This is a genomic window from Sphingomonas sp. 179-A 2A2 NHS (assembly GCF_045371305.1).
Taxonomy (GTDB): Bacteria; Pseudomonadota; Alphaproteobacteria; order Sphingomonadales; family Sphingomonadaceae; genus Sphingomonas.
Genome location: NZ_JBIQDE010000004.1, coordinates 440,997 through 494,280 on the forward strand (window position 1 = coordinate 440,997; position 53,284 = coordinate 494,280).

Below are 53,284 nucleotides of genomic sequence, written 5' to 3' on the forward strand. Positions count from 1 at the left end.
AGGCCAAGGCGCGCCTCGAGCGCCGCGACCCGACGGGCACAGGTCGTCTGGCTGACGCGTAACGTGCGCGCGGCAGCCAGCGTACTGCCGGTCTGCGCCACGGCCAGGAAGTGCCGGAGGTCGTCCCAATCTTCCATTCGTTCTGCATTATCGCAGAACGGCCTGCCAGGAACAGTGTTCGTTGCCGCCGAAACGCGTCGTTATATTGGGGTCATGGGCAGCTGCTAGCTGTTCTTCCGACCAGACGGAGTGTCCGACATGAAGATCCTGCTTCCGCTCGCGGCGATTGCCGCGGGGTATCTCGCTGCGCCTTCTGCTTACGCTCAATCGGCTGATGCCGCGCCGGTCCAAAAAGTGGTTTCCACAGCGGATCTGGCGCTTAGCACGCAGGACGGCCTGGCGCGGCTCGACCGGCGGCTTCACCGCGCCGCCAGGGAAGTGTGCGCAGCGCCGATGCCGTACGAACCCCATCAGCGTCGCCTGATCCGGGACTGCGTCGTCGAAACGGTGGCCGCCGCCGCAACGCAGCGCACCGCCCTGCTTGCGGATTCGCAGTCCGCGTCCGGCATCCTGCTCAGCGCGCGCTGAACGCGCCTGCGCCGTCGCGGCTCAATCGATCCGCTTCAGCCCGGCCGCGGCGGCGCGCGCATTCTCCACATAATGCGCCGCTGACACCTTCAGCCCGGCGATCGCGCGTTCGTCCAGCTCCCGCACCGCGCGCGCCGGGCTGCCGACGATCAGGCTGCCGGCGGGAAAGGTCTTCCCCTCGGTGACCAGCGCGTTGGCGCCGACGATGCAATCGTCCGGGATCACCGCATTGTTCAGTACGGTCGCGCCCATGCCGATCAACACTCGGTTGCCGATGGTGCAGCCGTGCAGGATGGCGTGATGGCCGATCGTGCAATCCTCGCCCACCGAAAGCGGTGATCCGGGGTCCGAGTGAAGCATCGCGCCTTCCTGCACGTTGCTGCGCTCGCCGATCGGGATCGTCGTGTTGTCGCCGCGGATCACCGCCCCGAACCAGACGCTCGTATCCTCCGCCAGCCGCACGTCGCCTACGATGTCGGCGCTCGGCGCCACCCAGGCGCTCTCGTGGCAGGTCGGGCGCTGCCCGCGGAACTCGTATAGCGGCATTCTTCTCTCCCTATTGCTCCGGTCGACCGCGCCGGCTGTACCATCGTCGGACAGCCGCTGGCACAAAGCCACTGGGCGAATTGGTAAACAAATCGTTAACGCGGTCACCATGAACCGAACGCTCGTGACCACGAACGAAGCCGCCCGTCATCCCCTGCGTCGCTCCCTGCCGCCGCCCGCGCCCGCAAAGCGCCAGGCGCGCGAGGACGACCAGGACCTTAAGCTCTTCGTCCTCAGCTTCACCGCCTTTTTCGTCTGCTTCTACACGCTCATCATGTGACCGGGGCCATGTAAGCCCCGCTCAATCGCACGCGCGGTGAAGCCGCTGTGCGATCCACGCCGAGACGAGGCACATGCCCGCGACCACCAGCAGTAGCTGGGTCGGGGTCGCGCCAAGCGCGGTGATCGCCGCAACCGAAACCGACCCGATCGTCATCGCGCCGGCGTTCACCACATTGTTCGCCGCCACCGTGCGCGCCGTCTGGTCCTTGGTCACCGTGGTGGTCAGGAACGCGTACAGCGGCACCACGAACATCCCGCCGAAGATCGCCACGAACAGCAGCGCCAGGAGCACCAGCGGCGCGCCGGGATGCGTGACAAAGGCCGGGATGTCGTACAGCGTCCCCGCTGGCGCCGCCTCCCAGCCGGTCACGACGAACCAGAAGCCGACCACCGCCACGCCCATCGCGATCACCGAGGCGGGCGAATAGCGCGCCGAGATATGCCCGCGCAGCATCAGGTTGATGACAACCGATCCGATCGCGACGCCGATCGAGAAGATGCCCAGCACCAGGCTCGCGACGCTCGCATCGGCGGTCAGCACATTCTTAACCAGCGGCGGGAAGATCACCACCAGCACCGATCCGATCGTCCAGAAGAAGCTGATCGCGCAGATCGCCAGGAACAGCCGCGGGATATGCATGGTCGCGCTGATCAGCTTCCACGAGGCGCGGAAGGGGTTGAGGTCAAGCTTCAGCGGCGGCCCGAGCGGCGGGGCCGGAGGCACCATCCGCGCCGTGATGTAGCCGAGCACCGCGACGGTGAAGAGCACGCCGGTGACGAGCGGGATCGAGTGATAGATGAACCCCGCCATGATCGTGCCGAGCAGGATCGACAGATAGGTGCCGGCTTCCACCAGGCCGGTGCCGCCAAGCACGTCCTCCTCTTCCAGATGCTGCGGCAGGATGGCGTATTTGATCGGGCCGAAGAAGGTGGAGTGGATACCAAGGCCGACGACCGCGCCCAGCATCATGACGACAGGCAGCGTCACTTGTCCCGCTCGGGCGAGCAGCAGCCCGCCGCAGCCAAGCGCCATGATCGCGAACTCCGCGATCTTCACGATGCGGATGATCTTGGCCTTGTCGTTCGAATCCGCCAGCTGCCCGGCAAGTGCCGACAGCAAAAAGAACGGCAGGATGAACAGCGCCGCGGCCAGCGCATTGAAGAAGCTTTCCTGCTGCGGGTCCGCGAAGATCTCATAGGTCGCGAACAGCACCATGGCCGTCTTGAACAGATTGTCGTTGAATGCGCCGAGGAACTGGGTGGTAAAAAGCGGCAGGAAACGCCGTCGCTTCAGAAGCCCGAGGGCGTTGATCATAACGGAAAATCGCCCGACAGTGGCAGAGTTGCGGCGCACATAGCTTGTGCCCGTATGCGATGCCAACCCCGCGGGCATCGCGCCGCCGGGGTTGCGCGCGCCGCCCGGCGGGCTAAGTCATCTGTCGTGCTGACCCTTCCGAACCTGCTGTCGCTGTCCCGGATCGTCGCGGTCCCGGCGCTGGTCGCCTTCCTGTGGTGGCCGCGGTGGGAATTCGGCTTCGGCATTGCGTTCGCGCTCTACTGCCTGATGGGCATCACTGATTATTTCGACGGCTATCTCGCCCGCGCGCAGGGCACGGTGTCCAAGCTCGGGGTGTTCCTCGATCCCATCGCGGACAAGATCATGGTCGCCGCGGTGATCCTGATGCTGGTCGGAACGCGGCACGACGATATCGCCGTCATCAACGGCGTTCACATCATCGCCGCGCTCATCATCCTGCTGCGCGAGATCGCCGTCTCGGGCCTGCGCGAATTCCTTGCCGGGCTGCAGGTGTCGCTTCCCGTCTCGCGCCTCGCCAAGTGGAAGACGACGCTTCAGCTCGTCGCGTTCGGCGCGCTGATCCTCGCCGGCGCCTTGCCCGCGGTCGAGTGGATCCGCGTCGTCGGCCTCGCCTGCCTGTGGGGGGCGGCCGGGCTCACCGTCATCACTGGCTGGGATTATCTGCGCGTCGGCCTGAAGCACATGGATTGACCATGCGGCTGGTCTATTTCGCCTGGGTCCGCGAACGGGTCGGTACCGCGGAGGAGGAGGTTTCGCCGCCTGACGGCGTCACCACCGTCGCTGATCTGGTCGATTGGCTCGCCGGCCGAAGCAGTGGCCATGCCGAGGCGTTCGCCGATCCTGCCCGCCTGCGTGCCGCAATCGACCAGTCCTTCGTCCCGCTCGACACGCCGATTGCCGGCGCACGCGAGATCGCGATCTTCCCGCCGGTGACGGGCGGATGATCCGCGTCCTCGTCTCGTCCGATCCGATTGACGTCGCGGCGGAGATGGTGTCGGCGGAGCAGGGCGGGGCAGTCGCCACGTTCACCGGCCTGGTCCGCGCCGACGATGGCGTCAGCGAGCTTCATCTCGAACATTATCCCGGCGCCACCGAGGCTGCGCTCGGAAAGCTGGCGGAGGAGGCGATCGCGCGCTGGTCGCTTCATGCCGCAACGATTGTCCACCGGGTCGGACCGATGCAGCCGGGCGAACGCATCGTGTTCGTCGCTGCCTGCGCCGATCACCGCGGCGCCGCGCTAGACGCTTGCGCGTATCTCATCGACCGACTGAAGACCGACGCGCCGTTCTGGAAGCGGGAAACGGTAGGGAGCGAGCGCCGCTGGGTCGAGCCACGGGCCACCGACGATGCGGCCGCCAGCCGCTGGGATCAGAAAGCCTAGCGCTGCTGCTCACCGATCGGCGGGCATTCAGCCCAGCCGCGGCACCAGCAATCCGTTCACCACATGGATCACGCCGTTGACCTGCTGGACATCGGGCGTCTCGACATAGCTCTTGTTGCCGTTGACGTCGGTCAGCGCGACGGCGTCCCCGTCACGCGCGGCCAGCAGAGGTTCGCCATCCAGCGTCGTCAGCTGCGTCCGTCCGCCACCCGCATCGATCCGCGCGCGCAGGTCGGCGAGCGTGACCGCGCCGGGCACGACGTGATAGTTCAGCACCTTTGCCAGGGCCGCACGATTGGCCGGCGCCAGCAGCTGGTCGACCGCTCCGGGCGCCAGTCGGCCGAACGCTGCGTCGGACGGCGCGAACACCGTGATCGGCCCCGCCGACGACAGCGCAGCACGGCCGCCCCCTGCATTCAGGGCGCGCGCCAGCTGGCGAAGATTGGGTGCCGCCGCGCAATTATCCGCGATCGTGCGCGTGCCCATCATCTTCGCGCCGCCGACGTAGGGGTTGGTCGCGGTCGCTGCCGCGGCCATCATCGCGGAAAGGCCGGTTGCGGCACTGCGCGGCGGAGGAGTGCCGATGCTCCGCGGTTGCGGCGCGGTGGCGGCCTTTGGCACGTTCGGGGTGCTGCATGCCGCCAGCACCATGGCTGGCCCCATCAGCAGGAGCAGTCTTGCGGTCATCAACATGCTCCTCCGCAACCAAGCTACTCAGGACAGGACGAACGACAAAGCCGTTCGGTTGCAACCGTTTGTCCCGCGGAGCTGCCGCGCTGCCGGAAGCGCTGTCCTACATCTGCCACGGCTGGCACAATCGCGCCATGGCCTTCCCTGAACCTCCTTGCCGGCACCACCTCGGGGGCTGGGCCAGCGCCTCGGCCTCCTCAACAATCACAGGGCGCAAAAAAAGCGCCAGCGCCTCAACTTCCTCAACATTCGCCGGTCGCCAAAAACGCGCCAGAGCCTCAACTTCCTCAACATTCGCGCTGCATGTGGGCGCTTCCACGCGCCGGTCCCTGCCGCTACCGCAATGCGCATGATCGACGATCCTCTCGGGCCTCTCGACCCTGAATTCGCTGCCGCTTTCACGCGCGACCTGAACCGCCCGCCGTGTCAGCTCTACCTGATCTCGCCGCTCGACGTCTCGGGCACGTTCCCCGATCGACTGGCGCGCGCGCTCGACGCCGGCCCGGTCGCCGCTTTCCAGTTCCGGGTGAAGGACGTGAACCAGCATGAGGCGGCCGCGCTTGCGGAGCCGCTGCAGCGCATCTGCGCGGACCGGGAGGTGGCGTTCATCGTCAACGACAGCATCTCGCTGGCCAAGCGGCTCGGCGCCGATGGCGTGCATCTCGGCCAGGAGGATGGCGATCCGCGCGAGGCGCGTGCCGTGCTCGGTCCGGAGGTGCAGATCGGTGTCACCTGTCACGACAGCCGGCACCTCGCGATGGAGGCGGGGGAGGCGGGCGCCGATTATGTCGCCTTCGGCAGCTTCTATCCGACCACCACGAAGGAGGTGAAGCATCACCCCGAACCAGTGATCCTTTCCTGGTGGTCCACCGTGTTCGAGCTGCCTTGCGTTGCCATCGGCGGGATCACGCCGGCGAACGCGCCCCCGTTGGTCGCCGCTGGCGCGGATTTCCTCGCCGTCAGCCATGCCGTGTGGGGCGGCGATGAAGCAGCAGCCGTCCGCGCCTTCCAGGAGGTCCTTCGCTGAAGATCCCTCGATACGCTGTGGAAACAACCGGCCGATCAAGCCGTTGTCTGGCGCAGCGTATCAGTGAGGGTCAACGATGAAGCCAATTGCCGCCGCCGCCATCCTCTCCCTCGGTCTCGCCGGTGCCGCGGCCGGGGTCAGTGCCCAGCAGGCCCGGCCAGCGGCGGCAGCAACGGCAACCAAGCCGCCCCTCGATCGCTCGACGCTTCATGTTCAGGTGATCCTCGACAAGCTCGGGTTCGGCCCCGGCGTGCTCGACGGCCGGGGCGGCATCTCGCTGGTCAACGCGCTGAAGGGCTTCCAGCAGTCCCGCGGTCTGCCGATCACCGGCAAGGCCGATGCGGCGACGCTCCGGGCGCTCTATCCGTACCGTGCTGCCCGTCCGACGGTGACGATGACGCTCGACCAGCGCGTCCTCCAGGGCCCATTCCTCCAGTCGATCCCCAAGGACTACGCCGATCAGGCGAAGCTCGATGGAATGGCCTACACCAGCCCGATGGAGAAGCTGGCCGAGATGTTCCACACCACGCCGGCCGTCATCCAGGAGCTGAACCCGGCCGGTATCCGTCTCGCGCCCGGGCAGAAGATCGTGCTCCCGAATGCGCTGCCCACCTCGCGCGACTATCCGTCCGATGCGACGCCCACATGGCGCCAGACGCTGGCTCAGCTCAACGTGGATGCAGGCGTGCCGCAGGCCGCGAAGATCGTCGTCGACAAGTCGGACAAGGTGCTGCGCGTCTATAACGATGGCGGCCAGCTTATCGGCCAGTACAGCGCCACGATCGGGTCCGCCAGCGATCCGCTGCCGCTCGGCAACTGGAAGGTGCTCCACGTCTCTCCCAATCCCGATTGGAAGATGAACCCCAAGATCCTGAAGAAGGTCAGTAACGACAAGAAGCCGCAGATCATCCCGCCCGGCCCGAACAATCCGGTCGGTGTAGTCTGGATCGATCTCAGCCGGGAGCATTACGGGATCCACGGCACGCCGGATCCGGAGAAGATCGGCCGCACCGAAAGCAATGGCTGCGTGCGCCTCACCAACTGGGATGCCGCGCGAGTCGCGCTGATGGTGAAGTCCGGCACGCCGGTGATCTTCCAGGCGTGAGATGACGAGGCTCGGCGGATCGATCCTCGCGCTTATCGTCCTGGCGGCGATCGCCTTCGCCTCGATGCTGTCGTTCGGTCCGTCACGCCCTCGCGCCGTCGGCCCAGTGACCGAACCGGTGATCGAGCCGCCGGCAACGACCGGCGCTCTGGCGATCCCGGTCGCTGGCGTCTCTGCCGATCAACTGAGCGACACTTGGGGAGACAGCCGCGCAGGCGGTAGCCGGGCGCACGAGGCGATCGACATCATGTCCCCGGGCGGCACGCCCGTCCGCGCCGCGGCGGCCGGTCAGGTGGAGAAGCTGTTCCAAAGTGACGCCGGCGGCACGACGCTCTACGTCCGCTCCCCCGACCGTCGCTGGAGCTATTATTATGCGCACCTCGCCGGCTACGCGCCCGGGATGCATGAAGGGCTGATCGTTAGGCCAGGCACGCTGCTGGGCTTTGTCGGTGACACCGGCAACGCAGGCGCGGGCAACACGCACCTTCACTTCGGGGTCAGCCGCATGGCGCCTGGCGATCAGTGGCACGAAGGTCAGCCGGTGAACCCTTACCCACTGCTTGCCGGGAAGGGCCATGATCGTTAGACGCGCCCAACGCTCTTTCCAGCAGGTACAAATATGAAGATCAGCGGCGTGGACATCCGTCCCGGCAACATCATCGAATATGAAGGTGGTATCTGGCGTGCGGTGAAGATCCAGCACACCCAGCCCGGCAAGGGCGGCGCCTATATGCAGGTCGAACTCAAGAACCTGCGCGATGGTCGCAAGAACAATGTCCGCTTCCGCTCGGCCGAGACGGTGGAGCGCGTCCGCCTCGACACCAAGGACTTCCAGTTCCTGTTCGCCGAAGGCGAGAACCTCGTGTTCATGGACAAGGAAACCTACGATCAGGTTACGCTGCCGCGCGATCTTCTGGGCGATGCCGCCGCGTTCCTGCAGGATGGGATGGACGTCGTCATGGAGCTCTATGACGAGGAAGCGATCAGCGTTCAGCTGCCCGATACGATCGAGGCGACGATCGTTGAGGCCGATGCCGTGGTGAAGGGGCAGACCGCCTCGTCCAGCTATAAGCCCGCGATCCTCGACAATGGCGTGCGCGTCATGGTGCCGCCGCACATCGGCAGCGGAACCCGCATCGTTGTCGACGTTTACGAACAGACGTACGTCCGCCGCGCGGACTAAGCTCGTTCCTCCTGCTGGAGGGGCAGGGGAGGGCCAGTGCTCCGGCGGGTGCCCGATCCAGGCGAACCGTTTCGTCGCCCTTCCACCCAACCCCTTTGGCGATCCGAAGGGGATAAGGTTTCAAGAAAATGCCAGCCCATTCCGGCCTCTTCACCGTCATCGAGCGCGCCGCCCGCAAGGCAGCGCCGCGCCTGCGTCGCGACTTCAACGAGGTCCAGCACCTCCAGGTCAGCCGCAAGGGGCCGGCCGATTTCGTGTCGATGGCCGATCGCCGCGCCGAACAGACGCTCTACGAGGAACTGTCCAAGGCACGACCGGACTGGGGCTTCATCATGGAGGAGCGCGGCGAGGTTGCCGGCGATCCGTCCAAGCCGCGCTTCATCATCGATCCGCTCGATGGCACGTCGAACTTCCTCCACGGCATCCCGCACTTCGCGATGTCGATCGCCGTCGAGGAGCCGATGCCCAGCGGCAAGCGCGAGATCACGACCGCGCTGATCTATCAGCCGCTCACCGACGAAAGCTTCTGGGCCGAAAAGGGCCGCGGCGCGTGGCTGCAGGACCAGCGTTTGCGCGTGTCCTCGCGCCGTGAGCTGACCGAGTCGCTGATCGCCACCGGCATTCCCTTCATGGGGCACGGCGACTTCGCCCAATGGACCCGCATCTTCGGCTCGATCGCGCCGCAGGTTGCCGGTATCCGGCGCCTCGGCTCAGCCGCACTTGATCTTGCTTGGGTCGCAGCTGGCCGGTTCGACGGTTACTGGGAATCGGATCTAAAGATCTGGGATGTCGCTGCCGGCATGCTGCTGGTGAAGGAAGCGGGCGGTTTCGTCACCGATTTCCGCGGCGGTGACCGTGCGCTCGAGCGCAACGAGTTCCTCGCCGCAAATGACGGGCTTCATTCCAAGCTGCACAAGCTGCTGGCCGGCGCGCTGCGCTGAGGCGCAGCGCCACGCGTTCAGAACGTGTAGACGAGCGAGGCGCGGCTGGTGGTGTCAGTCGACACCCGGCCAAGCGGCGGCATGCTTTCATATTGCACGGTATAGCTCACCCGTGCCGACAGCGGCCCGATCAGCCGTGCCGCCAGCGCAGTCGAACTGCTGACGGTGGAATTATACCGCTGCAGATAGGCAGACGCATCCTGCGTGAACGTCAGCCCAGGCGACAGTTTCAGGTCGAGGTCGAGGTTGCCACGCGCCGCGAGGCTGCTTTCGACAGTGTCGTCAGTGAATTCCGTATGCCGGAAGGCCGGCCCAAGCTCCAAATTCAGCGACACCGCTGATGTCTTGATGGGGCTGTATCCGGCACCCGCCGACGCCGAATAGCGCTGGTTGTAGCCCAGGAAGCGATCGCTCTCGAACTGCGCCGCGCCGTAGACGTAACGACGCGCATCGATCTTCCAGTTGGGCTCGTAAGCGAAGAGATACTGCTCGCGCGTCGTGACGCCAAGGCTGCGCTGATAGTCGCCCTGCGCGCGCAGCTTGTGGCGCCAGTCCAGCCCTTCACGCGTCAGATCGAGGATGCCGATCACCCCGGCCGTTTCGGAATTGCCGGTGTTGATGAAGCCGCCCACCTCCGCACGCCCGCTCCACAGATCGAAAAGCCCGGCCCGCTGGATCCGCGTCTGCCGCTCACGCGCGCGGGCGCTGCGCCAGTCGTTCGCGATGCGAAGCACGGCATCGCCGCTCGCCGGGTCAGCAGTGCGCGCGTATTTGACGATCGTTGTCACCTCGCCTTCGTTGCCGGACGCGATCGCCGCTTCCAGCATGGCGCGGATCGGGGCGGGGATGTCCGCAGGCTCGGCAGGGGCTACCATCGCCTCTTCTGCCGGCACGAAAGGAGCAAGAAAGAGCAAAGCCAGTGGCACGTCTGTCAGTTATGTAATCCGGCCGCGCCGATGAAGCACATGGGGGCGGGGCGTGGCTCAGCCAAGATGAGCCGAAAATGCGGCGAGGACCTCGCGATAGAGAGCGCGCTTGAACGGCACGATCAACGCTGGAAGATCCTTGGGATCGGCCCAGCGCCACGCACGAAATTCGGGATGCGCGGTCGCGATGCGGATATCGCCATCGGTGCCCGTGAAGCGAAACAGGAACCAGCGCTGGATCTGGCCACGATATCGCCCCTTCCACACCTTGCCGATCAGTTCGGGCGGCAGATCGTAGCGGAATTGTCCAGGCGCCTCGGCGATCAGTTCGACGTCGTCGGGCGTAATTCCGGTCTCTTCGCCCAGTTCACGAATGGCAGTAGTCAGCGGCTCTTCGCCGGGGTCGATCCCGCCCTGTGGCATCTGCCAGGCCTCAAGCGTCGTATCGAGCCGCTGCCCGACGAACACCTGACCGGTTCGATTGAGCAGCATCACGCCAACGCACGGGCGATAGGGCAGGTCGGCAGGATCGGTCATCTCAGCATCCCTCGGTGGGCCGGTGATGGGCCAGCACTTCATAGGCCATCACTGCGGTTGCGACGGCAGCGTTAAGGCTGTCCGCCTTGCCCAGCATCGGCATCTTCACCAGCAGGTCGCAGGCATCCTCCAGCTCCCGCGGCAGGCCCTGTGCCTCGTTGCCGGTGAGGAGGAAGGTCGGCGCGACATAGGGCGCACTGCGGTAATGATTGTCGGTGCGAAGGCTCAGGCCGACAAGCTGGCCGGGCCCGCCCCGCAGCCACGGCAGAAACATGTCCCACGTCGTGCGCACCAGCGGCACGGTGAACAGCGCGCCCATGCTCGCGCGGACGGCCTCGGTGGAGAAAGGGTCGACGCTGTCGCCGATCAGGATGAGGCCGCCTGCACCCACTGCGTCGCCGGTTCTCAGGATCGTGCCGAGGTTACCCGGATCGCGCAGCCGTTCCGCCACCAGCCAGATCGGGCTCGTCGAGCGGTCCAGCGCCTCCAGCGATGTGTCGAACGTCTCGAACGCACCGACCACCGCTTGCGGATTGTCCTTGCCGGACAGTTTGGAGAGGATCGCCTCGCTGGTCTCGATAGCCTCCCCGCCACGCGCTTCTACGGCCTCGATCAGCGCCTGCACCAGGGGATGACGCGCGCTTGCTGCCGCGAAGAACAGAAACTGCGGCACGCGACCGGTTTCGCGCGCTTCCGTCAGGATACGCAGCCCCTCCGCGAGAAACAGGCCTTCTTCACGGCGGTGTCGCTTGTCTCGCAGCGCTTGGACGCGCTTCACGAGCGGATTGGAAAAGGCGGTAATCGTACGGGGCATGGGCCCTCAATCTTCGCCGAACTTGGCCTCGACGAGCTCGCACATCGTCGCCACCACCGCGTCAGCACCGTCACCCTGCGCACTGATGGTGATCGTGTCACCCTTCGCGGCGCCGAGCATCATCAGCCCCATGATCGACGTGCCCGTAACCGCGGATCCGCCTTTGGACACCTGCACCGGGATCGGCTGCTGGGTGGCCAGAGTCACGAACTTGGCGCTGGCACGCGCATGAAGACCGCGCCTATTCGCGATCAGCACCTCGCGCGATACCGTCACGCAGCAGCCTCGCCCACGCCAAGCACCTCGGATGCGACGGAAATATATTTCCGCCCTGCCTCGCGCGCGGCAGCAACGGCGGCAGCGACGCCCAGCTTGCGGCGTGCGGACTCTAGCCGGATGAGCATCGGCAGGTTGATACCAGCGATCACCTCCACCCGCCCGCGCTCCATCAGCGAGATGGCGAGGTTCGATGGCGTGCCCCCGAACAGATCGGTCAGCACGATCACGCCGCGGCCGGCATCCACCTCGGCGATCGCCGCGCGAATGTCGGCGCGGCGCGCCTCCATGTCGTCGTCCGGCCCGATCGCGACCGTGCGCACCTGCTGCTGCGGGCCAACGACATGCTCCATCGCGGTCACGAATTCGTCGGCCAAACGGCCATGCGTCACGAGCACCAGCCCGATCATTTGCGTCGTCAATTCACTCATTGCCCGTCAGGCCGTCCCTCGAGCGCATCGTGCGGCACTGCCGCGAGATCACGATGTACGACGGTGGGCGAAAATCCCGCCGCGCGCAACCGTGCCGCGACCCGTTCGGCAACATGCACTGACCGATGTCTCCCGCCGGTACAGCCGAAAGCGATGTTTATATATGATTTTCCTTCCGCCCGATACCGGGGCAGGACGGACAGCAGCAGGTCCTCAATCTTGCCGATCACCTCCTCGTAAGCAGGGTCATCCGCCACGTAGGCCGCAACGTCATCGTCGAGACCGGTGCCTGGCCGAAGCTCTGGGTCCCAATGCGGATTGCGCAGGAATCGCATATCGAAGACGAGATCGGCGTCAGGCGGCAGCCCGCGCGCGAAACCGAACGAGCAGACGGAGATCGTCGGTTCCCCAACGCCCGGGCGTGCGTAATCGGCGCGGATCCGCTGTGCGAGCTCCGAAGCGTTGTAGCGGCTGGTATCGATCAAGCGTGGGGCCCAGCGGCGCAGTGGTTCGAGGAGCACACGTTCCTGCTCGATCCCTTCCCGCGCCGGTCGGTCCAGCGCGAGGGGGTGGCGCCGCCGAGTCTCGTCATAGCGACGTGCCAACTCGTCAGGCGCGCAATCGAGGAACAGCGCGCTGATCTCCTGCTTTCCCGCGGCACGGACACGCTCGACCTGCTCGATGATCGCACTTGGCACGAAATCGCGCGTCGTTGCGCCACTGCCGATTGCAAGTGGCCGGACTGGCCCCTCGCGGGGCACTGGTTCGGCACGCAGCAAGCGATCGAGCAAAGACAAGGGGAGATTGTCGACCACCTCCCAGCCGAGGTCCTCCAGCGTCTTCAACACCGTGGATTTGCCTGCACCAGAAAGGCCGGTGACAAGGAGGATATCCGGAAGCCGATTCATGGCAAAGCGTACCTAAGCGCTAATTCGACGAGCAGCGGCGCGGAAGCAGGACGTGGGTTGAGCGCAACCCGGCGAATGGCGATACCTGCGATGGTCATGGTGGATGGCTCCGGCATCCGCGGCACGTCTGTGCCAAGGTCCACGGTGAGCGCCACCGGCACATCATCAACATGGCGCGTCTCGACAATGCCCAGCCCGCGCACTTCGATCCGTCCGGCGATGGTTGCCGGCGCCGAGGCCACCAATGTGTCACCGTCTCGAGACAGATTGGTATAATCATCCGCCACCAGCGTCGCGCCGCGATCGATCAGGCGCAACGCGAGGTCGGACTTGCCTGCACCCGAAGGCCCAACGATCATCACCGCGCGGCCCTCGATCGCCACGGTCGAGGCATGAATCGTCTCGCGCCCATCCAACGCCTCAACTCCGGCCTTACTTAACCTCGATCGCTGAGCGGCAATCGTACCACGAAGCGGGCACCACTCAGCCGATCCTCGCGCGACTCGACGTCGATCGTGCCCTGATGCCCTTCGACGATCGTCCGCGCAATCGCCAGCCCCAGTCCGGAATGCTGGCCGAACCGCTCGTCCGTCGGGCGGATCGAGTGAAAGCGCCGGAACACCGCCTCGCGTGCCTCGGGCGGCACGCCCGGGCCTTCATCCTCGAAGCGAAGCTCAAGCATGCTGCCGCGCCGGATCGCCGCCACCGAAATCAGGCCGCCGTCGGGAGAGAAGGAGATGGCGTTATCGAGCAGATTCTCGAACACCCGCTCCAGCCGCGCTCCTTCCCCCGGCACGATCATGGGAAGCTGCTCGTCGCGATCGAAGCGGAGCCGCACGCCGCGTTCCACACCGCGCTCCTCGCGCTGGCGAAGCAGGCCTTCCAGCATCTGGCCTATATCCACCGGCTCGAACTTCGCGCGGCTCAGTTGCGCGTCGAGCCGGGAGGCTTCCGAGATGTCGCTGATCAAGCGATCGAGCCGGACAACGTCGTCCCGCACGATGGCGAGTAGCCGATCCTGCAAGACCGGATCGCTTACACTGCCGAGCCCGTCCACCGCGGAGCGGAGCGAGGCGAGGGGGTTTTTCAACTCGTGAGTCACATCTGCGGCAAAGGCTTCGGTCGCATCGATCCGCGCCCGCAGCGCCAGGCTCATGTCTGACAGTGCCCGGGCTAGCATCCCGATCTCGTCGCCTCGCTCAGGAAGGCGCGGCACCACCACCTCGCGCGCCCGACCCAGCCGAACGCGAACCGCCGCGCGGGCGAGGCGTCGCAGCGGCCGTACGATGGTGCGCGCCAGGAACAACGACAGGAGGACTGATACGACTGCAACGACCAGTAGGACCACGCTCAGCCGAAACCGCTCGACGCGCACCGTCTGTGTAATGTCCCGCGCGTTCACGGTCGTCAGCACGACCGGCCCGAACCGCTCCAGCGGTGCAGCAGCGGTGATCACTGGGGTGCGATCCGGCGCCCGCCAGATCGTACTCGACGTGCCGCCGGCGCGCACTTCGTTGATGTCGGGCCAGATCAACCCGTTGCGTCGCTCGCGGTACAGCGGGGGGCGTGCAGCGCCGACGACCGTGTCTATCACCGCATCTAGGAACCGTGCCGCTTTCTGGTCCAGCCCGTCCTTGTCCGGATCGCGCAGCACGAAGTTGCGCTCACCCAGCGCTCTGCTGTCGCTGATCAGTCCGCCGTTCGGGTCATAGAGCCTCACGCGGGTCCCGCTGTCGCGGGCCATCCGGAGGATCAGCGCGTCGCGCGCGTCTGGGGGAACGGCTTGCAGTGCTTCCGCGATCAGCCGCGCCTCGCGCATCGCCTGAGCGGCGCGATTGTCCAGGATGCGGGTCCGGTACGAATCAAGATAGAAAAAGCCACCGGCCAGCAGCAGTAATGCAAAGATGTTGACCGCAAGGATGCGCCGGGTGAGTGAGACCCGGCCCGACCAGCGAAGCGTGAGGTCGGAGCCCTCACTCCTCGGAGAAGCGATATCCGGCGCCATACAGGGTTTCGATTGAGTCGAACTCCGGATCGACCTCCCGGAACTTGCGCCTCACCCGCTTGATGTGGGAGTCGATCGTTCGATCATCGACATAGATGTCGTCCTGGTAGGCGGCGTCCATCAACTGGTTTCGCGTCTTCACGATGCCTGGGCGCTGCGCCAGAGTCTCCAGGATCAGGAATTCCGTCACCGTCAGCGTGACGGCCGCGCCCTTCCACGTCACGCGGTGACGGGCCGGGTCCATGGTCAGCCGACCACGCTCGAGCGGCGGATTGGCTTCTGACTGTCCCGGGTCAGCGGCATGATTCAGCTCCGTGCGCCGCAGGATCGCCCGTATCCGCGCAATCAGCAGCCGCTGGCTGAATGGCTTGGCGATATAATCGTCCGCCCCCATCGCCAGGCCCAGCGCTTCGTCCAGTTCATCATCCTTGCTGGTCAGGAAGATTACGGGGATTCGGCTGCGCTCCCGCAGCCGGCGCAGCAGTTCCAGCCCGTCCATTCGCGGCATCTTGATGTCGAATATCGCCAGATCGGGCGGGTTTTCGGTCAGCGCCTTCAGGGCCGTCTCGCCATCCGAATAGACGCGTGTCAGAAACCCTTCGGCCTGCAGCGCGATGGACACGGAGGTCAGGATGTTGCGGTCGTCGTCGACGAGCGCGATCGTTGCCGTCATGGGGCGAGGGTAGTCGAAAGCCGGGACGCGCTCAATGCCGTGGTTGTTTGACGAGGTGGCACCCCGCCGATATGCGATCCGTCAAGTCGCATTCGTGCGAGAGTAGAGAACCACAAAAGTTAGGGGAAAATAAGTGAGCGATCGAATTCCCGACGCAGGCCTCGAGACGCAGGGGATCGAGACCCGCGCGACGCTCCACTGGAATCTCGTCACCGCGCGCCTGGTTGAGGCGGCCGTGGCGCGAGGCGAGGGGAAGCTGTCGGCGGACGGTCCGCTGGTCGTGGAAACCGGCCCGCACACCGGTCGCTCCGCGCAGGACAAGTTCATCGTGAAGGATGCCGAGACGGAAAACACCGTCTGGTGGGGCAAGTCGAACAAGGCAATGGAGCCGGCGCATTTCGCCGCGCTGAAGGAAGATTTCCTCACCTGCTTGCGTGAGAAGGAAGATCTGTTCGTCCAGGATCTGTTCGGCGGCTCGCAGCCCGGCCACCGCGTCCGCGTCCGGGTGATCAACGAGCTCGCGTGGCACAATCTCTTCATCCGCACGATGCTGGTTCGCCCGGAAGAGAGCGAGCTCAAGAATTTCGTCGCTGACTACACGATCATCGATCTGCCGAGCTTCCGTGCCGATCCGGCGCGCCACGGCTGCCGCAGCGAGACGGTGATCGCGGTCAACTTCACCGAGAAGCTGATCCTGATCGGGGGCACGAAGTACGCGGGCGAGATGAAGAAGTCGGTCTTCGGCCTCCTCAACTATCTCCTCCCGCCGACCGGCGTGATGCCGATGCACTGCTCGGCCAACATGGGCGCGGACGGCTCCACCGCCGTGTTCTTCGGCCTGTCGGGCACTGGCAAGACCACGCTGTCGGCCGACGCCAGCCGCACCCTCATCGGTGACGACGAGCACGGCTGGTCCGACACGGCAGTCTTCAACTTCGAAGGCGGCTGCTACGCCAAGATGATCCGTCTCTCGCCCGATGCCGAGCCAGAGATTTTCGCGACCACCAAGCGCTTCGGCACGGTGCTGGAGAACGTGGTCATGGACCAGGTGACCCGCACGCTCGACCTCGATGACGCGAGCCTCGCGGAGAACAGCCGCGGTGCCTATCCGATCGACTTCATCCCGAATTCGTCGAAGGAGAATATGGGCGGCGTCCCGAAGAATATCATCTTCCTCACCGCCGATGCTTATGGCGTCCTGCCGCCGATCGCCAAGCTGACTCCTGACCAGGCGATGTACCACTTCCTGTCCGGCTATACGGCGCGCGTTGCCGGCACCGAGATTGGCGTGACGGAGCCGGACGCGACCTTCTCCACCTGCTTCGGCGCGCCTTTCATGCCGCGCCACCCGTCGGTCTACGGCAATCTCCTCAAGGAGCGGATCGCCAAGGGTGGCGTCGATTGCTGGCTGGTCAACACCGGCTGGACGGGCGGCAAGTACGGCGTCGGCCATCGCATGCCGATCAAGGCCACGCGTGGGCTGCTTAACGCGGCGCTCGATGGCAGCCTCAACGACGTCGAGTTCCGCACGGATCCGAACTTCGGCTTCCGCGTGCCCGTCTCGGTGCCGGGCGTCGATGCATCGATCCTCGATCCACGCGAAACCTGGGCCGACAAGGCAGCCTATGACGCGACGGCCGCGAAGCTCGTCGACCTGTTCAACGACAATTTCGCGCAGTTCGCCGATCACGTCGACCAGGGCGTGCGCGACTCGGCACCCAAGGTGGCGCAGCCTGCCTGATCCGGTGGCCGGCGCGCGGAACCAGCGCGCCGGCTCCCGTCTTTGAGCGCTCATGAACTTTGACTGGAGCGAGGTGAGCCGCTGGGAAGTGCCGGCGGCGATTACGAACCTGGCAATCGTCGCAGCGGCCATCATGGTCGCGCTCCTGTTCCACGCGGTCATGCATGCGATCGCGACACGTATTGCCGTGCGTACGCCCGACTCGATGGACGATGCCGCTCTGGCTTTGTCGCGGCGTCCGCTGCGCTGGATCGCGGTCGCCATCGCACTGGCGGCCACACGACGTTTTCTGGAGCTTCCCAAGTGGGGCAACGAGCTGTGGCAACTCGCCGCCGGCCTGATCGTGCCCGGACTGATCGGCTGGCTGCTGATCACCATCGTCCGTGTGTATGTTCGGGCGGTCGAGATTCACTACGACATCTCAGTTGCGGATAATCTGCGTGCCCGTCGGCGCCGGACCCGGGCCGCGATCCTGGGGCGGATCGTAGTTATCGGTATCGGCGTGCTGACGATCGCGCTGATGCTGCTCTCCATTCCCAGCATTCGCAGCATCGGCATCACGCTGATGGCGTCGGCCGGCCTTGCGGGTCTCGCGGTCGGTGCGGCCGCACAGCCAGCGCTCAAGAACCTCATCGCAGGCGTGCAGCTTGCGTTCACCGAGCCAGTGCGGATCGACGACGTGCTGATCATCGAAGGCGAGTGGGGTCGGGTGGAGGAGATCCGCCTCACCTATGTTGTCGTCGCTCTGTGGGATGAGCGGCGGCTGATCGTTCCCGTCTCACGGTTCCTCGAGATGCCGTTTCAGAACTGGACGCGAAACACCAGTCAGTTGCTTGGCAGTGCCTTCTTCTGGCTGGATCCCACCACTGACGTCGCTCGTCTGCGGGCGAAATACGAAGAGGTCGTACGTGCCAGCCCACATTGGGATGGTCGCGGCTTCGCGCTTCAGGTCACGGATACGAAGCCGGATGCAATCGAGGTTCGCGTCCTCGCCACCGCCAAGGACGCGCCCACCGCGTTCGACCTTCGCTGCGACATGCGCGAAAAGATGCTTGCCTTCATCCGCGACGAGATGCCGGAGGCTTTGCCGCGCCGCCGTATCATCGCTGAGGACGCAACCACGAGGAGTGAACCGGCTGAAGCCGCGGAACTGTAAGGCTACGCCCGGCCCCGCTACAGCGGCTCCACCGACACAATCCCGCCAGTTACCTTCGCCACCCGCATTCGCGCTCCGGCTTCCGCATCCGGTCCGGACGCCGGCCACTCGCTATCGCCCACGCGCACCCTGCCGGAGCCGGCCACGATCGGAACCGAGACGGTGACGATCTCGCCGGCCATCCGGGCCGCGCGGTCGTTCAGTAGCGGGTCGCTCGTCTCCACCGGATAATCCACATACCAGCGCCGCCCGATCAGCACTGTCACCACGCTCCAGACGGCGAAGGCGCCAAGTTGGGCGACCAGCGGGAGGTCGGCCAGCGCCAACAGCGCGACACCGACCACTGCCGCGGCGATGGCGAGGAAGATCAGGAACACACCCGGCACCAGCAATTCCGCGATGCCTAGGACCACGGCAACTCCCAGCCAGAGCAGCGGCGTCATTGCGGCCTCGGCTCCCGCACGCGCGGAACCTGCGGCGTCGCGCCAGCCGCACTTGCCCCTGTCGCAGCATCGCCAAGCGCGCTTTTCGCCAGTTCACCGATGCCGCCTAGCGTACCGATCAATTGGGTTGCCTCGACCGGGAACAGGATGGTCTTGGAATTGGGGCTGGTCGCGAACTTGCCCACCGCTTCGACGTATTTCTGCGCGATGAAATAGTTGAGGCTCTGCGTGCCGCCGGCCTGGATCGCATCGGACACCACCTGTGTCGCCTTCGCCTCCGCTTCTGCCCCGCGCTCGCGCGCCTCGGCGTCACGGAAGGCCGACTCGCGCCGCCCCTCGGCCTCCAGGATCCGCGCCTGCTTCTGGCCCTCGGCGCGCAGGATCTCGGACGCCCGCATGCCTTCCGCTTCAAGGATGTTCGCTCGCTTCTCACGTTCCGCCTTCATCTGACGCCCCATCGCATTGACGATGTCGGCCGGCGGGCGGATGTCCTTGATCTCGACGCGGGTGATTTTCACCCCCCACGGGGTCGTGGCGTGATCGACGACGCTCAGCAGCCGCGCATTGATCTCGTCCCGCTTCGACAGTGTTTCATCGAGATCCATCGATCCCATGACCGTGCGCAGGTTCGTCGTCGTCAACTGAAGCAGCGCGACGTGCATGTCGGATACTTCATACGCCGCTTTCGCCGCGTCGAGCACCTGGAAGAACACCACCCCGTCGGTGGAGATCATCGCATTGTCCTTGGTGATGATCTCCTGACCGGGGATGTCGATCACCTGCTCCATCATGTTTACCCGTCGGCCGACGCGGTAGAAGAAGGCAGGATAGAAGTTGAAACCGGGCGACGCCGTGGTCGTGTAGCGGCCGAAATGCTCGACGGTATATTGGTAGCCCTGGCGCACGATCTTGATGCTCGCCATCAGATAGAAAAGCACCAGGGCCAGGATTAGCGTGGCGGCGGTCAGCGCCATGGAAGAAGTCCTCTCCGGATGTGATGGCTCTCTGCGTATGCGGAAGCGTAGCAGGCAGGAGCAGGGGGGCCTAGCGGATTGCCGTCGCTGCGGTTACATGGCGCGCCACTTCCTGCGCGACACGGACACGGCACCTCATGGATATTCGCCTCGGCCTCACCTTCGACGACGTTCTGCTCGTCCCCGCCGCTTCCGAGGTGCTGCCAAGTGGCGCCGACACGCGGACGCGGGTGACCCGCGATATCGCGCTCAACATCCCGATCCTGTCCTCGGCCATGGATACCGTCACGGAAGCCGACATGGCGATCGTCATGGCGCAGCTGGGTGGCATGGGCGTGCTTCACCGCAATCTTACGGTCGACGAGCAGGTCGCCGCGGTGCGGCAGGTGAAGCGGTTCGAGAGCGGTATGGTCGTCAATCCGATCACCATCACGCCGCACTCCACGCTGGCGGAGGCGCAGGCGCTGATGGCGCAGCATCGGATCAGCGGCATTCCGGTGGTGGAGACGAACGGGAAGCTCGTCGGCATCCTCACCAACCGCGACGTGCGCTTCGCCGAAAACCCGCGGCAGCCCGTCGCCGAGCTGATGACTCGCGACAATCTCGCTACGGTCCGCATCGGCGTTGGCCAGGAAGAGGCGCGCCGCCTCCTTCACCAGCGCCGGATCGAGAAGCTGATTGTCGTTGATGACGAGTATCGCTGTGTCGGCCTCATCACGGTCAAGGACATCGAGAAGGCCGTCACCTATCCCGACGCGACCAAGGATGCCGCCGGCCGCCTGCGCGTCGCGGCCGCCACCACTGTGGGTGACAAGGGGTTTGAGCGGACCGAGGCGTTGGTTGACGCGGAATGTGACATCGTTGTGATCGATACCGCTCATGGCCATAACCGCGACGTGGCCCGCGCCGTCGAGCGTGTGAAGAAGCTGTCGAATTCGGTGCAGGTCATCGCCGGCAATGTGGCGACCGGAGCGGCCACCCGCGCGCTGATCGATGCCGGCGCCGATGGCATCAAGGTTGGCATCGGGCCGGGCTCGATCTGCACCACGCGTGTTGTCGCGGGTGTCGGCGTCCCGCAGCTCACCGCCGTCATGGACTGCGCCGAAGCCGCGCGCGAAAGCGGCGTACCCGTGATTGCTGACGGCGGCCTTCGCACTTCCGGCGATCTCGCGAAGGCGCTCGCCGCTGGCGCGGCCACCTGCATGGTGGGGTCGCTCCTGGCGGGTACGGAAGAAGCGCCGGGCGAAACCTTCCTGTATCAGGGCCGCGCCTATAAGTCTTACCGTGGGATGGGCAGTGTCGGCGCGATGGGCCGCGGCTCGGCCGATCGCTACTTCCAGGGTGATATCAAGGATCAGCTGAAGCTGGTGCCGGAAGGTATCGAGGGCCAGGTGCCGTACAAGGGCCCGGCGCGCGAGGTGATCCACCAGCTCGTCGGCGGCATCAAGGCCGCGATGGGCTACACCGGCTCGGCAACCATCGGGGATCTCCAGGAACGCGCCGATTTCGTCCGCATCACCGGCGCGGGCCTCAAGGAGAGCCACGTCCATGACGTGACGATCACGCGTGAGGCACCGAACTATCCGACGCGCTGACGGTCGATGACCCCGGCCGCACGGACCGAGGCGGCCATTGAGCTGCTGGACGCGATCATCGACTCTGCCCGCCAGGGCGGCGCCGCTGCGGACACGCTGATCACGCGCTATTTCTCCACCCGCCGCTACGCCGGGTCGAAGGATCGCCGCGCCGTTCGCGAACTCGTCTACGCCGCGATCCGCGCCTGCGGGGAGGTGCCACCCAGCGGTCGCGCGGGCGTGCTGCTGCTCGCCTCGCGCGATCCCGAGCTGGCCAGAACCTTCGACGGCTCCGCCCACGGCCCGGCGCCGATCCGCCCCGACGAAGCCCCAGCATCCGCCGGCATCGTCCCGGGCTGGCTCGCCGAGCGGCTGAAGGCCTCCGGTGTGCCAGAGGGCGAGTGGCCGGAGCTGGTCGACCGCGCCCCGCTGGACATTCGCGTCCGGCGAGACGTGGGTCCGACATTGATCGCGTCATCCATCCCCGGTGCCGTAGCAATCGATGGGTTGGGACACGCATTGCGCTTGCCCGCCGGCACTGATGTCACCGCCCTCGCTGGTCAGGTGGAGGTGCAGGACGCCGGCAGCCAGGCAGTCTCGCTTGCTGCCCAAGCTTCGCCGGGAATGACGGTGATCGATCTGTGCGCGGGAGCGGGCGGCAAGACGCTCGCGCTCGGCGATCAGATGGCGGGGCAGGGGCGGATAATTGCCTGTGACATCGATCGCGCGCGCCTGTCGCGACTTGCGCCGCGGGCGGAGCGTGCAGGCCTTACGATCGTGGAGACGAGGCTGCTTGATCCCGGCAAGGAAGCCGCTGCTCTGTCCGATCTCGCGGCCGCAGCCGACCTGGTGTTCGTCGACGCGCCCTGCTCCGGCACCGGCACCTGGCGGCGAAATCCCGAAGCGCGCTGGCGCCTCACTGCGGCGCGGCTTGCCCGCTATGCCGCGATGCAGGCGCAGGTTCTCGATGTCGCAGCGCCGCTCGTTCGGTCTGGCGGCGCATTGGTCTACGTCGTCTGCTCGCTGCTTGACGATGAAGGCGCCGCGCAGATCGACGCTTTCCTGTCCCGTCACGCAGGCTGGCGCGCTGAGCCGGTGCAACTCCCCTTCGGTCGCTCCCGCGGCCATGGCCTTCGGCTCACCCCGGAACATGATGGAACCGATGGTTTTTTCGTCGCGCGCCTTCTGGCCCCATGCTAATCGGACAGGGTCGTGCCGAACCTGGAGCCCTTGATGCGCTATACCTCCGTCGCCGTGGCCGCCGCTCTCACGATGGTCTCGATCTCGACCTCGCTGCACGGTCAGCGCCCGGACGACCAGATCGACGCAAAGTCGCTGGCGCTGCTGCAACAGGGCAAGGCCGCCAAGGCATCCGGCGATCTCGACGGCGCGACTGACCTTCTCGAAACGGCGGTTGCGGTCGATCCGCGCAATCGCCAGGCGTTCATCGTCCTCGCCGAAGTGGCAGAAGCCCGCGGCCTGCCGGGCAAGGCGATCCGGCTCTATCGCGAGGCTCTGGTGCTCGAGCCAAACGACATCAATGCGCTGAAGGGGCAGGGCGAGGCGCTCGTCGCCAAGGGCGCCGTCACGCGGGCGAAGGAGAACCTCGCCCGCGTCAAGGCGCTGTGCAAGACGGCGTGCCCGCAGGCGAATGAGCTTGCTGCCGTCATCGCCAAAGGCCCGCCGGTCACGACGGCGCAAGTCGTCCCGGCAAAGCCGACGACCGCGAAGGAGTAACCGCTCGGGCCCGGCTCAGGCGCTGAGGCGCCGGGCCAGCGCCACGAACTCGGGGACGCTCACCGTCTCCGCCCGCCGGGTCGGATCGATCCCTTCCGCTTCCAGCGCGTCGAGCGCACCGGGAACGCTGCGCAGGCTCTGGCGCAGCATCTTGCGCCGCTGGCCGAACGCCGCCGCGGTCAGGGCCTCCAGCTTGCCAAGCTTCACGCCTTCGGGCTGCGCGGTCGGTACGATGTGAACGACGGCGGACATTACCTTGGGCGGCGGCGTAAAGGCGGATCGATGCACCGGCATGGCGATCCGCGCGGTGCTGCGCCATTGCGACAGAACGGCCAGCCGGCCATAGGCGTCGCTTCCTGGCGCAGCCACGATCCGCTCGGCGACCTCGCGCTGGAACATCAGCGTCAGTGATTGCCACCACGGCAGCCAGGACGCCGACAGCCAACCGACCAGCAGCGCCGTGCCGATATTGTATGGCAGGTTCGCCGCAATGTGCGGCTTGCCGTCGAACAACGTCCGCGGGTCGATCGTCAGCGCATCGCCCTCGATCACCTTGAGCTGCCCGGGAAAGGCCTCGCCCAGTTCTTCGAGAGCCGGGATGCAACGCCGATCCCGCTCGATCGCCGTCACCCGCGCGCCCGCGCCTAGCAAAGCTCGCGTCAGGCCCCCGGGGCCGGGGCCGATTTCCAGCACTTCGGCGTCCGTCAGATCCCCTGGTATCCGGGCGATCCGCGCCAGCAATTGAGCGTCGAACAGGAAGTTCTGGCCAAGCGCCTTGGAAGCGCTCAATCCATGCCGCGCGATCACCTCGCGCAGCGGCGGAAGCTCGGTCACGATATGGCGCAGGCCGCGCGCTGCGACGCCGCTTCCCCGGCCATTCGTATTGCTGCTATCATCGCGCCCGGCTCCGCCCGGTTCTCGCCGGCGAGGTTGAACGCCGTGCCATGATCCGGCGAAGTACGCACGATCGGCAGGCCCAGCGTGATGTTCACGCCTTCGTCAAAGTGAAGCGTCTTCAGCGGCACCAGCGCCTGATCGTGATAGCAGCACATGACTGCATCGTAGTTCGCGCGCGCCCGCGCGTGGAACAGGGTGTCGGCCGCGAACGGCCCGACCGCATCGATCCCTTCTTCACGCAATTGCGCGATCGCCGGCTCGATTATCTCGATCTCCTCGCGCCCGATCGCTCCTGATTCGCCCGCGTGGGGGTTGAAGCCAGCAAAGGCGAGCCGCGGCTTTGTGATGCCGAAGTTGCGTTTCAGCCCGCGCGCCGTCACCTGTGCCTTGGCAACGATCAGCTCAATCGACAGCAGCGAGGATACCTGGGCTAGCGGAACGTGCGTCGTCATCGGAACAACGCGCAGCGTCGGCCCTGCCAGCATCATCACCGCGTTCTCTGGCGCCACGCCGCAGCGCTCCGCGACGAATTCGGTCTGTCCCGGATGGGTGAAACCGATCTCGTACAATTGCGCCTTGGATACCGGCCCCGTCACCAGCGCGCGTGCCGCGCCTGATCGCGCCAAGCCCGCCGCCAATTCCAGCGACTGGAGGGCACAGCGCGCACCCTCGACATCGGGATAGCCAGGCGTAATCTCGCCCGCATCCTCGACAGTCAGCACCGGCAAGGCATCGCGAAAGGCGTTCGAAGCTGAGTCCAGATCGTCGATCTTCGCGATCGGCCCGTTCCACACGCGCTCGATCGCCCGCGCATCACCCACGGCGAAGAAGGCCGGCAGTTCTGCCGCGTCACGCGCGGCCCAAGCCTTTGCGATGATCTCCGGGCCGATCCCCGCGGGATCGCCGATCGAGACGGCCAAAGGTGCAGTCACAATGATCTCAGCGATACTCCACCACGGCGTCACGCCGCAAATCACGCAACGCCTGCTGCGCGCGCAGGTTCACCCGCTGCTGCTCCAGCTGGTTCTGGATTTGCTCCGCGCCCGGCAGCTGCCCACCGCTCACATCGTCGCGCCCACACAGCACCAGCGTCCGCACGCCCTCGCTCGGGTTACCGAACGGCGGGGTGGCCTGGCCAACCTGCAACTGGAGCATGATCTCCTGCAACGGGGCGGGCAGGTCACGCACGCGGATCGCGTCGTTCTGCACCACCTCGGCATTGATGTTCGCCGCTACCTTTTCCACCGTCCCGCAGCCCTGCAGCGTCGAGACCGTCTTGGCGAAATCGGCGGTACGCTTCGATGCCTGGGCCTGGGTGGTGCCCGGCGGAAACTTGATCGTCATCTGCTTCAGGCTGAGCTTCGCATCACGCGCGTTCGCCATCAGCACCTGCCGTTTGTCGACGAGATACAGGATCGAGAAACCGCCCGGCACCTGGATCGGGCCGATCACCTGCCCGACCTGCATCTGCGCCGCTGCCGTTGCCAGCTCCGGCGGCAGCTGCGCCGCGCGCACCCAGCCGAGGTCGCCGTTCACGCCGCGCGTCGACGCTTCGGAGAAGTTGCGCGCGAAATAGCCGAACGGCGCCTGGCCCTTCTGAATCTCGCCGATCAGCTGGCGCGCATTGGCGTAGACCTGCTCGGTCTGGTCCGGCGTCGCCGACAGGTAGATTTCGTTGAGGTGGAACTCCTCCGTCCCCTTGGCCGCCTCCAGACGATCCAGGATCGCCTTCACCTCTTCCTCGCCGACGTTGACGAACGGCTCGACGCGACGGCGCAGATAGCGTTGCCAGGCGAGCTCCGCCTCGATCTGCCGCAGAATGGACCGTTCGGAGGAGCCTTCGGAAATCAGGAACTTGCGAAACTCGTCGGGTGTGCGACCGAAATTCTTCGCGATCCGCTCGAAGCTCTGCGACAGCTCCTGCGGGCTGATCGTAACATCCGCCGTCTTCGCCTGCTGGATCTGCAGCACCTCGTCGATCAACTGGCGCAGCACCTGCAGCTTCAGGCGATCGGCTTCCTCGTCGGTCAGCTTGGCGTTGTTGGCGGCCTTGATCAGGCCCACGCGCTGGTCGACATCGGTGCCCGTGATGACATTGTCGTTGACGATCGCGGTCGCCTTGCGGACGTTCGGATCGACTTTCCCGAAGATCTGCAGGTTCTGCGGGATGTTGAGCCCCGTATTGTCCGGCAGCGACTGATCCTGTTCCACCTGCTGGCCAAATGCTGCCCCGGCAGCCGCCAGCGCCAACGTGATCCCCGCGAGGCGGCCGAACCGCGCCGCCTTCTTGCCCATCGTCGTCACTTGATAAGGAACCCTATATTGCGCGCCGTTTCGCTACCGCGGCACTGCCCGAATTCAGCTGAACGACGGCTTAGCGGCCGAGGTTCTTGAACGCCAGCGTCAACAGGAAGCTGTTGCCCCGGCGCGCATCGCCCGTCGTGCGATAGTCACGCCGCCATGTCACGCCGAGCGTCAGGCAGTCGTCCTCATATTGGACGCCCAGTCGATGCCGGATCGGATCGAAGCCGTCGGACAGCGAGAACACGTCATCGCTGCGGTCCGTCAGGTCGACCAGCGCCGAACCGAAGGCGGACCAGAAGCGGGCAAACTGCACGCGCCCGGCAACCCGGATTTCCTCGCGGTCCTGAAGGTCCTCCAGTTCCGCGATATCGCGATCGAGGCGCAGATAGCCGATCAGCGCATAGGTGCTGGTGGAGCCGACCGTCGCGTCGATCTCGTTGCGCCGAACGGACAAGCCGCTCTTGTCGAGACGATAGCGGTGGGTGAAGGACACCAGATCGCGGAAGCGGATAGTGGTCCGCCCCACGATGTCCGAGAAGCGATCGCTCAGCCCCGTGCCGGGCGGAAGGATCGTCGGCCGGTCATCCAGGCGATAGCTCTGCCCCACGACTGCGTCGGCGCTGAAGCCCGGCAGGTCGACCCGCCACTCAAGGCCATAAGTGGCGCGGGTCGAGTCTTCCCAACGGTCGTAGCCCGGGAAGCGGTTCAGCGCGAACAGGTTGGATTCCTCAAGATCGATGGCGCGCGAATCTTCATTCGGCACTTCCAGATTCTTGATCTTGGGGGACGCGACGATCTGCAGGCGAGGCGTCAGCTGCTGCGTGCCTTTGCCGAACGCCCCGATCAGCGGCCACCGCACGTCCACCGCTAGCGCCCCGACGGCCCGACCCTGGAAGCCCTCGATGCCGCGATAGGCGGCGATGTCGCTCAGCTGCGCGTGATCGGTGTGATACGCGTCTGCGCGGCCATAAGCGGTGAAGGTGATCTCCTGGCCCCAATTGGTCAGGCGACGCAGGTCCCACCGAACGCCCGCGAACGCCCGCTGCGTGTCCTGGCCGGCCTTCCGCCCCAGCGCCAGCGTGTTGAGCTGCAGCTGCACGGTGCCGCCCAGCACGTCTTCCCTGAACCGGTGGCGGTAATCGATTTCGGGAAGCGCCACCGGCTGCAGGCCTTGGCGCTCGCCGACGCGAAGCGTCTGCACGGCCCAGCCCGCCAGCGAGAAATAGCTGTTCTGATCGACCCGCTCGAGCGCGAAGGTCGTCCGCAGGCGGTCACCACCCCAGATATCGTAGCGACGCAGGAAGGTGCGGTCCGTCACCAGCCGCATCGATCCTGACAGGCTCCAGTTCGGATCCAGCTGGAAACGCCCGACGCCGTTCAGATAGCCACGGAATGCCCGTTCGGTGGACGAGGTGAAGCCGCTTGCCAGATCGTCGCTTCGCCGGCTGACGGTGCCATAGCCCGTGATACTGAACGCCCCGATCTCGTTCAGTTGCTGGTAGTTCGCCTCGATCATCGGCAGCACGTTCGTGTAGAAGTGCGGCGTGATGGTCGCGCTGCGGTTCGGCGCCAGGCGGAAGAAATAGGGCGTCGCCAGCTCCACGCCGTTCACGCGGTCATAGCTGATGATCGGGGCGAGCAGGCCGCTGGCATTCGCCTCGCCCACCGGATGCGAGAATTTCGGCAACGGGATGGAGGGCAGGCCGAACAGGTGGATCTGCGCGCCCGTGTAGTAAACGCGCTCGCGATCCGGGCGATACATCACGCGCACCGCCGTCACTTTCCAGGTCGGCTCCTTCGGGCAGCCTTCGGAATCGATCACTGAGCAGCCGGTATAGGCAGCGCGATCGAGCGATATGGTGCCGTCTTCCTGTCGAGTTCCTTTTTCTGCCGCCAGCCGGCCGCCACGCTGCAGCACCACCAGCATGTTGGCGACCATGCCGTCCTTCAGCGAATCGGTCAGCTCGATCGAATCGCCATAGGCTGTGTCGCCCTGGGGATTGGTGACCGCGATATTGCCGGTCGCGAGCACCTGGCCGGTCTTGCGGTTCCACACCACGCGATCGGCGCGCAATCGCTCGCCCGCGCGCAGCATCCTGACGTCGTTGGTGGCCGTGACGATGTCGGCCTCGTAGTCATATTCCAGCGTTCCCGCGCTGAAATTGACCTGCTCATCGTTGGCAGGCGCCGCTTCCGCTTCGAACGGCGGCGGATCGACGGGGCGGTTCTGCAGATCCTGCGCGCTCGCCGTTCCCGCGATCGCAAGCGCGGCGCACAGGGCCAGCGGTCGCGAGCAACTGGCCAGAAGGTCGAGACGCGTCACCCACTTACCCGCAAAACTGAAGCCCCCGTTCCGCTGCCGGAATGGCGCGGCGGTGTTGGCCCTATCGCATCGCAGGCGAGCGGCTGCAACGCTTTGCCACCGGCGATGCGAATCCCTAGATGCACTTCGATACAAAAGGATCTGTCATGAACGTTACCTTCGCCGCCTCGCGATCCGAGGCTTCATCGATCATCGCCTATCCCGTAACGAAAGACGGCGCCGAGAAGATCGCCGTCCCTGGCCTCGACGATGCTGCGCTAGCGCTGGTCGTCGCGGCGGCCTCCGGGCAGCGGTTCAAGGGCGAGGCGGGCAGCGTGGCCGAGGCTTACGTGCCGTCTGGTCGGGTGCTCCTGCTGGGCGTCGGCAGCGGTGACGATGCCGGTTACGAGCGGGCGGGCGGCGCACTCACCGCGCGGCTGCTCACCTCCGGCGTCACGGCCGTCACCGTTGATCTCTCCGGCACCCGCGCCACTGCCGAGGCGGCGGCGCGTCTCGCCGCGGGGGCGGCGCAGCGCGCATGGCGCTACGACGTGTACCGCACGAAGCTCCCCGCCGATGCGAAGCCGACGCTGACCGACATCACCATCGTCGGCGCGCCTGAGGGCATCGATGCCGCGTGGACGGCCCGAGACGCGGTGACCAAGGGGCTGGAACTCACCAAGACGCTTGTGACGCTGCCGGCCAACATCCTCTACCCGGACAGCTTCGTCGAACGGGTGACGAAGGACGTCGAAGGTCTGGGCCTCGAGATCACCGTCGTCGATGAAGCGGCGATGCAGGAACTTGGCATGGGTGCACTGCTTGGCGTTTCGCAGGGCTCGCGGCGTGAAGCGCGCATCCTCGCGCTGCGCTGGAACGGGGCAGGCGAGGGTGATCCTGCCGTGGCGCTCGTCGGCAAGGGGGTGACGTTCGACACCGGCGGCATCTCGATCAAGCCCGCCGGCGGCATGGAAGACATGAAGTGGGACATGGGCGGCGCTGGCGCCGTTGCCGGCACGATGAAGGCGCTCGCGCTGCGCAAGGCAAAAGCGAACGTCATCGGCGTCATGGGCCTCGTCGAGAATATGCCCGATGGCAATGCCCAGCGCCCGGGTGACGTCGTCACCTCCATGTCCGGCCAGACGATCGAGGTCATCAACACCGACGCCGAGGGTCGGCTTGTCTTGTGTGATTGCGTCACCTGGGTGCAGCGGACGCACAAAGTGAAGACGATCGTCGATCTCGCGACGCTCACCGGCGCGATGATCGTCAGCCTCGGCAACGAGATGGGCGGTCTCTTCGCCAATGACGATGCGCTTGCCGATCAGTTGCTCGCTGCAAGCGAGACGAGCGGCGACCTGCTGTGGCGCTTCCCGCTCTCCAGCGGCTACGACAAGCTGATCGACAGCCCGATCGCGGATATGAAGAACGTCGGCCCGCGCGGCGGCGGCTCGATCACCGCGGCACAGTTCATCCAGCGCTTCGTCGAGGACGGCGTGAAGTGGGCGCACCTCGACATCGCCGGCATGGTCTGGTCGGACAAGGACGGCCCGACCTGGGGCAAGGGCGCGACCGGCTACGGCGTGCGCATCCTCGACACCTTCATCGCCAGCAATTTCGAGGGCTGATGCAGGTCGACTTCTACCACCTGACCAGCATGCCGCTCGAGCGGGCGCTCCCGCGCATCGCCGAGCGCGTGCTGGCGGGTGGCGACCGGCTGGTGATCGTTTCATCAGACGAAAGCCAGCAGTCCTCGCTCGATCGGCTGCTCTGGGAATATACGCCGGAAAGCTTCCTGCCGCATGCGCGGGCAGGCACCGGCGACGACGCCGCGCAGCCGATCCTGATCGCGCCGGCGGTGACCGTCGCCAACGGCGCGAAGCACATCGCGCTGGTGGACGGCACCTGGCGCGACGACGCGCTAAGCTTCACCCGCGTCTTCCACTTCTTCGACGAGGACCGGATCGATGCCGCGCGCGCCGCGTGGAAGAGCCTCGCCGCCCATGCGGAGGTTGAGCGCCGCTACTGGAAACAGATCGAGGCGGGGAAGTGGGAACAGGCGGCCTGACGCTCCGCCGCGCAATGGTTGCGCTCGGGCCATCCCCCCGCTAACGCGCGCCGCAGTTTCCGACATTCTCATACACAGGAGCAAGCGACCATCATGGCCGCCACCCGTACCTTTTCGATCATCAAGCCCGATGCGACCCGTCGCAACCTGACCGGCGCCGTCACCAAGATGCTGGAGGAGGCCGGCCTGCGCGTCGTCGCTTCCAAGCGCATCCAGATGACCAAGGAGCAGGCCGAGGGCTTCTACGCGGTCCACAAGGAGCGCCCGTTCTTCAACGATCTCGTCTCGTTCATGATCTCGGGCCCGGTCGTGGTTCAGGTGCTCGAGGGCGAGAACGCCGTTCAGCGCAACCGTGACATCATGGGCGCGACGAACCCCGAGAACGCCGCGCCGGGCACGATCCGCAAGGAACTGGCCGAGTCGATCGAGGCGAACTCGGTCCATGGTTCGGATTCGGAAGAGAATGCAGCGATCGAGATCGCGTACTTCTTCAAGCCCGAAGAAATCGTCGGCTGATACGATGACCGGAAACTGGCGGCTGCGCCGCGCCACTGCCGCGGATGCGCCAGCGGTGTCGATGGTCGCGGCCGCCAGCTTCCTCGAGACCTTCGCCGGGATCCTCCCGGGCGCGGACATCATCGCGCATTGTACGCGCAACAGTTCGGTGGAAAAGTTCGCCGGCTGGGCAGGCGATCCCGCCAGCGTCGTGTCGCTCGCGACGCATCCGGAGGGTGACGCGCCGGTCGGCTATTCCGTCATCACCACGACTGATCTTCCACTGCCGCCGCAACCCGGCGACGTGGAACTGCGCCGTATCTACGCGCTGTCAATCACGCGCGGCACCGGCCTTGGCCACCGTTTGATGGCGCAGGCGATCAACGATGCACGTGCCTTGGGCGGCAAGCGCCTGCTGCTCGGCGTGCTGGGCACCAATCACGTCGCCCGCGCTTTCTATGAACGCGAAGGGTTCACGCTGGCCGGCACGCGCCGCTTTAACGTCGGCAGCGGCTGGTATGACGACGTGATCTACGCCCGGGCGCTTTAGCCGCCCAGCGCAGCCTTCCACAGCGCGTCGATGCGCTTCACGCTGCCGCCCGGCTCGCGCACCTGCGCAGACTCGATCGACAGCGTACGTCCGCCAATCAGCCGGCCATTGGTCCGCCACACGACATCGACGATCGCCTGCCCCTCTCTGGTTTTGTCGCCGACCCGGTAGCGGGTGGAGACGAGCACCGGCAGCCGCCCTTCGCGCTTGTCGGCGCCACCATCGGTGGCCTTCAGCACGGCGTCGGCAAACCAGTCCCGCTCGATCCGCGGCGTCGCTGGTCGCTGCTCCCTGATGGCGAGCGCGGTCGGGAAGCGGATCGTGGTCTCAAGCAGGTCATGCGCCGGATCGGTCAGGCGAACCTCTTTGCCGCCGTCTGCCAGTTCGGCATGAAGCGCCAATCGCGCCTCGGCGGCCAAGGCCGCCTGCGCCGCTACGACCTTCTCCTGCGCCTCGCTGCGCCGTTCTGACCAGTTCATCCAAAGCGTAAGCGCGCCGATGATAACGCCCGACACCGCGACGATCTCGGCAAGCGAAATCCACCGCCGCCGGGTTGCAGCCTGATCCGCCGTCTCGCTCATCGCCCGCCCATCTCCAGCAGCCGGCGCGGCGCGACGAGTTCCCAGCTCGTCGCGATCCGGTCGCTGACGCGGTCCCAGTCAGTGTCCGGTCGGTCGAGGCGCATCGCCACCCAGCCCGATGGCCCGAGGTATGCCGGCTTGAAATAGCAATTGGGGTCCGCCTCGATCAGCATCGCCTGTTCTTCGAGGCCACTGGTCTTCACCAGCACCGCCGTCTCGCCATCCCCGTGATGATCATGCCAGAAATAGGCGAAGAACTTGCCGTTCTCGATCAGGAAGCCGGGCTGTCCGTGTGACAGCCGCTCCACCGTCTCCGGCAATTCCAGCGCGATCTCCCGGATCCGCGCCAGTTGCTGCTCCGCCTCGTTCGTCATCGCTCCAGCCATTGTGCCAGAACGCGCGGATAAAGGCGATGCTCCTCCTCCAGTACGCGGGCGGCCAAGGCGTCCGGCGTATCGCCCGGCAGGATCGGCACCTCGGCCTGGCCAAGCACGTCGCCACCGTCGAGTTCCTCCGTCACCAGATGGACGGAGCAGCCTGCCACCAAATCGCCCGCCTCGATCGCACGCGCATGGGTGTCGAGCCCCTTGTACTTGGGCAGCAGGGACGGATGGATATTGACGATCCGCCCACGCCAGCGCGCGACGAAGGATTCCGAAAGCAGCCGCATATAGCCTGCAAGCGCCAAATATTCGGCGCCGGCGGCGCGAAGCGCGGCGTCCAGCGCATCTTCGTAAGCCGCCTTGCCAAGCTCCTTCGGCGATAGCGCGAACGTCGTAATCCCGCGCTCGCTTGCCCAGGCGAGCCCCGCCGCCTGTGGCTTGTCGGAGGCCACGATGACCACCTCGTAGGCGGCGCCGGCCCCTTCCACCAGCGCTTGCATGTTCGATCCGCGGCCCGAAATGAGGATGCCGACCTTCGCGGTCATGCGTTGTACGTCGCCGTCCACGCCTCGCGCGCGCTCCATGTCTCGGTCGAACCGGTGACGGTGCAGCCGCGCTGGCCTTCCTCGATCCTGCCGATGCGGAACACCTCTTCGCCGGCCGCCGTCAGGTCGGCCATCACCCCGTCAGCCGCATCCGCTGCGACGACCACGGCCATGCCGATCCCGCAGTTGAACGTGCGGGCCATTTCTTCCGGTTCGATTGCCCCCTGTGCCTGCAGGAACGCCATCAGGCGCGGCTGCCTCCAGGTATCGGCGTCGATTACCGCATGCGCGCCGGTCGGCAGCACTCGCGGGATATTCTCCAGCAATCCGCCCCCGGTGATATGGGCCAGCCCCTTGACCCGCCCGGCGGTGACGAGCGGCAACAGGCTCTTCACATAGATCCGGGTGGGAGCCATCAGCGCCTCGATCAGCAGCACCTCGGGGTCGAACAGTGCCGGGCGGTCGAGCTTCCAGCCCTTGTCGGCGGCAAGCCGGCGAACCAGCGAGAAGCCGTTCGAATGAACGCCGGAGGAGGCGAGGCCGAGAACCACGTCCCCGGCGGCGATGCCTGCGCCCGTCAGCACTCGGTCGCGCTCCACCGCACCGACGCAGAAGCCGGCGAGATCGTAATCGCCCGCTGCATACATGCCCGGCATTTCCGCGGTCTCGCCGCCAATCAGCGCGCAGCCGGCGATTCGGCAGCCTTCCGCGATCGAGGCGATCACCCGCTCGGCCACGGCCGCGTCAAGCTTCCCGGAAGCATAATAATCAAGGAAGAACAGCGGCTCCGCGCCCTGAACGATCAGGTCGTTCACGCACATCGCGACCAGGTCGATCCCGACGCCGTCGTGGCGATTGTGCTCGATCGCCAGCTTCAGCTTGGTGCCGACGCCGTCATTCGCCGCCACCAGCAGCGGGTCAGTGAAGCCGGCAGCCTTCAGATCGAAGAAGCCGCCGAAGCCGCCAAGGTCCGCATCCGCGCCCGGCCGCCGCGTCGCGCGTGCCAGCGGCGCGATCGCGCGCACCAGTGCATTGCCCGCCGCGATTGACACCCCGGCCTGTTCATATGTGTACCCGCTCTCGCTCATGCTGGCAGCGCCTAGCCACAACGCGCTTGGATTTCCACGCCTGCTTCGCCAAAAGGCGCTCGACCATGCGCCTCAAGCCACTGTTCCTTGTTCCCGCTGCCGTTGCCCTCGTGCTCGGTACCGGCGTCGGTCTTGCCCAGATCGAGGGTGGCGGCCGCGGAGTCGCACCGATCGACAGTTCCAGCGACTATGAAGTCTCCGGGATCCAGGTCGATGTCGCCGCCAAGGATGCGGATGCCGCCCGCCTCGGCGGCTGGCGCCTCGCCCAGCGCAAGGCCTGGGTGCAGCTGTCGCGCCGGCTGGGCGCGGGCGGCGGCCTCGTCCCGGATTCGACGCTCGATTCGGTCGTGTCCGGCATCGTCGTCGAGAATGAGCAGATCGGCCCGAAGCGCTATGTCGCAAAGCTCGGCGTCCTGTTTGACCGTAATCGCGCCGGGGCGATGCTGGGCATCTCCAACTATGTGATGCGTTCGCCGCCGATGGTGGTGATCCCCATTGTATGGTCGGGCGGCGTCGCGACCGGCTTCGAACAGCGCACGCTCTGGCAGGAAGCCTGGGCGCGGTATCGCACCGGCGGCTCGGCCATCGATTATATCCGCCCGACGGGCACCGGCCCCGATCCACTGTTGCTGAACCTCGGCCAGGCGCAGCGTCCCGGTCGCGGTTGGTGGCGTGCCGTACTCGATCAATATGGCGGGTCGGACGTGCTGATGCCGACCGTAAAGCTTTACCGGCAATGGCCGGGTGGCCCGGTCATCGCTGTCTTCCAGGCCCGTCAGGGCCCTGACAACCGCTTGCTCAGCCAGTTCACCCTTCGCGTCGGCAGCGTCGCCGGTATTCCGGCGCTTCTCGATGCCGGGGTGAAGCGGCTCGACGAGGCATATCAATCTGCGCTGCGCGCCGGCTATCTGAAGAGCGATCCCGGCCTTTCCTACGTCCCGCCCACCGAAGAGCCGGCGGAGGATGACGAGGGCGGCGAGACGATCGTCACTGACGAGCCGATCCGCGCCACGGTCGGGATCTCAGTCCAGTTCGATACGCCCGCCGTGGGCGCTGTCACCGCTACCGAATCGGCGCTGCGCGGTGTTCCGGGCGTGACGGCCGCCAACACCAGCAGTCTCGCACTTGGCGGCATTTCGGTGATGGCGGTGGCCTATGCCGGCACGCCGGAGGCGTTCAAGGCCGCGCTCGAGGCGCGTGGCTGGCAGGTGTTCGGATCGGGCACCACGCTACGCATCCGCCGCGCGCCGCGCCTGTTGCCGCCGGACATCACGACCGACAACGTCACCGGCGGATGATGGGGCAGGAATGAGCCAGATCGCGCTTCCGCTGGCCTGGCCGGCTGATCCGCGCGACGACGAGTTTCTGGTCACGCCGTCCAACGCCCGCGCCGCACAGGTGCTCGATCACTGGGCAACGTGGCCGGTGCGCACGGCGCTTCTCGTCGGTCCGCGAAAGTCCGGCCGCAGCCTGCTCGCGCGCATCTTTGCGGCGAAGAGCGGCGGCGCGATCATCGACGATGGTCAGGCGCGGGACGAGGAGGAGCTGTTTCACGCCTGGAACCGCGCCCAGGCCGATCGTCGTCCGCTGCTGATCGTCGCCGATCGGGCGCCGCCCGATTGGTCTATCACGCTCCCGGATCTTCGCTCCCGACTGGGGGCTACGCCGGTTGCTGAGATCGGCGCCCCGGACGACGCGCTGATGCACGCGCTTCTCGAGCGTAAGTTCGCGCAGCGCGGCCTCGACGCGCGGCCGGACCTCATCGAATGGCTGGTGGCCCGGATCGAACGGAGTCATCTGGCTGTCATAAGAACCGTGGATGCGCTCGATCAGGAGGCGATGGAGAGCAGAAAACGACTCACCATCCCTCTGGCACGGACCACGCTGGCGGCTGCGGCGTTGATCCCGCAACCGCCGGAGGCACAATGACCCGATCCGTCCGCCAGGTCCGCCTGGATGCTGATGACGATCCGTTCGAGGAACGCTCGACCGACCGCTATTTCAACCGCGAGCTGTCGTGGCTCGCGTTCAATCGCCGCGTGCTGGAGGAAGCGTGCAATCCTGCCCATCCGCTGCTCGAGCGACTGCGCTTCCTGTCCATCTCCGGCTCCAACCTGGACGAGTTCTTCATGGTGCGTGTTGCCGGCTTGAAAGGCCAGCAACTGCAGGAGGTTGAGGCGCGTTCTGCCGATGGCCTGACACCATCCCAGCAGCTCGCACCGATCACTACCGAGGCCGACGACCTGCTCGCAAGCCAGGAAAATGTCTGGCGCGACATCCGCCATGCGCTGGCCGATGCCGGCATCCATGTGCTCGGCTCCAGCAAGATCGACGCTGCACTGTCGCCGGAGGAGATCGCCTGGCTGCAGACCCATTTCCGCGAGCAGCTTTTCCCCGTCTTGACGCCGCAGGCACTCGATCCCGCGCACCCGTTCCCGTTCCTCCCCAACAAGGGGCTGGCCGTGATGTTCGACCTCGTCCGCATCTCGGACGAGGAGCCGATTCGTGAGCTCGTCATGGTGCCAAGCGGGATGCAGCGCTTCATCCGCATTCCGGGAGACGAGGCGCGCTATGTCGCGGTCGAATCGATCATCAAGCGTTTCTCGCCGATGCTCTTCCCCGGCTACCGCGTCGAGGGCGCGGCCGAGTTCCGCGTCCTGCGAGATAGCGACATCGAGCTTGAGGAGGAGGCGGAGGATCTCGTCCGCTACTTCGCCAATGCGATCAAGCGCCGCCGCCGCGGCCGCGTGATCCGGCTGGAGCTTGAGACCGGCATGCCGGAATCGCTCTCCACGGTGCTCCGGGAAGAACTGGGCGAAAGCGCGCTCGTCAGCGAATCCGGCTCGTTCCTCGGGATCGGCGATCTCGAGCAGATCGTCGAGGAAGACCGGCCGGACTTGAAGTTCGTTCCCTTCGTCCCGCGTTTTCCCGAACGTATCCGGGAGTTTAGCGGCGATTGCTTCGCTGCGATTCGAGCCAAGGACATCATCGTCCATCACCCGTACGAGACGTTCGACGTCGTTCTCGCCTTCCTGAAGCAGGCCGCCAACGATCCCGATGTCGTTGCGATCAAGCAGACGCTGTATCGCGCCGGCAAGCAGTCCGCTGTCATCAACGCGCTGATCCAGGCCGCCGAGGCGGGCAAGTCGGTGACCGCCGTGGTCGAGCTGAAGGCGCGCTTCGACGAGGAACAGAACCTTCTCTGGGCCTCGGCGCTGGAGCGGGCAGGGGTGCAGGTCGTCTACGGCTTCATCGACTGGAAGACGCACGCCAAGGTGTCCATGGTGGTCCGGCGCGAGGCCGGCCAGTTCCGCACCTACTGCCACTTCGGCACCGGCAATTATCACCCGGTCACCGCTAAAATTTATACCGATCTCAGCTTCTTCACCGCCAATCCTGCGATCGGGCGTGATGCGGCGCGGATGTTCAACTACATCACCGGCTATGTCGAGCCGGAGGACATGGAACGGGTCGTTCTCTCCCCCCGGTCGCTACGCACGCGGCTGCTGGAAGAGATCGACGCCGAGATCGCGCACGCACAGGCCGGTCGGCCGGCGGTCATCTGGGCGAAGATGAACAGCCTCGTCGACCCGGCGATTATCGACAAGCTCTACGAAGCAAGCAGCGCGGGGGTCCAGATCGAGCTTATCGTCCGCGGCATCTGCTGCCTTCGTCCTCGCCTTCCGGGACTATCGGACAATATCCGCGTCAAATCGATCGTCGGCCGCTTCCTGGAGCACAGCCGCATCTCGGTCTTCGGCAATGGCGCGCGGCTGCCCAACGATGGCGCGCACGTGTACATTTCATCCGCCGACTGGATGCCGCGCAACTTCGATCGCCGGGTCGAATATATGCTGCCGATCGATAACCAGACGGTCCACGATCAGGTGCTCGATCAGGTCATGGTCGCGAACCTCATCGACAATGAACAAAGCTGGGAGCTTCACGCCGATGGCAGCTACACGCGCACAGCTCCCGGCGACAAGCCATTCAATCTGCATCGATATTTCATGACCAACCCGTCGCTGTCCGGTCGCGGTGCCGCGCTGGCCGAAGGCGGCGAGGTGCCCACCCTGTCGCTGCGTCAGGGTTGATCGGTGGACGGCACGCGCACCGCCATCATCGACATCGGGTCCAATTCGATCCGCCTGGTCGTCTATCAGGGGCCGGTCCGGCTTCCGGCGATCCTGTTCAACGAAAAGGTCCTGGCCGGCCTCGGGCGCAGCCTCGCGCAGACCGGCGCCATCGACGAGCCTTCGCTGGCGTTAGCTACCGCTGCCCTTGCCCGCTTCGCGGCGCTGGCGCGAGAAATGGCATGTGACACCGTCCGCACCGTCGCCACCGCGGCGGTGCGGGATGCGTCCAACGGCGACGCGCTCATCGCGCGCGCCAACGATCTTGGGCTCGCGGTCGAATTGCTCTCCGGTGAAGAGGAGGCGCACGCCGCTGGCCACGGCGTTCTTTCCGCCATTCCGGATGCTGACGGCGTCGTCGGCGATCTCGGCGGCGGCAGTCTTGAACTCGTCCGCGTGTCAGGCGGGGCAATCCGCGCTCATTCGTCCTTTCCGCTCGGCGTGCTCCGTCTCGCGGAGCTTCGCGCCAAGCCGGGCTTCGACCGCCGCGTGGCAAGGATCCTGGCAGAGGCCGGCTGGCAGGGGGCGGGGACCGGCCGACCGCTCTACCTCGTAGGTGGCTCCTGGCGCTCGCTGGCCCGAGTGGACATCCATGACCGCCGCTATCCGCTGCCGATCCTGCATGAATATCGCATGTCGGCGGATCGCATCCAGTTGCTCCGCCGCAAGCTTGCCGCCGTTGACCGGGCATGGCTGAAGGCGGTGCCGAACCTCTCGGGCGGCCGCGCTGCAACGCTCTCCGCAGCGACGGACGTTCTCGCCGCCGTGCTGCCAGTTCTGGGATCCAGCGACACGATTGTTTCCGCGTTCGGCTTGCGTGAGGGCCTGCTCCACCAGCGCCTGACGCCGGCGCAGGCGCGGCTTGATCCCCTGATCGTCGCCGCGCGGGACGAGGGCCGACGGCTCGGTCGCTTCCCTGAACACGGCGACCTGATCGATCGCTGGATCGCGCCCTTGTTCGAAGATGATGCGCCGCGCGACCGCCGCTTGCGGCAGGTGGCGTGCCTGCTCGCCGACACCAGCTGGCGCGCCAACCCGGAGTTTCGCGTCGAGCTCGGCATCGAGACCGCGCTTCACGGCAATTGGGTGGGAATCGACGCACGCGGCCGCGCGATGGTGGCTGCCGCGCTCGCCGCCAGCCTTGGCGGCAATCCGCCGTACAATCGCGTGATCACCGCGCTTGCGAGCCCCGGGGAGCTCGCCCGCGCCACGGCCTGGGGCCTCGCCATCCGCCTTGCGCAGCGCCTGTCAGGCGGGCTCGCTGGCCCGCTTGAGCGCACCGGCATCGGCGTGCGTGGCGGCGTGATCGAGTTTCAGTGGCGCGGGGCTGATCGCGCGCTCGGCGGCGAGTCGGTTGAAAAGCGCCTTCGTGCGCTCAGCAACGCTATGGGGCTGCCGACGGTGACGCGGGACGTTCAGCCCGCCTGACCGGCCGCCGCCGGGCGGATCAGCCGCAGGAAAGCTTCACGATTGTGCCGGCCTCGTCGGTCTCGATGTTCAGCCGGTCATGGCGATAGTCCATCGTCACCGGTGATCCGCTGACATAGGCGCGCACCGTCGCTGCCCCGGCGCGCCGCATGGCGTCCGCACGGCTCGCTTCCAGCGGTTTGCCGATCAGGTCCTGCACTGCTGCCGCGTCGCAGCCTGCTGCCGGCGTGCTCGCCGCCGGCTTCGCATCGATGGTCGCGCAGGCGGCAACGGCACTGGTCGCCGAGGCCATCATCAAGGCAATACCGACCGTCTTCATTCTGCCGCTCCCGTGCGCGTCATCTTCAGCTTGCCGTCGACCACCGCGAAGCCAAGCCGTCCCTCCACCAGATCCAGCGCGTCGCGCCCGAACTGGTCGAACCGCCAACCGGTCAGGATTGCGAGATGTTCCCGCTGCCCCGCGGCCAGCGCCTCCAGTTCCTCGCTGCGGGCCAGCAGGCGGGAGGCAACGTCGATGTCGCGCGCACGGATCTTCAGCAGCAGCTTCAGCAGGTCGGCGACGAGCGCGCCGTCCTTGCCCAGGCCGGGCTTCCGGTCCTCGCGCGGCGGCATCTCGTCGGCCGGCAGCGGCTCGGCGCCCTCGATCGCCGCCATCAGCCTTTTGCCGATATCGTTCGATCCCCAGGTGGCGGATAGCCCGCGCACCTTCACCAGATCGGCCTGCTTGCGCGGCGGATGGCCTGCGAGCTCCGCGATCGTCTCGTCCTTCACGATGCGGCCGCGCGGCAGATCCTTCGAGCGCGCTTCGAGCTCGCGCCATCGGGCGATCGCCTTCAGCCGGCCGAGCACGTCCGCCCGCCGCCCCGAAATGCGCACGCGCTTCCACGCGAGGTCGGGATCGTTGGCATAGTTGGACGGATCGCCCAGTCGCTCCATTTCCTGGTCCAGCCAGGCGCCGCGGCCCGTATTCTTCAACCGCTCCAGCATCCGCGGGAAGATCTTGGACAGGTGCGTCACGTCGCCGATCGCATAATCCACCTGCCGCTGGTCCAGCGGCCGGCGCGACCAGTCGGTGAACCGCGCGCCCTTGTCGATGGTGATGCCAAGCCAGCTGTCGACCAGGTTCGAATAGCCGATCTGTTCCCCCTGGCCGAGCGCCATTGCCGCCACCTGCGTGTCGAACAGCGGGTGCGGCGTCTTGCCCGTCAGATTGTAGATGATCTCAAGATCCTGCCCGCCGGCATGGAAGACCTTCAGCACCTCGTCATTGTTGACGAGCAGGTCGAGCAGCGGCTGCAGGTCCAATCCCGGGGCCATCGGATCGATCGCTGCGGCTTCTTCGGTATCGGCGATCTGGATCAGGCAGAGCTCGGGCCAGTAGGTGTTCTCGCGCATGAATTCCGTGTCGACGCAGACAAATGGAGCGTCGGCCAGGCGGGCGCAGAGATTGGCGAGCGTCGCGCTATCGGTGATGAGGGGGTGAACATGCATAAGCGGCGCCCCATAGCTCCACGCGCGCGGGTTGACAAAGAGGGGATGGAAGGGGAGGGGCGCGGCCTTTCCAATGGTAATTAGAGACCGCGGCCATGCACGCCTATCGTACGCACACCTGCGCCCAGCTTGATGCCGACAATGTCGGCCAAGACGTTCGCCTTTCGGGGTGGGTTCACCGCAAGCGTGACCATGGCGGTGTGCTCTTCGTCGACCTTCGCGATCATTACGGCATCACCCAGATCGTCGCCGACAGCGACTCGCCGGCGCTGCCGACGCTGGAGGCGCTGCGTGTCGAGTCGGTCGTCACGATTGACGGCGTGGTGAAGGCGCGCGCCGAGGGGACGGTGAACCCGAACCTCGCCACTGGCGAGATCGAGGTATTCGCCCGCGCGGCAACGGTGCAGAGCCACGCGCAGGAACTGCCGATGCCGGTCGCCGGCGAGCAGGAATATCCGGAGGACATTCGCCTTCGCTACCGCTTCCTCGATCTGCGCCGTGAGAAGCTGCACGCGAACATCATGCTGCGCTCCAGCGTCATCGCCTCGATCCGGCGCCGCATGGTCGATCAGGGCTTCACCGAATTCCAGACGCCGATCCTGACCGCATCGTCGCCGGAAGGCGCGCGCGACTATCTTGTCCCCAGCCGCGTCCACCCGGGCAAGTTCTACGCGCTCCCGCAGGCGCCGCAGATGTTCAAGCAGCTGCTGATGGTCGCCGGCTTCGATCGCTATTTCCAGATCGCGCCCTGCTTCCGTGACGAGGATGCCCGCGCCGACCGCTCGCCCGGCGAGTTCTACCAGCTCGATTTCGAGATGAGCTACGTCACGCAGGACGATGTCTTCGCCGCGATCGAGCCGGTGCTGCACGGCGTGTTCGAGGAATTCGCCAACTGGCAGGGCAAGGGCCGCACCGTCAGCCCGCTGCCGTTCAAGCGCATCCCGTACCGCGAATCGATGCTGAAATACGGCAACGACAAGCCCGATCTACGCAATCCGCTCATCATCTCTGACGTGTCGAGCCACTTCGTCGGCTCAGGCTTCGGCCGCTTCGCCTCGATCGTTGACGCTGGCGACGTGGTACGCGCCATTCCCGCGCCGAACACGGCCGACAAGAGCCGCAAGTTCTTCGACGATATGAACAGCTGGGCACAGGGCGAAGGCTTCCCGGGCCTTGGCTATGCCACGCGCAAGGGCGGCGAATGGGGTGGCCCGATCGCCAAGAACCACGGCGAAGAGAAGATGAACGCGCTCGCCGATGCACTTGGCCTCGGCCCGGACGACGGTCTCTTCTTCGCCGCCGGCAAGGAAGCGCAGGCAGCGAAGCTCGCCGGCCTCGCGCGCACCCGCGTCGCCGAGCAGCTCGACCTCATCGACAAGAGCCGCTTCGAATTCTGCTGGATCGTCGACTTCCCGATGTTCGAGTATGACGAGGAAGCGAAGAAGATCGACTTCAGCCACAATCCCTTCTCGATGCCGCAGGGCGAGCTGGAGGCGCTGGAGACCAAGGATCCGCTCGACATCCTCGCCTATCAGTATGACATCGTCTGCAACGGCATCGAGCTGTCGTCGGGCGCGATCCGGAATCATCGTCCGGAGATCATGTACAAGGCGTTCGAGATTGCCGGCTATTCGCAGGCCGATGTCGACACAGACTTTGCGGGCATGATCAACGCGTTCAAATATGGCGCGCCCCCGCACGGCGGCTCCGCGCCCGGCATCGACCGTATCGTCATGCTGCTCGCCGACGAGCCGAACATCCGCGAAGTCATCGTTTTCCCGATGACGCAGAAGGCGGAGGATCTGATGATGGGCGCGCCCAACTTCGCCACCGCCAAGCAACTGCGCGAGCTCAATATTCGCGTGACGGCGGAGCAGCCCAAGGACGTGACGAAGGCGGTCGCCCCAGACGCGGGCTGATCTTTCGCTGGAACTCGGCGGCGTCGCATGCGCTAAACGACCTATGTCGCTTACAGCATCGCGCGCCGCCTTGCTTCACGTCGCGCTTCAGGATCTTCGCGCCGGCAAGCAGTTGCTGATCGACCGGCTGCTGCCCCTTGCGGACGTGGCCGCCGATCCGAACCTGCGCGATGTGATCGAGCGGGACCGGGCCAATGCGCGGCGCCATGCCGTGCGGCTGGATGGCGTGGCCGATCTCTCGGGCGGCCCGCCGAACCTCTGGATGGCCGGCATCCTCGACGATGCCGATCGCGATGCGCAAAGCCACCAGCCGGGCGACATCCTCGACTGCGCGCTGATCGGCGCGCTGCGCAAGGCCAAGGCGGCGGAGATCGTATCCACCCAGACCGCCCTTGCGCTTGCGGGCACCGAATCGCCGGAGATGCTCCCGGCGCTCGTCGCCAACCACGCCGAGGACCGCGGCGTCGAAGCGCGCCTGACGAAGCTCCTCACCACCATCTGCGGCGCAATCCCCGTCGTCTGACCCGCCGCCGCTCGAAGCGACTGAAACACCCGCTGGCGAGCGCTGATTAACCATGTCATCAGGCCCACCGGGGTAAGGGGTCGCGATGCTCGAGGATCAGATGCAACTGGCGTCGCCGACGCCGCTCGCGCGCAGCCTCGGTGTCGCTGGTGTGCTGTTCCTGACGCTGTCGGTCACCACCCCCGCCTCGTCGGTGTTCGTGATTGTCCCGGGCATGCTCCAGGTGGCCGGCACCGGTGCGATCTGGGCGACGCTCATCGCCGCCGTCGTGTGCGTCGCTACCGCCTACATCTACGCCGAGCTCTCCTCCGCCTGGCCAGTCGCGGGCGGGGAATATGTCATGGTGGCGCAGATGTTGGGGCCGATGGCGGGCTTCGTGATGCTAGGCATCAACATCTTCAACAACCTCATCTTTCTTCCGGTCGCTGGGCTCGGCATCCGCGAGGTGCTGGCCGGCGTCATCCCCTCCGTGCCGCAAGTGCCGACTGCGATCGTCGTGGTCGGCGCGTGCACCTTGATCGGCCTGCTCAACATCAAGGTGAATGCGCTCGTCACCGGCCTCTTCCTGCTGGTCGAAGTCGCCGCGCTGTTCGCCGTCACCGCCTACGGCCTGGTAGATATCCGCCATAACCCGTTGACGTTTCTCACCGCGCCCCTCGTTGAGCAGGGCGGGGCGCTGGTGCCCGCCTCGCTCACCTCGATCGGTGTCGCCGCCTCGATCGCGATCTTCGCCTTCAACGGCTATGGCGCCGCGGTGTATTTCGGCGAGGAGATGCACGAGGCACCGAACCGGATCGCCCGTTCGATCATGTGGGCCCTGGTCTGGACGCTGCTGCTGGAAGGCGTGCCGCTCGTCGCCGCGCTGGCCGGGGCGGTCGATCTGCCGTCGCTGCTCGCGTCGCCCAACCCGTTCGGCGAACTCGCCACCCGCGTCGGCGGGGAGCGCGCCGGGCAGCTTATCGCGTTCGGCGTCGCGCTCGCGATCGTCAACGCGATCATCGCCTGGGTGCTCGCCTGCGCCCGCTTCTTCTACAGCACGGCGCGTGACGGGTCATGGGGCGGGCCGTTCGATCGCTGGATGCTCGCGATCCACCCGCGCTGGCAGAGCCCGTGGCTCGGCACCTTGTTCGTCGGCGGCGTCGGCATGCTGCTGTGCTTCCTGCCGCTCCGCCTGCTGGAGGTGTGGAGCGGGGCAGGGCTGATCGCCATCTACGCCGGCATCGCGATCGCCGCCATCGTCGGCCGTCGCAGCGGCAAGACCGCGCACGCGCGCTACCGGATGCCGCTTTATCCGCTCGCACCGATCGTCACGCTCATCGCGCTGGTGATGATCACCTGGGCGACATGGTTCGATCTCGACGAGGGGCGGCCAGCGATCATCGCCACGATCGTGCAGATCGCGATCGCCGCGGCCTACTATTGGCTCGTGCTCCGCAGGCGGCGGTGGGACGCGGTGATCCCATCCTGATCCCGCCGCCGCGGGGACCCGTCTTCAGGCTGCGGGCGCGAACACGCCGTCCTCGCCCATCACCCACAACACGCCTTCCTTGATCGAGAACCAGGCGCCGTGCAGCTTCAGCGTGCCGGCCGCCTCGGCCTGCTGCACGCAGGGGAAGGTGCGCAGGTTCGAGATGCTGACCCGCACCGTCTCAAGCTCAAGGGCGCGCACGCCTTCGTCGCCCGTGCCGTGATCCGCCACCACCCGGTCGCGCGCCTCGTCCAGCAGATCGATCCAGTGCGCGATGAAGCCGCCTTCGCCCGGCGGCGCATGATCGAACCGATGGGTCAGCGAGGCATGGACGCCGCCGCACATGCCGTGACCCATCACCACCACTTCGGATACCTTCAGCTGCGAAACCGCGAACTCCAGCGCCGCGGACACGCCGTGCCGCCCGCCACCCAGCTCGAACGGCGGCACCAGATTGGCGACGTTGCGCACGACGAATATCTCGCCCGGTGACGTATCGAACACGGTCGCCGGATCGGTGCGGCTGTCCGAACAGGCGATCACCATCACCTTGGGTGATTGCCCTTCGGCGAGTTCGGCCCAGCGCTCGCGCTCTTCGGCCCAGCCATGTTCACGGAATCGGCCGTAGCCGGCGACGAGATCAGAGAAGACGGTCATCGGAGCTCCTTTATCGCGTTGTTTCGCGGGAGGGCAGTCGCTATCTCGCGCCGTAATGAACGAGATGACTCCGCTCGCCCGGCCAGAACGCAGCCGCAAGCCTGATTGGATCCGCGTCAAGGCGCCGACCTCGGTCGGTTTCGCGGAGACGAAGCAGCTGATGCGCCGACTTAACCTCGCCACCGTCTGCGAGGAAGCCGCTTGTCCCAACATCGGCGAATGCTGGACGAAGAAGCATGCGACGGTGATGATCCTGGGTGACACCTGCACCCGGGCCTGCGCCTTCTGCAACGTGAAGACGGGCATGCCGCGCGCGGTCGATCCGCTGGAGCCGGAGCATGTCGCGGTGGCCGCGGCAGAGCTTGGCCTCGAACATATCGTCATCACCTCGGTCGATCGTGACGATCTGCCCGATGGCGGCGCGTCGCAGTTCGTGAAGGTGATCCAGGCGCTGCGCCGCAACACGCCGTCCACCACGATCGAGATCCTGACGCCCGATTTCCGCAACAAGGCGCAGGCGGCGGTCGAATCGATCGTCGAGGCGCGGCCGGACGTCTACAATCACAATCTCGAAACCGTTCCCCGGCTCTATCCCACGATCCGCCCGGGCGCGCGTTACTATGCCTCGCTCCGCCTTCTGGAGAGTGTGAAGCGGCACGATCCGTCGATCTTCACCAAGTCGGGTGTGATGCTCGGTCTCGGCGAGGAGCGGCTTGAGGTTCATCAGGTGATGGACGACATGCGCTCGGCGGACATCGATTTCCTCACCATGGGCCAGTATCTCCAGCCGACCCCGCGCCACGCGAAGGTCATGGATTTCGTCGCGCCCAAGGCGTTCGATGCCTATGCCGCGATCGCGCGCGCCAAGGGCTTCCTGCTGGTCGCAGCCTCGCCGCTTACCCGCTCGAGCTATCACGCTGGCGACGATTTCGCCCGCATGAAGGCCGCTCGCGAGGCGCAGCTTGCCAAAGCATAGCGAAACGCGGCGCATGCCCTATTCGGCGGAGCAGATGTTCGATCTGGTCGCCGACGTGAAGGCCTATCAGGAATTCCTCCCCTGGGTCATCGCGATGCGCGTGCGCAAGGATACGCCGGAAGAAACGCTCGCCGACATGATCGTCGGGTTCAAGGGATTGCGTGAGACGTTCACCTCCCGCGTGCGCAAGGATCGGCCACATTCGATCAACGTCGAATATGTCGAAGGCCCGCTCAAATATCTCCACAACGACTGGCGCTTCCGCCCCGATGGCGATGGCTGCCTGGTCGATTTCTCGGTCGACTTCGCGTTCAAGAACCGGATGTTCGAGATGCTGGCCGGCCAGGTCTTCACCATGGCGCTGCGCAAGATGATCGGCGCGTTCGAGGAACGCGCACGGGTGCTTTACGCCTCGCCTTCGGGGGAAGGTTCCGGCGGCATCAGCAGCTCCAGCGCGCACAGCGCTGCCTGAAGCCTGATCCCGGCGCGGCCAAGGTCGCCGAACGCCTTGCGATCGGCCACGACGTCCGCCGGGTCGCCGCCTTTCTCGGCGCGCGCGAAAACCACGGTTCCAACCGGCTTCTTCTCGCTGCCGCCTCCCGGCCCGGCGATACCGGTGATGGCGACCGCGACGTCGGCGTGGCTCACCTCCAGTGCACCCTGGGCCATGCTCCAGGCCGTCGCGATCGATACCGCGCCGAACGTCTCGAGCACATCGTTGGAAACCTTCAGCAGATCGTGCTTGGCTTCGTTGGAATAGCTGACGATCGACGCTTCAAGCACGTCGGACGATCCGGCGATCTCGGTGATCGCGGCCGCAACCAGCCCGCCGGTGCAGCTTTCCGCCACCGCCACCCGGCGCCCCGCTGCGCGGTTCGCGTCCACCACCTTGCGGGCGGCATCGATCAGTTCCTGGGGGAGCAGGCTGTCGCTCATCGCCGCGCCGCCGGGCAAACGGGAAGGTCCGGCACGCCGGCGACCACGGCATTGCCGCGTGCCTTCTCGGCCTTCAGGTGCTGCACGCTCGCCACCACGATCCCCGCGACATTGCGCGCCGGCAGCGGCTCGAGAAGCGTCACGATCCGGTCGATCGTCCCGCAGTCTGACGGCTGGATACGGCCGACGACCTGCGGCGCCATTAGCGAGGTGATCAGCGGGCGGGCATAGTCGGATTGAAGCAGCAGCATCGCGATCTGCGGATCGCTCAGCTTCGCGATCGCCGCGCGCGCGGCGGGCCATGCGCGATCCGCCTCAGCCTCGTAACGGGCGAGGAAAGCGCCCGACGCGCGGCGCACCAGGCTGGAAGCGGGAAGGGCGGTACACACGCGGCCCGTCTCGCGGATGATATCCGGCAGCGCGACCGACGTGATCGACTCGGCCTCTGCCGTTGTCAGGCACGGCGTCTGCGCGAGAGCCGTCGTGGGCATCGCGCTCAGCAGCAGTGCGGCAAGCCAGCGCTTCACAGCGATACCCCCGGCACGCGCACGGTCGCTGCGGCCTGCGCGGCAATGCCCTCTCCACGGCCGGTGAAGCCCAGCCGTTCTGTCGTGGTTGCTTTCACAGAGACGCGATCGGTCGAAAGGCCGAGAAGTTCCGCGATGCGCGCCTGGATGGTGCCGCGATGCGGTCCGATCTTGGGTGCTTCGCAGATGATCGTCACGTCGATGAAGCTGATTTCTCCGCCGCGCGCTGCGATCAGCGAGGCGGCGTGCTGCAGGAACTGCCCCGATTCGGCGCCGCGCCACTGCGGGTCGCTGGGCGGAAAATGCTGGCCGATGTCGCCGGCTGCGATCGTGCCGAGCAGCGCATCGGTCAGCGCGTGAAGCGCGACGTCGGCGTCGCTATGCCCGCTCAGTCCCTGATGATGCGGGATCTTCACCCCGCCCAACCACAATTCCTCGCCATCCTCCAGGCGATGGACGTCGAAGCCGGTCGCGGTGCGCGTGTCCCAGCCGATTCGCGCCTGTGCGGCGGCGAAGTCTTCCGCGAAGGTCACCTTCTCAAGCATGGCGTCGCCCTGCACCAGCGCGATCGATCCGCCAAGCGCCCGCACCATCTGGGCGTCATCGGTCGGCTCGTCGCCCTGCCAGTCCGCGTGGGCCTTCACGATCGACTCGAAGCTGAACGCCTGCGGCGTCTGCACGCGCGCGAGGCCGGCGCGCGGCACGTTCGCGCCATCGGCCGCCACCAGCGTATCGGCGACCGGCAGCGTCGGAATGGCGCCTTCATGGCTGTCGAGCGCCGCGAGCAGGCGGTCAATCACTGCCGCGGTCACGAAGGGGCGCGCCGCGTCATGGATCAGCACGCGATCGGCGCCCGCGATCGCCGCCAGCCCTCTCGCTACCGATTCGCGCCGCGTCGCGCCGCCGCATACCCCGATCACCCCCGGCAGCGCTTCAGCGAGCAGAGCGTCCTGTCCTTCGCCGATCACCACGACCACCCGGTCGATCGCGGGGTGGGCGGCAAGCGCGGCGTGGCTCCAGCAGAGCATGGGGCGGCCAGCGAGGGGGGCGAACTGCTTGGGCACCGAACTGCCGGTGCGTTCCCCCTTTCCGGCCGCGACGATGATCGCGACGGTTGTCATGCCCGCGCCCCTAGCGAGACGTGGCGCACCTTGCCAGCCACGCCGGCATCGCTTACCTGCCCGTTTTTCAGGCAGACACGTTGATGCGCACGCTCGCCCCCATTCAGATCGGTCCGGTCCGTATCGACGAACCCGTCGTCCTGGCGCCGATGACGGGCGTCACCGACCAGCCGTTCCGCACGCTCGTGCGCCGCTATGGCTCTGGCCTAAACGTGACGGAGATGATCGCCAGCCAGGCCGCGATTCGCGAAACGCGCCAGTCGATCCAGAAGGCCGCCTGGCATCTATCCGAAGAACCGGTCTCGATGCAGCTCGTAGGCTGTACGCCCTACGAGATGGCCGAAGCCGCGAAGCTCGCCGAGGACAAGGGCGCTGCGATCATCGACATCAACATGGGCTGCCCCGTGCGCAAGGTGACGAGCGGCGACGCCGGCTCCGCCCTGATGCGCGATCTCAAGAACGCCGGCGCGATCATCGGCGCGGTGGTGAAGGCCGTGAAGGCGCCCGTCACGGTCAAGATGCGGATGGGCTGGTGCCACGACAGCCTGAACGCCCCGGAACTCGCGCGCATCGCCGAGGATCTCGGTGCGAAGATGATCACCGTCCACGGCCGCACCCGCAACCAGATGTACAAGGGCTCCGCGGACTGGGCCTTCGTGCGCCAAGTGAAGGACGCGATCTCGCTCCCCGTCATCGTCAATGGCGACATCTGCTCGGTGGCCGATGCTGAAAAGGCCCTGGATCAGTCGGGCGCGGATGGCGTAATGATCGGCCGCGGCGCTTATGGTCGCCCGTGGCTGCTGGCGCAGGTCATGGACGCTCTTTCGGGCCGCACCCCTCGACCAGATCCGACCCTTGATGAACAATATCACGCCATCGTCGAACATTATCACGCGATGCTCGACCATTATAGCACGCTTACGGGCGTCAATATGGCCCGCAAGCACATCGGCTGGTACACCAAGGGCATCCATGGATCGGCCGAATTCCGCAACGCGGTGAACCAGGAACCGGACGCCAAGCGCGTGCTTTCGATGCTCGCGGAATTCTACGCGCCTTACCGCACCCGTGCCGCTGCCTGATGCCCGCTCCGGCCCGATGCTGACGCGCCGGGCACCCGAGCCCGTCGAACTGTTCGCCGCGCTTCCCGTGGCCGTAATGGTCGTCGATTCCGACGGCCGTGTTGCCCACGCGAACGCCGAATGCGAGCTTCTGCTGAACCTCTCGGAACGGGCGATGCGTGGCCGAGCGCTGGGCGATATCCTCCCGCTGCCCGATGAGGCGAGCGTGCGTGAGGGAAGGGCGTTCACCGCCTTTGACCTCGCGCTCGAAACTTCTCGTGGGCTGCGCATCCGAGTCGATCTCGCCGCCGTCGAGCTTCCTGATCACCCCAGTTGGCGGATCATCACCCTCCACAATGCCGCCAGTTCGCGCCGGCTCGGCGTCTCGGCCGACCGGGCAGCCGCCGCGCGGTCGGCCGTCGGCGCGGCGGCGATGCTTGCGCACGAGATCAAGAACCCGCTCTCCAGTATCCGCGGCGCTGCCCAGCTAATCGCCGATGGCGTTGACGCGCAGTCGATGACGAAGCTCGTGATCGACGAGGTCGACCGTATCACCGCGCTGATCGATCGAATGGAGGATTTCACCGACACGCGCCCGCTCGCCGTCGAACCGCTCAACATATACCCGCTGCTCGCCCACGTTCGGGACGCCGCACTCGCCGGCTTCGCGCGCGGGATCACGATTGAGGAAAGGTTCGATCCCTCCTTACCCCGCGCGCTCGCCAACCGTGACGCGCTGCTGCAGGTGCTGCTCAACCTGATGAAGAACGCTGCCACTGCGCTCGGTACACGCGGTGAGCGACGCATCACGCTGACCACGTCTTACCGCCACGGGATGTCCGTTGCGCAGAGTGGCGGCCGTCCGCGTCTGCCGCTGCCCATCGAGATCTGCGTGATAGACACGGGCCCCGGCGCCCCCGAAGACATCGCCGACCATCTGTTCGATCCGTTCGTTTCCAGCCGGCCGGAAGGCAAGGGGCTCGGGCTCGCATTGGTTGACAAACTCGTCCGCGATATGGGCGGGATCGTTCAATATTCTCGCGAGGGAACACCGAACGAAACGGTGTTCCGCATTCTCCTACCGCGGGCATCATGATGGCGGGGAACATTCTTCTCGTCGACGACGACGAAGCAATCCGCACCGTCGTCGCCCACGCCCTGCGCCGTGCCGGCCATCAAGTTCGCACCGCCGGCAGCGTCGCGGAGCTTGATCGTGAGGTCCGCAATGGCCTGCCTGACGTGCTGCTGACCGACGTGGTGCTGCCCGACGGCGACGGCATCGACATTGCGGCCCGCTTCGCCACCGAGGCGCCTGACCTTCCGATCATCGTGCTTTCGGCGCGCAATACGCTCACCACCGCGGTGCGAGCAAACGAGGCAGGTGCCTATGATTACCTCCCCAAGCCGTTCGATCTCGAAACGCTGACACGCACTGTCGCCGCCGCGTTGAAACGGCGCGGGAAGGCGGCACCAACAACCACTGAGGACGAGGATCAGAACCTTCCGCTGATCGGACGATCGCCAGCGATGCAGGAGGTGTACCGCGTCATCGCCCGGGTGCTGTCGAACGACCTCACCGTACTGGTTTCAGGCGAGTCGGGGACCGGTAAGGAACTGGTGGCGCGCGCGATCCATGATCTCGGCCAGCGCCGCGCCGGCCCGTTCGTCGCGATCAACATGGCCGCAATTCCGCGCGAGTTGATCGAGGCGGAGCTGTTCGGCCATGAGCGCGGCGCCTTCACCGGGGCGGCCCAGCGCACCGCCGGCCGCTTCGAACAGGCGGCAGGCGGGACGCTTTTCCTCGACGAGATCGGCGACATGCCGATCGAGGCCCAGACCCGGCTGCTCCGCGTCCTCCAGTCGGGTGAGTTCACCACGGTCGGCGGCGCTCGCAGCATCCGTGCGGACGTGCGCATCGTCGCTGCGACCAATCGTGACCTGTTGCAGACCGTCGCCAACGGCCAGTTTCGCGAGGATCTCTATTACCGCCTGAATGTCGTGCCGATCCTGCTCCCGGCGCTGCGTGAACGCCGCGGCGATATCGCCATGCTTGCGCGGCATTTCCTCGATCGCGCCGCAGAGGCCGGCTTGCCGCGCAAGACACTCGACGACGAGGCCGTCCAAGTACTCGAGCACTATGACTGGCCCGGCAACGTGCGCCAGCTTGAGAATCTCATGCGTCGGCTCGCCGCGTTGTCGCGCGATGATCGCATCTCCGCCGGGGAGGTCGCGCTCATGCTGGGCGACGGCGGCGCTCCCGCCGCGGCACCGGCGGACATCGCGATCGACGCGGCGGTACGCGGTTATGTGGAACGACTTGCCCGGCTTGAGCCAGCCGCTCTCGACGACGGCACGCTCTACGATCGCCTCCTCGCCGAAGTGGAGCGTCCGCTGATCGAGGCGATGCTGGCACGCCATGGCGGCAATCAGCTGCGCGCCGCACGGGCCATCGGGCTTAATCGCAATACGCTTCGCAAGCGACTGGATACGCTCGGGATTGATCCGTCGTCGCGGCCGTCCGAGCGGGAGTTGCGGTGAGCGCCGTTAATATGTGTTTTCGTTGCAACACCTTTGT

The 53,284-nt window shown here is 66.1% G+C and carries 60 protein-coding genes (1 of these 60 running past the window's edge); 31 read left to right on the forward strand and 29 right to left on the reverse strand.

Annotation, left to right across the window (positions count from 1 at the left end):
- Positions 1-137, reverse strand: the start of a protein-coding gene (locus ACH0AE_RS11600) for a LysR family transcriptional regulator (RefSeq protein WP_294441579.1). The gene continues 772 nt to the left of window position 1, outside the view; the window shows 137 of its 909 coding nt (coding positions 1-137); it begins with the start codon at positions 135-137; the stop codon falls past the left edge of the window.
- Between the two features lie 121 nt (positions 138-258).
- Here ACH0AE_RS11600 and ACH0AE_RS11605 point away from each other — a divergent pair, with 121 nt between their 5' ends.
- Positions 259-588, forward strand: coding sequence for a UrcA family protein (locus ACH0AE_RS11605; RefSeq protein WP_294441578.1), 330 nt, complete (start codon positions 259-261; stop codon positions 586-588).
- Positions 589-609: 21 nt separating this feature from the next.
- Here ACH0AE_RS11605 and ACH0AE_RS11610 read toward each other — a convergent pair whose 3' ends face one another.
- Positions 610-1,134 (reverse strand): gamma carbonic anhydrase family protein, encoded by a 525-nt coding sequence (locus ACH0AE_RS11610; RefSeq protein ID WP_294441577.1) that lies wholly within the window; start codon positions 1,132-1,134, stop codon positions 610-612.
- Between the two features lie 109 nt (positions 1,135-1,243).
- Here ACH0AE_RS11610 and ACH0AE_RS11615 point away from each other — a divergent pair, with 109 nt between their 5' ends.
- A complete protein-coding gene (locus ACH0AE_RS11615) occupies positions 1,244-1,414 on the forward strand; it encodes a hypothetical protein (protein WP_294441576.1) in 171 nt (56 codons plus the stop codon).
- A 21-nt stretch (positions 1,415-1,435) separates the two neighbouring features.
- Here the strand turns inward: ACH0AE_RS11615 and ACH0AE_RS11620 are convergent, their stop codons facing one another.
- Positions 1,436-2,731 (reverse strand): MFS transporter, encoded by a 1,296-nt coding sequence (locus ACH0AE_RS11620; RefSeq protein ID WP_294441575.1) that lies wholly within the window; start codon positions 2,729-2,731, stop codon positions 1,436-1,438.
- A 126-nt stretch (positions 2,732-2,857) separates the two neighbouring features.
- On the opposite strand from ACH0AE_RS11620, the gene pgsA reads away from it, so the two are divergent.
- The 3 genes from pgsA to ACH0AE_RS11635 are packed head-to-tail and all read left to right on the forward strand — an operon-like array spanning position 2,858 to position 4,115.
- On the forward strand, positions 2,858-3,424 hold the full coding sequence (gene pgsA, locus ACH0AE_RS11625; RefSeq protein ID WP_294441574.1) for a CDP-diacylglycerol--glycerol-3-phosphate 3-phosphatidyltransferase: 567 nt from the start codon (positions 2,858-2,860) through the stop codon (positions 3,422-3,424).
- Positions 3,425-3,426: 2 nt separating this feature from the next.
- Positions 3,427-3,678 carry a molybdopterin converting factor subunit 1 gene (gene moaD, locus ACH0AE_RS11630; protein ID WP_294441572.1) on the forward strand — a complete coding sequence of 84 codons (252 nt, stop codon included), beginning with the start codon at positions 3,427-3,429 and terminating at the stop codon, positions 3,676-3,678.
- On the forward strand, positions 3,675-4,115 hold the full coding sequence (locus tag ACH0AE_RS11635) for a molybdenum cofactor biosynthesis protein MoaE (RefSeq protein ID WP_294441571.1): 441 nt from the start codon (positions 3,675-3,677) through the stop codon (positions 4,113-4,115). Before moaD ends, ACH0AE_RS11635 begins: the two co-directional genes overlap by 4 nt.
- Before the next feature lie 27 nt (positions 4,116-4,142).
- Here the strand turns inward: ACH0AE_RS11635 and ACH0AE_RS11640 are convergent, their stop codons facing one another.
- The gene (locus ACH0AE_RS11640; RefSeq protein ID WP_406875754.1) at positions 4,143-4,802 is read right to left on the reverse strand and encodes a fasciclin domain-containing protein; all 660 of its coding nucleotides are present in this window, start codon (positions 4,800-4,802) and stop codon (positions 4,143-4,145) included.
- 346 nt (positions 4,803-5,148) lie between these two features.
- Between ACH0AE_RS11640 and thiE the strand changes: the two genes are divergently transcribed.
- From thiE to ACH0AE_RS11665, 5 genes are all read left to right on the forward strand, one after another.
- Positions 5,149-5,832 (forward strand): thiamine phosphate synthase, encoded by a 684-nt coding sequence (gene thiE / locus ACH0AE_RS11645; RefSeq protein WP_294441569.1) that lies wholly within the window; start codon positions 5,149-5,151, stop codon positions 5,830-5,832.
- Between the two features lie 76 nt (positions 5,833-5,908).
- Positions 5,909-6,937: a L,D-transpeptidase gene (locus tag ACH0AE_RS11650; RefSeq protein WP_294441568.1), complete on the forward strand. Its 1,029-nt coding sequence runs from the start codon at positions 5,909-5,911 to the stop codon at positions 6,935-6,937.
- A 1-nt stretch (position 6,938) separates the two neighbouring features.
- Positions 6,939-7,523, forward strand: a complete 585-nt coding sequence (locus ACH0AE_RS11655; protein WP_294441567.1) for a M23 family metallopeptidase — start codon at positions 6,939-6,941, stop codon at positions 7,521-7,523.
- 33 nt (positions 7,524-7,556) lie between these two features.
- Positions 7,557-8,120, forward strand: coding sequence for an elongation factor P (gene efp / locus ACH0AE_RS11660; protein WP_294441566.1), 564 nt, complete (start codon positions 7,557-7,559; stop codon positions 8,118-8,120).
- A gap of 128 nt (positions 8,121-8,248) precedes the next feature.
- A complete protein-coding gene (locus tag ACH0AE_RS11665; RefSeq protein WP_294441565.1) occupies positions 8,249-9,061 on the forward strand; it encodes an inositol monophosphatase family protein in 813 nt (270 codons plus the stop codon).
- Between the two features lie 17 nt (positions 9,062-9,078).
- On the opposite strand, the gene ACH0AE_RS11670 is transcribed toward ACH0AE_RS11665, so the two are convergent.
- The 9 genes from ACH0AE_RS11670 to ACH0AE_RS11710 form a co-directional block, all read right to left on the reverse strand.
- The gene (locus ACH0AE_RS11670) at positions 9,079-9,936 is read right to left on the reverse strand and encodes a YdiY family protein (RefSeq protein ID WP_294441564.1); all 858 of its coding nucleotides are present in this window, start codon (positions 9,934-9,936) and stop codon (positions 9,079-9,081) included.
- A gap of 108 nt (positions 9,937-10,044) precedes the next feature.
- The gene (locus ACH0AE_RS11675; RefSeq protein WP_294441563.1) at positions 10,045-10,524 is read right to left on the reverse strand and encodes an RNA pyrophosphohydrolase; all 480 of its coding nucleotides are present in this window, start codon (positions 10,522-10,524) and stop codon (positions 10,045-10,047) included.
- Between the two features lies 1 nt (position 10,525).
- Positions 10,526-11,338 (reverse strand): RNA methyltransferase, encoded by an 813-nt coding sequence (locus ACH0AE_RS11680; protein WP_294441561.1) that lies wholly within the window; start codon positions 11,336-11,338, stop codon positions 10,526-10,528.
- A gap of 6 nt (positions 11,339-11,344) precedes the next feature.
- Positions 11,345-11,614, reverse strand: coding sequence for an HPr family phosphocarrier protein (locus ACH0AE_RS11685; protein WP_294441560.1), 270 nt, complete (start codon positions 11,612-11,614; stop codon positions 11,345-11,347).
- Positions 11,611-12,024 carry a PTS sugar transporter subunit IIA gene (locus tag ACH0AE_RS11690; protein ID WP_294441632.1) on the reverse strand — a complete coding sequence of 138 codons (414 nt, stop codon included), beginning with the start codon at positions 12,022-12,024 and terminating at the stop codon, positions 11,611-11,613. Before ACH0AE_RS11690 ends, ACH0AE_RS11685 begins: the two co-directional genes overlap by 4 nt.
- Before the next feature lie 17 nt (positions 12,025-12,041).
- Positions 12,042-12,953 (reverse strand): RNase adapter RapZ, encoded by a 912-nt coding sequence (gene rapZ, locus ACH0AE_RS11695; RefSeq protein WP_294441559.1) that lies wholly within the window; start codon positions 12,951-12,953, stop codon positions 12,042-12,044.
- On the reverse strand, positions 12,950-13,369 hold the full coding sequence (locus ACH0AE_RS11700; RefSeq protein ID WP_294441557.1) for an HPr kinase/phosphorylase: 420 nt from the start codon (positions 13,367-13,369) through the stop codon (positions 12,950-12,952). Before ACH0AE_RS11700 ends, rapZ begins: the two co-directional genes overlap by 4 nt.
- 20 nt (positions 13,370-13,389) lie before the next feature.
- Positions 13,390-14,958 (reverse strand): stimulus-sensing domain-containing protein, encoded by a 1,569-nt coding sequence (locus ACH0AE_RS11705; protein WP_294441556.1) that lies wholly within the window; start codon positions 14,956-14,958, stop codon positions 13,390-13,392.
- A complete protein-coding gene (locus tag ACH0AE_RS11710) occupies positions 14,927-15,631 on the reverse strand; it encodes a response regulator transcription factor (RefSeq protein ID WP_294441555.1) in 705 nt (234 codons plus the stop codon). The genes ACH0AE_RS11705 and ACH0AE_RS11710 overlap by 32 nt, the downstream gene beginning before the upstream one ends.
- A gap of 133 nt (positions 15,632-15,764) precedes the next feature.
- Here ACH0AE_RS11710 and ACH0AE_RS11715 point away from each other — a divergent pair, with 133 nt between their 5' ends.
- Together ACH0AE_RS11715 and ACH0AE_RS11720 are read left to right on the forward strand one after the other, a co-directional pair.
- Complete coding sequence (locus ACH0AE_RS11715) at positions 15,765-17,372, forward strand: phosphoenolpyruvate carboxykinase (RefSeq protein ID WP_294441553.1); 1,608 nt, start codon at positions 15,765-15,767, stop codon at positions 17,370-17,372.
- A 52-nt stretch (positions 17,373-17,424) separates the two neighbouring features.
- Positions 17,425-18,528, forward strand: a complete 1,104-nt coding sequence (locus ACH0AE_RS11720; RefSeq protein WP_294441551.1) for a mechanosensitive ion channel family protein — start codon at positions 17,425-17,427, stop codon at positions 18,526-18,528.
- 17 nt (positions 18,529-18,545) lie between these two features.
- On the opposite strand, the gene ACH0AE_RS11725 is transcribed toward ACH0AE_RS11720, so the two are convergent.
- Both ACH0AE_RS11725 and ACH0AE_RS11730 read right to left on the reverse strand, forming a co-directional pair.
- A complete protein-coding gene (locus ACH0AE_RS11725; protein ID WP_294441550.1) occupies positions 18,546-18,971 on the reverse strand; it encodes an NfeD family protein in 426 nt (141 codons plus the stop codon).
- The gene (locus ACH0AE_RS11730) at positions 18,968-19,945 is read right to left on the reverse strand and encodes an SPFH domain-containing protein (protein ID WP_294441548.1); all 978 of its coding nucleotides are present in this window, start codon (positions 19,943-19,945) and stop codon (positions 18,968-18,970) included. The genes ACH0AE_RS11725 and ACH0AE_RS11730 overlap by 4 nt, the downstream gene beginning before the upstream one ends.
- Before the next feature lie 137 nt (positions 19,946-20,082).
- On the opposite strand from ACH0AE_RS11730, the gene guaB reads away from it, so the two are divergent.
- Genes guaB through ACH0AE_RS11745 form a run of 3 tightly spaced genes read left to right on the forward strand, consistent with a single transcriptional unit; the run spans position 20,083 to position 23,256 of the window.
- Entirely contained in the window at positions 20,083-21,540 is a 1,458-nt protein-coding gene (guaB, locus tag ACH0AE_RS11735; RefSeq protein WP_294441546.1) for an IMP dehydrogenase, read from the forward strand.
- A gap of 6 nt (positions 21,541-21,546) precedes the next feature.
- Positions 21,547-22,719, forward strand: coding sequence for an RsmB/NOP family class I SAM-dependent RNA methyltransferase (locus ACH0AE_RS11740; protein ID WP_294441545.1), 1,173 nt, complete (start codon positions 21,547-21,549; stop codon positions 22,717-22,719).
- Between the two features lie 33 nt (positions 22,720-22,752).
- A complete protein-coding gene (locus tag ACH0AE_RS11745; protein WP_294441544.1) occupies positions 22,753-23,256 on the forward strand; it encodes a tetratricopeptide repeat protein in 504 nt (167 codons plus the stop codon).
- A gap of 15 nt (positions 23,257-23,271) precedes the next feature.
- Here ACH0AE_RS11745 and rsmA read toward each other — a convergent pair whose 3' ends face one another.
- From rsmA to ACH0AE_RS11765, 4 genes are all read right to left on the reverse strand, one after another.
- On the reverse strand, positions 23,272-24,090 hold the full coding sequence (rsmA, locus tag ACH0AE_RS11750) for a 16S rRNA (adenine(1518)-N(6)/adenine(1519)-N(6))-dimethyltransferase RsmA (RefSeq protein WP_294441543.1): 819 nt from the start codon (positions 24,088-24,090) through the stop codon (positions 23,272-23,274).
- Positions 24,087-25,085, reverse strand: a complete 999-nt coding sequence (gene pdxA, locus ACH0AE_RS11755) for a 4-hydroxythreonine-4-phosphate dehydrogenase PdxA (protein ID WP_406875755.1) — start codon at positions 25,083-25,085, stop codon at positions 24,087-24,089. Before pdxA ends, rsmA begins: the two co-directional genes overlap by 4 nt.
- A 7-nt stretch (positions 25,086-25,092) precedes the next feature.
- A complete protein-coding gene (locus ACH0AE_RS11760) occupies positions 25,093-26,448 on the reverse strand; it encodes a peptidylprolyl isomerase (RefSeq protein WP_294441630.1) in 1,356 nt (451 codons plus the stop codon).
- 79 nt (positions 26,449-26,527) lie between these two features.
- Positions 26,528-28,780 carry an LPS-assembly protein LptD gene (locus tag ACH0AE_RS11765; protein ID WP_294441542.1) on the reverse strand — a complete coding sequence of 751 codons (2,253 nt, stop codon included), beginning with the start codon at positions 28,778-28,780 and terminating at the stop codon, positions 26,528-26,530.
- A 146-nt stretch (positions 28,781-28,926) separates the two neighbouring features.
- Between ACH0AE_RS11765 and ACH0AE_RS11770 the strand changes: the two genes are divergently transcribed.
- The 4 genes from ACH0AE_RS11770 to ACH0AE_RS11785 all read left to right on the forward strand — a co-directional run bounded on the left by ACH0AE_RS11770 (position 28,927) and on the right by ACH0AE_RS11785 (position 31,872).
- The gene (locus tag ACH0AE_RS11770) at positions 28,927-30,387 is read left to right on the forward strand and encodes a leucyl aminopeptidase (protein ID WP_294441541.1); all 1,461 of its coding nucleotides are present in this window, start codon (positions 28,927-28,929) and stop codon (positions 30,385-30,387) included.
- On the forward strand, positions 30,387-30,827 hold the full coding sequence (locus tag ACH0AE_RS11775) for a DNA polymerase III subunit chi (RefSeq protein WP_294441540.1): 441 nt from the start codon (positions 30,387-30,389) through the stop codon (positions 30,825-30,827). The genes ACH0AE_RS11770 and ACH0AE_RS11775 overlap by 1 nt, the downstream gene beginning before the upstream one ends.
- A 93-nt stretch (positions 30,828-30,920) precedes the next feature.
- Positions 30,921-31,343 (forward strand): nucleoside-diphosphate kinase, encoded by a 423-nt coding sequence (gene ndk / locus ACH0AE_RS11780; protein WP_294441539.1) that lies wholly within the window; start codon positions 30,921-30,923, stop codon positions 31,341-31,343.
- 4 nt (positions 31,344-31,347) lie between these two features.
- Positions 31,348-31,872, forward strand: a complete 525-nt coding sequence (locus ACH0AE_RS11785; protein WP_294441538.1) for a GNAT family N-acetyltransferase — start codon at positions 31,348-31,350, stop codon at positions 31,870-31,872.
- On the opposite strand, the gene ACH0AE_RS11790 is transcribed toward ACH0AE_RS11785, so the two are convergent.
- The 4 genes from ACH0AE_RS11790 to purM are packed head-to-tail and all read right to left on the reverse strand — an operon-like array spanning position 31,869 to position 34,469.
- A complete protein-coding gene (locus ACH0AE_RS11790; RefSeq protein ID WP_294441537.1) occupies positions 31,869-32,453 on the reverse strand; it encodes a hypothetical protein in 585 nt (194 codons plus the stop codon). The two genes, ACH0AE_RS11785 and ACH0AE_RS11790, sit on opposite strands and share 4 nt — an antisense overlap.
- A complete protein-coding gene (locus ACH0AE_RS11795; protein WP_294441536.1) occupies positions 32,450-32,827 on the reverse strand; it encodes an MmcQ/YjbR family DNA-binding protein in 378 nt (125 codons plus the stop codon). The genes ACH0AE_RS11790 and ACH0AE_RS11795 overlap by 4 nt, the downstream gene beginning before the upstream one ends.
- On the reverse strand, positions 32,824-33,381 hold the full coding sequence (purN, locus tag ACH0AE_RS11800; RefSeq protein WP_294441535.1) for a phosphoribosylglycinamide formyltransferase: 558 nt from the start codon (positions 33,379-33,381) through the stop codon (positions 32,824-32,826). The genes ACH0AE_RS11795 and purN overlap by 4 nt, the downstream gene beginning before the upstream one ends.
- Complete coding sequence (gene purM, locus ACH0AE_RS11805) at positions 33,378-34,469, reverse strand: phosphoribosylformylglycinamidine cyclo-ligase (RefSeq protein ID WP_294441534.1); 1,092 nt, start codon at positions 34,467-34,469, stop codon at positions 33,378-33,380. The genes purN and purM overlap by 4 nt, the downstream gene beginning before the upstream one ends.
- 65 nt (positions 34,470-34,534) lie before the next feature.
- On the opposite strand from purM, the gene ACH0AE_RS11810 reads away from it, so the two are divergent.
- From ACH0AE_RS11810 to ACH0AE_RS11825, 4 genes are read left to right on the forward strand one after another with little or no spacing between them, the layout of a single operon-like run.
- The gene (locus ACH0AE_RS11810) at positions 34,535-35,767 is read left to right on the forward strand and encodes a heavy-metal-associated domain-containing protein (protein ID WP_294441532.1); all 1,233 of its coding nucleotides are present in this window, start codon (positions 34,535-34,537) and stop codon (positions 35,765-35,767) included.
- Positions 35,768-35,777: 10 nt separating this feature from the next.
- Positions 35,778-36,398 carry an HdaA/DnaA family protein gene (locus ACH0AE_RS11815; protein WP_406875756.1) on the forward strand — a complete coding sequence of 207 codons (621 nt, stop codon included), beginning with the start codon at positions 35,778-35,780 and terminating at the stop codon, positions 36,396-36,398.
- Positions 36,395-38,563, forward strand: a complete 2,169-nt coding sequence (locus ACH0AE_RS11820; RefSeq protein ID WP_294441529.1) for an RNA degradosome polyphosphate kinase — start codon at positions 36,395-36,397, stop codon at positions 38,561-38,563. Before ACH0AE_RS11815 ends, ACH0AE_RS11820 begins: the two co-directional genes overlap by 4 nt.
- A 3-nt stretch (positions 38,564-38,566) precedes the next feature.
- Positions 38,567-40,030, forward strand: a complete 1,464-nt coding sequence (locus ACH0AE_RS11825; protein WP_294441528.1) for a Ppx/GppA family phosphatase — start codon at positions 38,567-38,569, stop codon at positions 40,028-40,030.
- A gap of 19 nt (positions 40,031-40,049) precedes the next feature.
- Here ACH0AE_RS11825 and ACH0AE_RS11830 read toward each other — a convergent pair whose 3' ends face one another.
- Together ACH0AE_RS11830 and rnd are read right to left on the reverse strand one after the other, a co-directional pair.
- The gene (locus ACH0AE_RS11830) at positions 40,050-40,349 is read right to left on the reverse strand and encodes an I78 family peptidase inhibitor (RefSeq protein WP_294441527.1); all 300 of its coding nucleotides are present in this window, start codon (positions 40,347-40,349) and stop codon (positions 40,050-40,052) included.
- Positions 40,346-41,521, reverse strand: a complete 1,176-nt coding sequence (rnd, locus tag ACH0AE_RS11835; RefSeq protein WP_294441526.1) for a ribonuclease D — start codon at positions 41,519-41,521, stop codon at positions 40,346-40,348. The genes ACH0AE_RS11830 and rnd overlap by 4 nt, the downstream gene beginning before the upstream one ends.
- Before the next feature lie 95 nt (positions 41,522-41,616).
- Between rnd and aspS the strand changes: the two genes are divergently transcribed.
- From aspS to ACH0AE_RS11850, 3 genes are all read left to right on the forward strand, one after another.
- Positions 41,617-43,440 (forward strand): aspartate--tRNA ligase, encoded by a 1,824-nt coding sequence (gene aspS / locus ACH0AE_RS11840; RefSeq protein WP_294441525.1) that lies wholly within the window; start codon positions 41,617-41,619, stop codon positions 43,438-43,440.
- A 43-nt stretch (positions 43,441-43,483) separates the two neighbouring features.
- Positions 43,484-43,963: a DUF892 family protein gene (locus ACH0AE_RS11845; protein WP_294441524.1), complete on the forward strand. Its 480-nt coding sequence runs from the start codon at positions 43,484-43,486 to the stop codon at positions 43,961-43,963.
- Between the two features lie 85 nt (positions 43,964-44,048).
- Positions 44,049-45,431 carry an APC family permease gene (locus ACH0AE_RS11850; RefSeq protein WP_406875757.1) on the forward strand — a complete coding sequence of 461 codons (1,383 nt, stop codon included), beginning with the start codon at positions 44,049-44,051 and terminating at the stop codon, positions 45,429-45,431.
- A gap of 24 nt (positions 45,432-45,455) precedes the next feature.
- Here ACH0AE_RS11850 and ACH0AE_RS11855 read toward each other — a convergent pair whose 3' ends face one another.
- Complete coding sequence (locus ACH0AE_RS11855) at positions 45,456-46,088, reverse strand: carbonic anhydrase (RefSeq protein ID WP_294441522.1); 633 nt, start codon at positions 46,086-46,088, stop codon at positions 45,456-45,458.
- 55 nt (positions 46,089-46,143) lie between these two features.
- Here ACH0AE_RS11855 and lipA point away from each other — a divergent pair, with 55 nt between their 5' ends.
- Together lipA and ACH0AE_RS11865 are read left to right on the forward strand one after the other, a co-directional pair.
- Entirely contained in the window at positions 46,144-47,064 is a 921-nt protein-coding gene (lipA, locus tag ACH0AE_RS11860; RefSeq protein WP_294441521.1) for a lipoyl synthase, read from the forward strand.
- Complete coding sequence (locus tag ACH0AE_RS11865; RefSeq protein ID WP_294441520.1) at positions 47,051-47,536, forward strand: type II toxin-antitoxin system RatA family toxin; 486 nt, start codon at positions 47,051-47,053, stop codon at positions 47,534-47,536. Before lipA ends, ACH0AE_RS11865 begins: the two co-directional genes overlap by 14 nt.
- Here the strand turns inward: ACH0AE_RS11865 and ACH0AE_RS11870 are convergent.
- From ACH0AE_RS11870 to ACH0AE_RS11880, 3 genes are read right to left on the reverse strand one after another with little or no spacing between them, the layout of a single operon-like run.
- On the reverse strand, positions 47,470-48,000 hold the full coding sequence (locus ACH0AE_RS11870; RefSeq protein WP_294441519.1) for a CinA family protein: 531 nt from the start codon (positions 47,998-48,000) through the stop codon (positions 47,470-47,472). The two genes, ACH0AE_RS11865 and ACH0AE_RS11870, sit on opposite strands and share 67 nt — an antisense overlap.
- The gene (locus ACH0AE_RS11875) at positions 47,997-48,527 is read right to left on the reverse strand and encodes a hypothetical protein (protein ID WP_294441517.1); all 531 of its coding nucleotides are present in this window, start codon (positions 48,525-48,527) and stop codon (positions 47,997-47,999) included. The genes ACH0AE_RS11870 and ACH0AE_RS11875 overlap by 4 nt, the downstream gene beginning before the upstream one ends.
- Positions 48,524-49,648: a bifunctional 2-C-methyl-D-erythritol 4-phosphate cytidylyltransferase/2-C-methyl-D-erythritol 2,4-cyclodiphosphate synthase gene (locus ACH0AE_RS11880; protein WP_294441515.1), complete on the reverse strand. Its 1,125-nt coding sequence runs from the start codon at positions 49,646-49,648 to the stop codon at positions 48,524-48,526. The genes ACH0AE_RS11875 and ACH0AE_RS11880 overlap by 4 nt, the downstream gene beginning before the upstream one ends.
- Before the next feature lie 83 nt (positions 49,649-49,731).
- Here ACH0AE_RS11880 and dusB point away from each other — a divergent pair, with 83 nt between their 5' ends.
- Genes dusB through ntrC form a run of 3 tightly spaced genes read left to right on the forward strand, consistent with a single transcriptional unit; the run spans position 49,732 to position 53,247 of the window.
- Positions 49,732-50,730, forward strand: coding sequence for a tRNA dihydrouridine synthase DusB (gene dusB, locus ACH0AE_RS11885; RefSeq protein WP_294441629.1), 999 nt, complete (start codon positions 49,732-49,734; stop codon positions 50,728-50,730).
- A 16-nt stretch (positions 50,731-50,746) separates the two neighbouring features.
- Positions 50,747-51,805, forward strand: a complete 1,059-nt coding sequence (locus ACH0AE_RS11890; protein WP_294441628.1) for a nitrogen regulation protein NR(II) — start codon at positions 50,747-50,749, stop codon at positions 51,803-51,805.
- Positions 51,802-53,247 carry a nitrogen regulation protein NR(I) gene (gene ntrC, locus ACH0AE_RS11895; RefSeq protein ID WP_294441514.1) on the forward strand — a complete coding sequence of 482 codons (1,446 nt, stop codon included), beginning with the start codon at positions 51,802-51,804 and terminating at the stop codon, positions 53,245-53,247. Before ACH0AE_RS11890 ends, ntrC begins: the two co-directional genes overlap by 4 nt.
- Positions 53,248-53,284: the final 37 nt, after the last annotated feature.

What these genes read in the sequence shown, in the direction of transcription:
- ACH0AE_RS11605 (WP_294441578.1), top strand. Translation starts at nt 259, where the DNA reads ATGAAGATCCTGCTTCCGCTCGCGGCGATTGCCGCGGGGTATCTCGCT.
- ACH0AE_RS11610 (WP_294441577.1), bottom strand. Translation starts at nt 1,134, where the DNA reads ATGCCGCTATACGAGTTCCGCGGGCAGCGCCCGACCTGCCACGAGAGC.
- ACH0AE_RS11615 (WP_294441576.1), top strand. Translation starts at nt 1,244, where the DNA reads ATGAACCGAACGCTCGTGACCACGAACGAAGCCGCCCGTCATCCCCTG.
- ACH0AE_RS11620 (WP_294441575.1), bottom strand. Translation starts at nt 2,731, where the DNA reads ATGATCAACGCCCTCGGGCTTCTGAAGCGACGGCGTTTCCTGCCGCTT.
- moaD (WP_294441572.1), top strand. Translation starts at nt 3,427, where the DNA reads ATGCGGCTGGTCTATTTCGCCTGGGTCCGCGAACGGGTCGGTACCGCG.
- ACH0AE_RS11635 (WP_294441571.1), top strand. Translation starts at nt 3,675, where the DNA reads ATGATCCGCGTCCTCGTCTCGTCCGATCCGATTGACGTCGCGGCGGAG.
- ACH0AE_RS11640 (WP_406875754.1), bottom strand. Translation starts at nt 4,802, where the DNA reads ATGACCGCAAGACTGCTCCTGCTGATGGGGCCAGCCATGGTGCTGGCG.
- thiE (WP_294441569.1), top strand. Translation starts at nt 5,149, where the DNA reads ATGCGCATGATCGACGATCCTCTCGGGCCTCTCGACCCTGAATTCGCT.
- ACH0AE_RS11650 (WP_294441568.1), top strand. Translation starts at nt 5,909, where the DNA reads ATGAAGCCAATTGCCGCCGCCGCCATCCTCTCCCTCGGTCTCGCCGGT.
- ACH0AE_RS11655 (WP_294441567.1), top strand. Translation starts at nt 6,939, where the DNA reads ATGACGAGGCTCGGCGGATCGATCCTCGCGCTTATCGTCCTGGCGGCG.
- efp (WP_294441566.1), top strand. Translation starts at nt 7,557, where the DNA reads ATGAAGATCAGCGGCGTGGACATCCGTCCCGGCAACATCATCGAATAT.
- ACH0AE_RS11665 (WP_294441565.1), top strand. Translation starts at nt 8,249, where the DNA reads ATGCCAGCCCATTCCGGCCTCTTCACCGTCATCGAGCGCGCCGCCCGC.
- ACH0AE_RS11670 (WP_294441564.1), bottom strand. Translation starts at nt 9,936, where the DNA reads ATGGTAGCCCCTGCCGAGCCTGCGGACATCCCCGCCCCGATCCGCGCC.
- ACH0AE_RS11675 (WP_294441563.1), bottom strand. Translation starts at nt 10,524, where the DNA reads ATGACCGATCCTGCCGACCTGCCCTATCGCCCGTGCGTTGGCGTGATG.
- ACH0AE_RS11680 (WP_294441561.1), bottom strand. Translation starts at nt 11,338, where the DNA reads ATGCCCCGTACGATTACCGCCTTTTCCAATCCGCTCGTGAAGCGCGTC.
- ACH0AE_RS11690 (WP_294441632.1), bottom strand. Translation starts at nt 12,024, where the DNA reads ATGATCGGGCTGGTGCTCGTGACGCATGGCCGTTTGGCCGACGAATTC.
- rapZ (WP_294441559.1), bottom strand. Translation starts at nt 12,953, where the DNA reads ATGAATCGGCTTCCGGATATCCTCCTTGTCACCGGCCTTTCTGGTGCA.
- ACH0AE_RS11705 (WP_294441556.1), bottom strand. Translation starts at nt 14,958, where the DNA reads ATGGCGCCGGATATCGCTTCTCCGAGGAGTGAGGGCTCCGACCTCACG.
- ACH0AE_RS11710 (WP_294441555.1), bottom strand. Translation starts at nt 15,631, where the DNA reads ATGACGGCAACGATCGCGCTCGTCGACGACGACCGCAACATCCTGACC.
- ACH0AE_RS11720 (WP_294441551.1), top strand. Translation starts at nt 17,425, where the DNA reads ATGAACTTTGACTGGAGCGAGGTGAGCCGCTGGGAAGTGCCGGCGGCG.
- ACH0AE_RS11725 (WP_294441550.1), bottom strand. Translation starts at nt 18,971, where the DNA reads ATGACGCCGCTGCTCTGGCTGGGAGTTGCCGTGGTCCTAGGCATCGCG.
- ACH0AE_RS11730 (WP_294441548.1), bottom strand. Translation starts at nt 19,945, where the DNA reads ATGGCGCTGACCGCCGCCACGCTAATCCTGGCCCTGGTGCTTTTCTAT.
- guaB (WP_294441546.1), top strand. Translation starts at nt 20,083, where the DNA reads ATGGATATTCGCCTCGGCCTCACCTTCGACGACGTTCTGCTCGTCCCC.
- ACH0AE_RS11740 (WP_294441545.1), top strand. Translation starts at nt 21,547, where the DNA reads ATGACCCCGGCCGCACGGACCGAGGCGGCCATTGAGCTGCTGGACGCG.
- ACH0AE_RS11745 (WP_294441544.1), top strand. Translation starts at nt 22,753, where the DNA reads ATGCGCTATACCTCCGTCGCCGTGGCCGCCGCTCTCACGATGGTCTCG.
- ACH0AE_RS11760 (WP_294441630.1), bottom strand. Translation starts at nt 26,448, where the DNA reads ATGGGCAAGAAGGCGGCGCGGTTCGGCCGCCTCGCGGGGATCACGTTG.
- ACH0AE_RS11770 (WP_294441541.1), top strand. Translation starts at nt 28,927, where the DNA reads ATGAACGTTACCTTCGCCGCCTCGCGATCCGAGGCTTCATCGATCATC.
- ACH0AE_RS11775 (WP_294441540.1), top strand. Translation starts at nt 30,387, where the DNA reads ATGCAGGTCGACTTCTACCACCTGACCAGCATGCCGCTCGAGCGGGCG.
- ndk (WP_294441539.1), top strand. Translation starts at nt 30,921, where the DNA reads ATGGCCGCCACCCGTACCTTTTCGATCATCAAGCCCGATGCGACCCGT.
- ACH0AE_RS11785 (WP_294441538.1), top strand. Translation starts at nt 31,348, where the DNA reads ATGACCGGAAACTGGCGGCTGCGCCGCGCCACTGCCGCGGATGCGCCA.
- ACH0AE_RS11790 (WP_294441537.1), bottom strand. Translation starts at nt 32,453, where the DNA reads ATGAGCGAGACGGCGGATCAGGCTGCAACCCGGCGGCGGTGGATTTCG.
- ACH0AE_RS11795 (WP_294441536.1), bottom strand. Translation starts at nt 32,827, where the DNA reads ATGACGAACGAGGCGGAGCAGCAACTGGCGCGGATCCGGGAGATCGCG.
- purN (WP_294441535.1), bottom strand. Translation starts at nt 33,381, where the DNA reads ATGACCGCGAAGGTCGGCATCCTCATTTCGGGCCGCGGATCGAACATG.
- purM (WP_294441534.1), bottom strand. Translation starts at nt 34,469, where the DNA reads ATGAGCGAGAGCGGGTACACATATGAACAGGCCGGGGTGTCAATCGCG.
- ACH0AE_RS11810 (WP_294441532.1), top strand. Translation starts at nt 34,535, where the DNA reads ATGCGCCTCAAGCCACTGTTCCTTGTTCCCGCTGCCGTTGCCCTCGTG.
- ACH0AE_RS11815 (WP_406875756.1), top strand. Translation starts at nt 35,778, where the DNA reads ATGAGCCAGATCGCGCTTCCGCTGGCCTGGCCGGCTGATCCGCGCGAC.
- ACH0AE_RS11820 (WP_294441529.1), top strand. Translation starts at nt 36,395, where the DNA reads ATGACCCGATCCGTCCGCCAGGTCCGCCTGGATGCTGATGACGATCCG.
- ACH0AE_RS11830 (WP_294441527.1), bottom strand. Translation starts at nt 40,349, where the DNA reads ATGAAGACGGTCGGTATTGCCTTGATGATGGCCTCGGCGACCAGTGCC.
- rnd (WP_294441526.1), bottom strand. Translation starts at nt 41,521, where the DNA reads ATGCATGTTCACCCCCTCATCACCGATAGCGCGACGCTCGCCAATCTC.
- aspS (WP_294441525.1), top strand. Translation starts at nt 41,617, where the DNA reads ATGCACGCCTATCGTACGCACACCTGCGCCCAGCTTGATGCCGACAAT.
- ACH0AE_RS11845 (WP_294441524.1), top strand. Translation starts at nt 43,484, where the DNA reads ATGTCGCTTACAGCATCGCGCGCCGCCTTGCTTCACGTCGCGCTTCAG.
- ACH0AE_RS11850 (WP_406875757.1), top strand. Translation starts at nt 44,049, where the DNA reads ATGCTCGAGGATCAGATGCAACTGGCGTCGCCGACGCCGCTCGCGCGC.
- ACH0AE_RS11855 (WP_294441522.1), bottom strand. Translation starts at nt 46,088, where the DNA reads ATGACCGTCTTCTCTGATCTCGTCGCCGGCTACGGCCGATTCCGTGAA.
- lipA (WP_294441521.1), top strand. Translation starts at nt 46,144, where the DNA reads ATGAACGAGATGACTCCGCTCGCCCGGCCAGAACGCAGCCGCAAGCCT.
- ACH0AE_RS11870 (WP_294441519.1), bottom strand. Translation starts at nt 48,000, where the DNA reads ATGAGCGACAGCCTGCTCCCCCAGGAACTGATCGATGCCGCCCGCAAG.
- ACH0AE_RS11880 (WP_294441515.1), bottom strand. Translation starts at nt 49,648, where the DNA reads ATGACAACCGTCGCGATCATCGTCGCGGCCGGAAAGGGGGAACGCACC.
- dusB (WP_294441629.1), top strand. Translation starts at nt 49,732, where the DNA reads ATGCGCACGCTCGCCCCCATTCAGATCGGTCCGGTCCGTATCGACGAA.
- ACH0AE_RS11890 (WP_294441628.1), top strand. Translation starts at nt 50,747, where the DNA reads ATGCTGACGCGCCGGGCACCCGAGCCCGTCGAACTGTTCGCCGCGCTT.
- ntrC (WP_294441514.1), top strand. Translation starts at nt 51,802, where the DNA reads ATGATGGCGGGGAACATTCTTCTCGTCGACGACGACGAAGCAATCCGC.